42 protein-coding genes and 1 pseudogene (2 of these 43 cut by a window edge) are annotated in these 57,671 nt (G+C 61.1%); 20 read left to right on the top strand and 23 right to left on the bottom strand.

Annotated features, from left to right (window positions below):
• Positions 1-1,771, top strand: the 3' portion of a protein-coding gene (recQ, locus tag V1289_RS23405; protein WP_334399175.1) for a DNA helicase RecQ. Its footprint begins 116 nt before the window's first position; the window shows 1,771 of its 1,887 coding nt (coding positions 117-1,887); its start codon lies beyond the left edge, outside the window; it ends in the stop codon at positions 1,769-1,771.
• Positions 1,772-1,790: 19 nt separating this feature from the next.
• Here recQ and V1289_RS23400 read toward each other — a convergent pair whose 3' ends face one another.
• The 4 genes from V1289_RS23400 to V1289_RS23385 all read right to left on the bottom strand — a co-directional run bounded on the left by V1289_RS23400 (position 1,791) and on the right by V1289_RS23385 (position 6,066).
• Positions 1,791-2,663, bottom strand: a complete 873-nt coding sequence (locus V1289_RS23400; protein ID WP_334399173.1) for an aldose 1-epimerase family protein — start codon at positions 2,661-2,663, stop codon at positions 1,791-1,793.
• A 153-nt stretch (positions 2,664-2,816) separates the two neighbouring features.
• Positions 2,817-3,827, bottom strand: a complete 1,011-nt coding sequence (locus V1289_RS23395; protein ID WP_334399171.1) for an amino acid ABC transporter substrate-binding protein — start codon at positions 3,825-3,827, stop codon at positions 2,817-2,819.
• A gap of 12 nt (positions 3,828-3,839) precedes the next feature.
• On the bottom strand, positions 3,840-5,189 hold the full coding sequence (locus V1289_RS23390; protein ID WP_334399169.1) for an aspartate aminotransferase family protein: 1,350 nt from the start codon (positions 5,187-5,189) through the stop codon (positions 3,840-3,842).
• 1 nt (position 5,190) lies between these two features.
• The gene (locus V1289_RS23385; RefSeq protein WP_334399167.1) at positions 5,191-6,066 is read right to left on the bottom strand and encodes a MurR/RpiR family transcriptional regulator; all 876 of its coding nucleotides are present in this window, start codon (positions 6,064-6,066) and stop codon (positions 5,191-5,193) included.
• 99 nt (positions 6,067-6,165) lie between these two features.
• Here V1289_RS23385 and V1289_RS23380 point away from each other — a divergent pair, with 99 nt between their 5' ends.
• Together V1289_RS23380 and V1289_RS23375 are read left to right on the top strand one after the other, a co-directional pair.
• Complete coding sequence (locus tag V1289_RS23380; RefSeq protein ID WP_334399165.1) at positions 6,166-7,353, top strand: amino acid ABC transporter permease; 1,188 nt, start codon at positions 6,166-6,168, stop codon at positions 7,351-7,353.
• Positions 7,354-7,356: 3 nt separating this feature from the next.
• Positions 7,357-8,484 (top strand): amino acid ABC transporter permease, encoded by a 1,128-nt coding sequence (locus V1289_RS23375; protein WP_334399162.1) that lies wholly within the window; start codon positions 7,357-7,359, stop codon positions 8,482-8,484.
• 51 nt (positions 8,485-8,535) lie between these two features.
• On the opposite strand, the gene V1289_RS23370 is transcribed toward V1289_RS23375, so the two are convergent.
• The 3 genes from V1289_RS23370 to V1289_RS23360 all read right to left on the bottom strand — a co-directional run bounded on the left by V1289_RS23370 (position 8,536) and on the right by V1289_RS23360 (position 11,876).
• Positions 8,536-8,916, bottom strand: coding sequence for a hypothetical protein (locus V1289_RS23370; protein WP_309181292.1), 381 nt, complete (start codon positions 8,914-8,916; stop codon positions 8,536-8,538).
• Positions 8,917-8,987: 71 nt separating this feature from the next.
• Positions 8,988-10,736 (bottom strand): SWIM zinc finger family protein, encoded by a 1,749-nt coding sequence (locus tag V1289_RS23365; protein WP_334399160.1) that lies wholly within the window; start codon positions 10,734-10,736, stop codon positions 8,988-8,990.
• A gap of 126 nt (positions 10,737-10,862) precedes the next feature.
• Positions 10,863-11,876, bottom strand: a complete 1,014-nt coding sequence (locus tag V1289_RS23360) for a 1-aminocyclopropane-1-carboxylate deaminase (protein WP_334399158.1) — start codon at positions 11,874-11,876, stop codon at positions 10,863-10,865.
• Between the two features lie 161 nt (positions 11,877-12,037).
• Here V1289_RS23360 and V1289_RS23355 point away from each other — a divergent pair, with 161 nt between their 5' ends.
• Positions 12,038-12,502 carry an Lrp/AsnC family transcriptional regulator gene (locus V1289_RS23355; protein ID WP_334399156.1) on the top strand — a complete coding sequence of 155 codons (465 nt, stop codon included), beginning with the start codon at positions 12,038-12,040 and terminating at the stop codon, positions 12,500-12,502.
• A gap of 32 nt (positions 12,503-12,534) precedes the next feature.
• Here the strand turns inward: V1289_RS23355 and V1289_RS23350 are convergent, their stop codons facing one another.
• From V1289_RS23350 to V1289_RS23315, 8 genes are all read right to left on the bottom strand, one after another.
• Positions 12,535-13,788 carry a S1C family serine protease gene (locus tag V1289_RS23350; protein WP_334399155.1) on the bottom strand — a complete coding sequence of 418 codons (1,254 nt, stop codon included), beginning with the start codon at positions 13,786-13,788 and terminating at the stop codon, positions 12,535-12,537.
• Positions 13,789-14,058: 270 nt separating this feature from the next.
• Positions 14,059-14,358, bottom strand: a complete 300-nt coding sequence (locus V1289_RS23345) for a hypothetical protein (RefSeq protein WP_334399153.1) — start codon at positions 14,356-14,358, stop codon at positions 14,059-14,061.
• Between the two features lie 51 nt (positions 14,359-14,409).
• Positions 14,410-14,574 (bottom strand): hypothetical protein, encoded by a 165-nt coding sequence (locus V1289_RS23340; RefSeq protein WP_334399151.1) that lies wholly within the window; start codon positions 14,572-14,574, stop codon positions 14,410-14,412.
• A 59-nt stretch (positions 14,575-14,633) separates the two neighbouring features.
• Positions 14,634-14,825, bottom strand: a complete 192-nt coding sequence (locus V1289_RS23335; protein WP_334399149.1) for a hypothetical protein — start codon at positions 14,823-14,825, stop codon at positions 14,634-14,636.
• A 119-nt stretch (positions 14,826-14,944) separates the two neighbouring features.
• Positions 14,945-15,133 (bottom strand): hypothetical protein, encoded by a 189-nt coding sequence (locus tag V1289_RS23330; RefSeq protein WP_334399147.1) that lies wholly within the window; start codon positions 15,131-15,133, stop codon positions 14,945-14,947.
• Between the two features lie 189 nt (positions 15,134-15,322).
• Complete coding sequence (locus V1289_RS23325; RefSeq protein ID WP_334399145.1) at positions 15,323-17,557, bottom strand: tetratricopeptide repeat protein; 2,235 nt, start codon at positions 17,555-17,557, stop codon at positions 15,323-15,325.
• Positions 17,558-17,613: 56 nt separating this feature from the next.
• A complete protein-coding gene (locus tag V1289_RS23320) occupies positions 17,614-17,775 on the bottom strand; it encodes a bacteriocin (protein ID WP_334399143.1) in 162 nt (53 codons plus the stop codon).
• A 319-nt stretch (positions 17,776-18,094) separates the two neighbouring features.
• Positions 18,095-18,598: a hypothetical protein gene (locus V1289_RS23315; protein WP_334399141.1), complete on the bottom strand. Its 504-nt coding sequence runs from the start codon at positions 18,596-18,598 to the stop codon at positions 18,095-18,097.
• A 316-nt stretch (positions 18,599-18,914) separates the two neighbouring features.
• On the opposite strand from V1289_RS23315, the gene V1289_RS23310 reads away from it, so the two are divergent.
• The 7 genes from V1289_RS23310 (at position 18,915) to V1289_RS23280 (ending at position 27,262) form a co-directional block, all read left to right on the top strand.
• Positions 18,915-20,183, top strand: a complete 1,269-nt coding sequence (locus V1289_RS23310; RefSeq protein ID WP_334399139.1) for an NHLP bacteriocin system secretion protein — start codon at positions 18,915-18,917, stop codon at positions 20,181-20,183.
• 7 nt (positions 20,184-20,190) lie between these two features.
• Positions 20,191-22,398 (top strand): NHLP family bacteriocin export ABC transporter peptidase/permease/ATPase subunit, encoded by a 2,208-nt coding sequence (locus V1289_RS23305; protein ID WP_334399137.1) that lies wholly within the window; start codon positions 20,191-20,193, stop codon positions 22,396-22,398.
• Complete coding sequence (locus V1289_RS23300; protein ID WP_334399135.1) at positions 22,395-25,301, top strand: NHLP bacteriocin export ABC transporter permease/ATPase subunit; 2,907 nt, start codon at positions 22,395-22,397, stop codon at positions 25,299-25,301. Before V1289_RS23305 ends, V1289_RS23300 begins: the two co-directional genes overlap by 4 nt.
• Before the next feature lie 15 nt (positions 25,302-25,316).
• Positions 25,317-25,862 carry a cyclic nucleotide-binding domain-containing protein gene (locus V1289_RS23295; protein ID WP_334399133.1) on the top strand — a complete coding sequence of 182 codons (546 nt, stop codon included), beginning with the start codon at positions 25,317-25,319 and terminating at the stop codon, positions 25,860-25,862.
• A gap of 197 nt (positions 25,863-26,059) precedes the next feature.
• Positions 26,060-26,287 (top strand): hypothetical protein, encoded by a 228-nt coding sequence (locus V1289_RS23290; protein WP_309181282.1) that lies wholly within the window; start codon positions 26,060-26,062, stop codon positions 26,285-26,287.
• A gap of 235 nt (positions 26,288-26,522) precedes the next feature.
• A complete protein-coding gene (locus tag V1289_RS23285; RefSeq protein ID WP_334399131.1) occupies positions 26,523-26,714 on the top strand; it encodes a hypothetical protein in 192 nt (63 codons plus the stop codon).
• Positions 26,715-27,004: 290 nt separating this feature from the next.
• Positions 27,005-27,262 (top strand): hypothetical protein, encoded by a 258-nt coding sequence (locus tag V1289_RS23280; RefSeq protein ID WP_334399129.1) that lies wholly within the window; start codon positions 27,005-27,007, stop codon positions 27,260-27,262.
• A 234-nt stretch (positions 27,263-27,496) separates the two neighbouring features.
• On the opposite strand, the gene V1289_RS23275 is transcribed toward V1289_RS23280, so the two are convergent.
• Complete coding sequence (locus V1289_RS23275; RefSeq protein ID WP_334399127.1) at positions 27,497-28,123, bottom strand: LabA-like NYN domain-containing protein; 627 nt, start codon at positions 28,121-28,123, stop codon at positions 27,497-27,499.
• A 1,553-nt stretch (positions 28,124-29,676) separates the two neighbouring features.
• On the opposite strand from V1289_RS23275, the gene V1289_RS23270 reads away from it, so the two are divergent.
• Both V1289_RS23270 and V1289_RS23265 read left to right on the top strand, forming a co-directional pair.
• Complete coding sequence (locus tag V1289_RS23270; RefSeq protein ID WP_334399125.1) at positions 29,677-30,198, top strand: septal ring lytic transglycosylase RlpA family protein; 522 nt, start codon at positions 29,677-29,679, stop codon at positions 30,196-30,198.
• Between the two features lie 468 nt (positions 30,199-30,666).
• Positions 30,667-31,860 carry an aspartate kinase gene (locus V1289_RS23265; RefSeq protein WP_334399123.1) on the top strand — a complete coding sequence of 398 codons (1,194 nt, stop codon included), beginning with the start codon at positions 30,667-30,669 and terminating at the stop codon, positions 31,858-31,860.
• A gap of 115 nt (positions 31,861-31,975) precedes the next feature.
• Here V1289_RS23265 and V1289_RS23260 read toward each other — a convergent pair whose 3' ends face one another.
• The gene (locus V1289_RS23260) at positions 31,976-32,812 is read right to left on the bottom strand and encodes a glycosyltransferase family 2 protein (protein ID WP_334399122.1); all 837 of its coding nucleotides are present in this window, start codon (positions 32,810-32,812) and stop codon (positions 31,976-31,978) included.
• A gap of 248 nt (positions 32,813-33,060) precedes the next feature.
• Here V1289_RS23260 and V1289_RS23255 point away from each other — a divergent pair, with 248 nt between their 5' ends.
• Together V1289_RS23255 and V1289_RS23250 are read left to right on the top strand one after the other, a co-directional pair.
• The gene (locus V1289_RS23255; protein ID WP_309181276.1) at positions 33,061-33,255 is read left to right on the top strand and encodes a hypothetical protein; all 195 of its coding nucleotides are present in this window, start codon (positions 33,061-33,063) and stop codon (positions 33,253-33,255) included.
• A gap of 224 nt (positions 33,256-33,479) precedes the next feature.
• Positions 33,480-33,656, top strand: coding sequence for a hypothetical protein (locus tag V1289_RS23250; protein WP_334399120.1), 177 nt, complete (start codon positions 33,480-33,482; stop codon positions 33,654-33,656).
• Between the two features lie 3,574 nt (positions 33,657-37,230).
• Here the strand turns inward: V1289_RS23250 and V1289_RS23245 are convergent.
• Positions 37,231-47,943, bottom strand: coding sequence for a VCBS domain-containing protein (locus tag V1289_RS23245; protein WP_334399118.1), 10,713 nt, complete (start codon positions 47,941-47,943; stop codon positions 37,231-37,233).
• Positions 47,944-48,537: 594 nt separating this feature from the next.
• On the opposite strand from V1289_RS23245, the gene V1289_RS23240 reads away from it, so the two are divergent.
• Positions 48,538-49,746 carry a helix-turn-helix transcriptional regulator gene (locus V1289_RS23240; protein ID WP_334399117.1) on the top strand — a complete coding sequence of 403 codons (1,209 nt, stop codon included), beginning with the start codon at positions 48,538-48,540 and terminating at the stop codon, positions 49,744-49,746.
• Positions 49,747-49,860: 114 nt separating this feature from the next.
• Here the strand turns inward: V1289_RS23240 and V1289_RS23235 are convergent.
• The 5 genes and pseudogenes from V1289_RS23235 to V1289_RS23215 form a co-directional block, all read right to left on the bottom strand.
• Positions 49,861-50,058: pseudogene (locus V1289_RS23235) on the bottom strand (transposase); the annotation flags it as partial.
• Positions 50,059-51,175: 1,117 nt separating this feature from the next.
• Positions 51,176-51,607, bottom strand: coding sequence for a hypothetical protein (locus V1289_RS23230; RefSeq protein ID WP_334399115.1), 432 nt, complete (start codon positions 51,605-51,607; stop codon positions 51,176-51,178).
• Positions 51,608-51,733: 126 nt separating this feature from the next.
• The gene (locus V1289_RS23225; protein WP_334399113.1) at positions 51,734-52,354 is read right to left on the bottom strand and encodes a hypothetical protein; all 621 of its coding nucleotides are present in this window, start codon (positions 52,352-52,354) and stop codon (positions 51,734-51,736) included.
• 99 nt (positions 52,355-52,453) lie between these two features.
• Entirely contained in the window at positions 52,454-52,738 is a 285-nt protein-coding gene (locus V1289_RS23220; RefSeq protein ID WP_334399111.1) for a hypothetical protein, read from the bottom strand.
• Between the two features lie 99 nt (positions 52,739-52,837).
• Positions 52,838-53,353, bottom strand: a complete 516-nt coding sequence (locus V1289_RS23215) for a hypothetical protein (RefSeq protein ID WP_334399109.1) — start codon at positions 53,351-53,353, stop codon at positions 52,838-52,840.
• Positions 53,354-54,430: 1,077 nt separating this feature from the next.
• Between V1289_RS23215 and V1289_RS23210 the strand changes: the two genes are divergently transcribed.
• The 4 genes from V1289_RS23210 to V1289_RS23195 form a co-directional block, all read left to right on the top strand.
• Positions 54,431-55,285: a hypothetical protein gene (locus V1289_RS23210; protein ID WP_334399107.1), complete on the top strand. Its 855-nt coding sequence runs from the start codon at positions 54,431-54,433 to the stop codon at positions 55,283-55,285.
• On the top strand, positions 55,282-55,563 hold the full coding sequence (locus V1289_RS23205) for a hypothetical protein (RefSeq protein ID WP_334399105.1): 282 nt from the start codon (positions 55,282-55,284) through the stop codon (positions 55,561-55,563). The genes V1289_RS23210 and V1289_RS23205 overlap by 4 nt, the downstream gene beginning before the upstream one ends.
• Positions 55,564-55,602: 39 nt before the next feature.
• The gene (locus tag V1289_RS23200) at positions 55,603-56,397 is read left to right on the top strand and encodes a hypothetical protein (protein ID WP_334399103.1); all 795 of its coding nucleotides are present in this window, start codon (positions 55,603-55,605) and stop codon (positions 56,395-56,397) included.
• A gap of 727 nt (positions 56,398-57,124) precedes the next feature.
• A protein-coding gene (locus V1289_RS23195) for a DUF4365 domain-containing protein (protein ID WP_334399101.1) crosses the window boundary here: on the top strand, positions 57,125-57,671 show its 5' portion. 356 nt of this gene lie beyond the right edge of the window; the window shows 547 of its 903 coding nt (coding positions 1-547); its start codon is at positions 57,125-57,127; the stop codon falls past the right edge of the window.

Genomic DNA, 57,671 nt, shown 5'->3' with positions numbered 1-57,671 from the left:
GATCGTCCGGCATGTCACCGAGGGCGGCAACTGCCTGGTGCTGATGCCGACCGGCGGCGGCAAGTCGCTGTGCTACCAACTGCCGGCGCTGTTGCGCGAAGGCTGCGGCATCGTGGTCTCGCCGCTGATCGCCTTGATGCGCGACCAGGTCGCGGGCCTGCTCGAGGCCGGCGTCAACGCGGCGGTGCTGAATTCCACCTTGTCTTTCGCGGAGGCCTCCGAGGTCGAGCGGCGGCTGCTCGCGGGCGACGACCTCGACCTGCTCTATGTCGCGCCGGAGCGGCTGTTGACGCCGCGCTGCCTTGCCTTGCTCGGCCAGGCCAAAATTGCGCTATTTGCGATCGACGAGGCACATTGCGTGTCGCAATGGGGGCACGACTTCCGCCCGGAATATATCGGCCTGTCGGTGATCGCGGAGCGCTTCCCCGACGTACCGCGCATCGCGCTGACGGCTACCGCCGACGATCTGACGCGCAAGGAAATCGCCGACCGGCTCGGGCTGGCCGGCGCGCCACGCTTCGTCGCAAGTTTCGACCGCCCGAATATCCGCTATGAAATCGTCGACAAGCAAAACGCGCAAACGCAGCTCAAGAGCTTCATCAGCGAGCGCCATGCCGGCGATGCCGGCATCGTCTACTGCCTCTCCCGCGCCAAGGTCGAGGATACCGCGGCCGCGCTGACCAAGGCGGGCGTGCCGGCACTGCCCTATCATGCCGGCCTTGATGCCGGCCAGCGCGCCCGCAACCAGGATCGCTTCATCAACGAGGACGGCGTCGTGATCGTCGCCACCATTGCGTTCGGCATGGGCATCGACAAGCCCGACGTGCGCTTTGTCGCGCATCTCGACTTGCCCAAGAGTATCGAGGCCTATTACCAGGAAACCGGGCGCGCCGGGCGCGACGGCAAGCCATCCAGCGCCTGGATGGCGTATGGCCTGTCCGACATCGTGCAGCAGCGCCGCATGATCGACGAATCCACCGGCTCGGACGCGTTCAAGCGCGTGTCGATCGGCAAGCTCGACGCGCTGGTCGGCCTGGCCGAAACCGCCGGCTGCCGGCGCAGCCGCCTGCTCGGCTATTTCGGGGAAGCCGTCAGCGGCGGCAATTGCGGCAATTGCGACAATTGCCTGTCGCCGCCGGTGGTGCGCGACGGCAAGGTCGTTGCGCAAAAGCTGTTGTCCTGCGCCTACCGCACCGGACAGCGTTTTGGCGCCATGCATCTGATTGACGTTCTGGTCGGCCGCATGACCGAACGCGTCACGCAGTTCGGGCATGACAAATTGTCCGTGTTCGGCATCGGCCGCGAGCTCAACGAAAAACAATGGCGCGCCGTGATGCGCCAGCTGGTGGCCATGGGCCATCTGCGCGCCGACAGCGAAGCATTTGGCGCATTGAAGCTGACAGATTCGGCCCGCGGCGTCCTGAAGGGCGAGACCGAGGTGATGTTGCGCGAGCAGCCCGCGGGTTCACGCAACCGCGCCATCCGGGACAAATCAAGACGCGGCGATCTGGCGCCGGCCGCCGTCGGCCAGGGCAAGTCCGCCGATCCCGCTTTGCACGCTGCGCTCAAGGCATGGCGTTCCGAGATCGCACGCACGCGCGGCGTGCCGGCTTATGTCGTGCTGCACGACTCCACGATCGACGGCATTGCGGCCTCCCACCCGACGACGCTGACCGAACTTCGCGGCATTGCCGGCATCGGCGACAAGAAGCTCGAGCATTACGGGGACGAGTTGATCGCGCTGGTGAAGGCTCACGGCGCCGAAGCGTGAGCCAAAGGCGGGCGGCACATCAGCCGACACGCATGCGATATTTCAGAATTTTGCTTTCGCCCGGTGCGAGGTGCAAAACCCCGGGCTTGTCGGCGAATTCGCCGTCGAAATCCGCCGGGCTGGCCATCCCGTGCCAAGGTTCGATGCAGATGAACGGCGCGCCATCGGGCTTTGACCAGACCCCGAGTTCAGGGAAGCCTTCCCAGAACATTTCGATCGATGGCCCGCGGTCGGCGGCATAGCGCAGCGAAGTGCTGGCAACGCGGTCCAGAATGACCGCGTCGTCGTCGAACAGCCGCTCGGAAAGGGCGAGTGTCCTGCCGTGGACCGGCGTTGGCTCCGGCGCTGATCGCAGCAGGCCGTCCTTCAACCGCCGCACCGGCGCCGGTTCCTCGTTGGAGAAAGTGAGGGCGTAGGCCCGCTTGTCCAATCCGGACAGCAGCGGCCAATTGAACGCCGGGTGCGCGCCGATCGATGCGGGCAAGATCTCCTCGCCGGTGTTGGCGATTTCGAGCGTCACGTCCAGATCGGCGTGTTGCAGCGCGTAGGTGATCACCAGCCGGAACGCGAAGGGATAACGCTCGCGCGTAACGGCGCTGTCGGTCAGCACCAGCGTGCAGCGATCGGGCTCACGTTCGATCCATTCAAACCGATGATCGCGCGCGAAGCCGTGCTGCGTCATCGGAAAGGTCTTGCCCCGATGGCGCAATTCGTCGTTCTTCAGTTTACCGACGATCGGAAACAGCAACGGCGCGTGACGCCGCCATTGCGGCCCGGCTTGCCAAAGCAGCTCGCACCCCTGCCCATTCTTCAGCGAGCATAATTCGGCGCCGTGCGCCAAGACGGCTGCGGTGGCGCCGTCGCTGCGCAGCGTGTGGCTGTCGTTACCCATGTTTAGCCTCGCCAGAATGCGGTTTGCAGCGAAAGCTGATGTTCGATCAGCGCATCGCCGTCAACCACCTTGAGGCCGCACGCAGCGCGCCGCGCCGGAACCTGACAGGGCCGTCGCGACGCGGCAGGTGCATCCCCTGCCGGGTCGCGCGCATTACTTGAACGGAATCGCGTACATCAGGCCGCCTTTGGTCCAGGTCGCGTTGAGGCCGCGATCGAGCTTGAGCGGGCTCGCCTTGCCGACATTGCGCTCGAAAATCTCGGAATAATTGCCGACCGCCTTGATGGCCTGCAGCATCCATTTGTTGTCGAGGCCAAGCCGCGAGCCGAGATCACCGGCGGTGCCGAGCAAGCGCTGCACCGCCGGCGTCGTGGATTTTGCCATGTCGTCGGCATTGGCGGCGGTGACGCCGAGCTCCTCAGCCTCGATCAGGCCGTAGTGCAGCCAGGTGATGATATCGCTCCACACCTCGTCCCCGTTGCGCGTGAACGGTCCGAGCGGCTCCTTGCTGATGGTCTGCGGCAGAACGGTGTAGTCGGCCGGATTCGGCGCCGCCGTCGTGACCGAGCCTGCCAGCGCCGAGGCATCCTGGGTCATGGCATCGCAGCGCCCGCCGAAGAAGGTCTGCAGCATCGTGTCGGTGCGATCGAACACCAGCGGCTTCCACTCGATCCCGTTGGCGCGCCCGTAGTCGCCGAGCGTCACTTCATGGGTGGTGCCCTGCGCGACGCAGACGGTGGCGCCATTGAGGCCCTTCAAATCCTTCACGCCCGAGTCGCTTTTGACGACAAAGCCCTGCCCGTCATAGAAGTTGATCGGCCCCTGCCGCAGGCCGAGCGTTACGCCGCGCAGATAGGTCTCCGTCGAATTGCGATAGAGCACGTCGATCTCGCCCGATTGCAGGGCCGTAAAACGGTTCTGCGCCGTGAGCGCAACGTAACGCACCTTGTTGTCGTCGCCGAGCACGCCTGCCGCCAGCGCACGACAATAGTCGACGTCGAGTCCCTTGTAATTGCCCTGGGAATCCGGCGCGGAAAATCCGGCAAAGCCTGCGCTGACGCCGCACACCAGCGTGCCGCGCTGCTTGACGGTATCGAGCGTTCCGGCGGTTGCGGCCGAAAACGACGCGGCGAGCAAGCCTGTGGCAACGAGTACTCTCTTCATTCTGCTCCTCCTCTAGTGACCAATATTTTTCAACGCACTATCCACGGCAGAACCAAGCCGATCGACGATCACATCGATATCGTCCGATGTCGCGATATAGGGCGGCGCCAGCATCACGTGATCGCCGCGGCGGCCATCGGCGGTCCCGCCGCCCGGGTAGCAGCCAAGGCCATTCTCGAACGCCGCCGCCTTGATCTTCTGGTTCAGCTTGAGGCCGGGATCGAAGGATTCGCGGCTGCTGCGATCGGCAACCAGTTCGATCGCCCAAAACAGGCCCCGCCCGCGGATATCGCCGACATGCCGGTGATTGCCGAAGCGCTCGGTCAGGCGTCGTTCGAGATGACCGCCGAGCGTCCTTACGTTGTCGAGCAATTTCTCTTCCGCAATGATTCGCTGCACTTCCAGCGCCGCCGCGCAGGCGAGCGGATGTGCAAGATAAGTATGCCCATGCTGGAAGGCGCCCGAACCCTGGCGAATGGTGTCGATGATGCCTGTGCTCGCGAGCATCGCGCCGATCGGCTGGTAGCCGCCGCCGAGTCCCTTGGCGATGGCCTGGATATCCGGGGCGATGCCCTCCTGCTCCCAGGCGTGCAGCGTCCCGGTGCGCCCCATGCCGCACATGACTTCGTCGAAGATCAGCAGCGCGCCGTGGCGATTGCAGATATCGCGCACGCTGCGGAAATAGCCTTCCGGCGCCGTCACGCATCCGGCGGTGGCGCCCACCACCGGTTCGGCGATGAACGCCGCCACGGTGCCGGGGCCGAGGCGCTGGAATTCCCCTTCCAGTTCTGCGGCCAGCCGCGCCACGAAATCCGCCTCGGATTCAGCGTCGCGCTGTTCATGATAGGCGAATGCCGGCGTCACATGACTGAACGCCTGCGATAGCAACGGCGCATAAGGCTCGCGGCGCCAGGCGTTGCCGCCCGCCGCCAACGCGCCCAGCGTATTGCCGTGATAGCTCTGGCGGCGGGCGATGAAGTGCTGCCGCTGCGGCTGACCGATCTCGATGAAATACTGCCGCGCCAGCTTGATGCTGGCCTCGACCGCTTCCGACCCACCACTGACGAAGTACGCGTAGCCGAGTCCGCCGGGCTCGCGGCCGACGAGTTGCTCCGCCAGCGCTTCGGCCGGTTCGGAGGAGAAAAAGCCGGTATGAGCATAGGCAAGCTTCGATGCTTGCCGCGATATCGCCTCGAGCACGCGCGGATGCTGGTGCCCGAGACAGGAAACGGCCGCACCGCCGGAAGCGTCGAGGATCCGGCGGCCGTCCTCGGCAATGAGCCATACGCCATCACCGCCGACGGCCTTAGGGGGTGTTTCGCGCAAACTCCGATGCAGCACACGGCTGGTTCGAATACTCATGTCAGTCTCTCTCGGCAACATATTGTGAGCTAGCGGCGAGGCGGGCTTCGGTTTCCTCCAGCCGCCGCTTGGCCGCCGGACCGCCCAGGGTGAAGGTCGCCGCCGCCAACGACTGCGCGATCGCAATCGCGCCGGTCAGGCTCGGGAAGAATCCCGGCGATGAAGCGGCCTCGAACAGCAGCAGGTGCTCGGCCCCCTCCGCCATTGGCGCGGTAACCCTGTCCGCAATCGCGATCAGGGTAGCGCCGGAATGATGCGCCGCGCGCGCAGACACTACGCTCGCCGTGGAGTATGGCGCGAAGCCGATGACGACGACCGCGTCGCCGCGCCGGAACGCGCCGAGATCGAGATCCTCGGGGCCGGAGCCGCCAACCAATTGCACCGCGTCGGGCCGGAACAGCCGGAGTTGGTAGTTGAGCAGTTCGGCCACGCTGCGGCAGCTTCGAAAGCCCGCGATCCAGATTCGTCGCGCTGCGTGCACCGCCTTTGCGGCGCCGGCCACTGCGGCGGGCGAGATACGGGTAAGGCCCGCCGCTTCAGCCTCAAACTTGTCGGAGACCAGTGAAATTTCGGGGTTGGGCCCCTGGCGCCGGCCCCTGGCCCGGCCTGAGAACGGCGACGCTTCCGTGGGTCGGCGCGCCTCGGTCAGGGCCGAGCGCAGTTCGTCCCAGCCCGAATAGCCCAGGGCCTTCGCCAGTCGCGTGAACGCCGCCGGATCGGCGCCGGCGACGGTCGCGAGATCACGCATCGAGCGCGTGGTGGCGTCATAGTCGTTGGCGGCAACGAACCGGCCGACTTCCCGCAGCCGCAGCGGCAGGGAAGGCAGCGCGCTGCAGAGTTCGTTCAGGGGTGAGGGTTTTGCCGGATGCCCGCTCATGAAACATTTGTTTCATATATTGCGATGGATTGCAACATATGGAATACTAGCGCCAGCCAGCGCGTAGCCGATCATCGCCGCCATGAGGAATCTTGTGCCGTGACGACATCGAACCCCGCTCCCCCGCCGCCCCGGCGGATACGAATCTCGCTGAAGGACCGGCAGTTCGCCGGACTGTTCTGGCAGATCGTGGTGGTGGGGATCACGGTGGCGATCGTCGCGTGGCTCTGGTCGAACACGGTTCATAATCTGTCGGTACGCCGCATCTCGACCGGCTTCGCCTTTCTCGGCCGCGAGGCGGGAATGCCGATCACCGACACCTGGATTCCATACAGTCCGAAGGACCCTTATTTGCGCGCCTTCATCGTCGGGCTCGCCAACACGCTCCGCGTCGCCGTGATCGGCATTGTGCTGGCAACCGTACTCGGGACCATTATCGGCGTCGCGCGCCTGTCATCGAACTGGCTGTTGGCGCGGCTTGCTGCCGTCTATGTGGAGGTGCTTCGCGACATCCCCCTGCTGCTGCAGCTATTGTTCTGGTACGTGCTGATGCAGGGACTTCCGGCGGCGCGCGCCGCCTGGAAGCCGATCGAGGGCGTCTTCCTTTCCAATCGAGGCTTGATACTTCCGTCTGTCCCGATCGAGGCGGGTCAGCTCTGGGTGATCGGCGCGGCCGTGATCGGGCTGATCGCGTTCCATGTGGTGCGCAAACAGCTGACGGCACGGCAGCTGCTGGATGGCCGGCCGCGGCGGATCTGGCCGTATGCGCTGGCGTTTGTGATCGGGCTGCCGATGCTCACCTCGCTGGCGCTCGGCGTGTCCTGGACCATCACCAAGCCGGAACTGCGCGGCTTCAATTCCGTCGGCGGGCTGACGCTGGCGCCGGAATATTTTGCGCTGCTGATCGCGCTGGTGACCTACACATCGGCGTTCATCGCCGAGATTGTGCGCAGCGGCATCCAATCCGTTCACAGGGGCCAGTGGGATGCCGCGATGGCGCTCGGGCTGCGCCGGGGTTTCGTGCTGCAGCACATCGTCATGCCGCAGGCACTGCGCGTCATCATTCCGCCGATGACCAGCCAGTATCTGAACCTGACGAAAAATTCCTCGCTGGCAGTTGCGGTCGGCTACCAGGACATCGTGTCGATTGCGAACACGACGCTGAACCAGACCGGCCAGGCCATCGAGGCGATCGCAATCATCATGCTGGTGTTCCTGACCATCAGCCTCGGCATCAGTCTGTTCATGAACTGGTACAATGCGCGGATCGCGCTGGTGGAGCGCTGAGCCATGACCTCGGTGACGGACGCTCCGGGAACTCCGCTCCCCTTCAGCCGGTCACGATCAGGCCGGACCATCGTCGGCCGCGCCATCGGATGGCTGCGCGTCAATCTGTTTGCGTCGATTTCCTCGACGATCGTGACGCTGCTGTTGCTGTTCGTGCTGGCGAAGGCCGCCGCCGGACTCGTGCAGTGGGCAGTTTGGAACGCGGTGTGGAGCGTTCCCGGCAGCGACACGAGTGCCTGCCGGGCGGTTCACGGACTCGGCGCCTGCTGGGCCGTCATCCCCGAAAAACTTCGTTTCATCCTGTTCGGCACCTATCCGTTCGATCAGCAATGGCGGCCGGCGCTGGCGATGCTCGCCTTCATGGCCCTGTTCTATGTGTCGAGCCGGCGCAAATGGTGGCGCAAGGAACTGGTGCTGGTGTGGGCCGCGGCGCTTACCCTGATCGGCCTCTTGATGTGGGGCGGCATTTTTGGAATGCCCTTTGTTTCCCAGGACCGCTGGGGTGGGCTGCCGGTGACGCTCATTCTCGCGACCTTCGGTCTCGCCCTCGGATTCCCACTCGGGATTGTCGTCGCCCTTGGACGACGTTCAAAGCTGCCCGCGATCCGATCGCTATCGGTGCTCTATGTCGAGTTGATCCGCGGCGTTCCGCTGATCAGCCTGCTGTTCATGGCGAGCGTGATGTTTCCGCTGTTCATGCCTGACGGCGTCAACGTCGATAAGCTGCTGCGGGCGCAGGTCGCGTTCGTACTGTTCGCGGGCGCCTATCTCGCAGAGGTCATTCGCGGCGGCCTGCAGGCCGTTGCCCGCGGGCAGCACGACGCCGCCGATGCGCTCGGCCTGTCCTACTGGAAGAAGAACGGCCTGATCATTCTGCCGCAGGCGATCCGCCACGTGATCCCGCCGCTGGTGAACACGTTCATCGCGTTCTTCAAGGATACCAGCCTGGTCCTGATCATCGGTATCTTTGACCTCTTGACGACCGCCAAGACCGCGATCATCGATCCGGCCTGGCAATCGTTCAGTGTCGAAGTCTACCTCTTCGTCGCGCTGATCTATTTCGCGTTCTGCTTTGCGATGTCCCGCTACAGCGCCCGTCTTGAGGCGCGGGACGGGCCGAAAGCGCGATGAGCCGTTCGATCATGCAGATTCGCAGCGTAGCGGAAAATCGCGCCAACGAAGTTAGCCACCCGCAAACGGGCGGGCACGACCAGCCCAGAACGGGCATTCAGGACAAACCTCGCCTTCCGGATAGTCGATGCCTTCCTCATGCGGACACCCCATCATCTCCTCGACCATCGCTACAGAGTGCACCTCATGGCTGCGAAGAAAGATGGCAATTTCCTCGAATATCGTCGCGTCATTTCGCACGTCGCCGCTCTCGGCAAACCATCTCCGCAATTCGATCGGTTCGCTATCCGGCGCAACGATGACTGAGACAGCCACCTTGCTGGCACGCTGGGCGTCCGGTCCATAGAAGGCGATGGTGCCGACCGGATAGCCGCGAAAACCCAATTTGCTCTTTTTGTCCAGCCACTTCCGCGGTTTCCAGCCTAGCTTCATCGGAATCTCTCACATCCATGCCGCCCAACGGCCGGGTGACACTGTCGCCAAACAATACACGTGCCGTCCGGTCACGCATTTAGCAGCTTCATGAAATTGCGCTTTGCCTTGTGACGGCTCGTCAAATCATCGAGATAGGCGGCATGCTGCGCAGTCTCGCCAAGACTTTCCCGAACCTGCCGCATCCGTCCGAGTAGGCGGCAGGCATCTTCATAATTACCTTGGCCGCCAAGACGGACCATTCGTTCGACGCGAGCGGCGTAGACCTTCAACGCCTCCGCGGGGTGGCTGCGTTCGCTCGCTTCGGCAAGCTCCTTGAGAAGAGATTCGCTGCAGCCGTGTCCGTTGACGGCAATCCACGCGTCCGACAGCAGCCCTTCCGCCATTGTCAACCGAATGAGAAGTTCGGCCGGCGCCGACCATTGCGCAACCGCCCGCCCCTGTGGCTTTCCGAGCTCGGACCGCAGCCAGCCGAAGGCCCGGTCGCGAACCGTATCGGCCTGCATCCGATCGGCGCCCGCCGCGGATTTGAGACGCTCGTAGAGCGCGACGCTCGGACGCTGCTCGAACATGCGCCAAAGCAACTTGTCGGCCTCCTCCTTGCGCCCGATCCGACTGTAAAGATCGGAGGCAAAGAAGGTCAGGCGCTCATCGGGGTTGTCCTCGAACTTCCACAGCCCTTCTTCGGCCCATTTCAGCGCCTCCACCTCGCGCGCATGGTCGAGGCACAGCTGTGCAATGCCGAGATAGTCATACGCGGTCGACAGGTCCTTGGAGCGGATGGCGATAATGCCGTCGACATCACCCTCCCGTTCGGCAAAGCTTTCAAGAATGGCTCCGAGCGCATATCGCGTACCGAATTGATCATCCCGTGCGGTCGTTCGCGACGGCTCTATTTTCTGCCAATCTTCGCTCGCAAGCCTGCGATATTCAGCGAGCCCGGCGTCCCCCAGGATATCCTCGTAGGTCTCGCTCGCGCCGTGGAAAAACTCCCAGTCCGAATCGACCTCGCGCGCGAACAAGGCCCGTGCAAGTGCGACCGGATCAGGTTTTACCTGGCGGCAAGCCGCGAGATGGATTTCGCAGGCCTTGGCGTACAAGCCTCCGCCGCCACCGTCGGAGTCGTCTATGCTTCCGAACGCTTCATCCATCCGCGCAAAAAAATGATCGAGCAGCCGCAAAACCAATGCCGCCCGGCCGTTCTCAATCAAGCCCGCGATCCGGTCGAGCACGCTCTCGATTCCCTTCACCCATTCCCGCATCTCACCATATTCGATATAGCCGCCGGTGCGGGTGGCCTCGGTAATTGCTTTCCTGAATTGTGCAAACAGGGTCTTGTCGTCGGCCGTGGCCGCGGCAGCAGAAAACTCCAGTTCCTGCAGCAACGAGGGATCTCGTTCGGCAAAGCCGACGACCATCTCGACAAGCCGCTCGACGCCCTTGGTGCGGAGATGCTCACGGATTTTGGCGAAGCGGCTGGGAGCCTGCTCCAGAGCCTCGGGCCCGAGGCTATTTGCGGCAAGGGCGGTTGCCACCAGGTGCTTGCAAAAACTCCAATCCGCAAATGCGCGGCAAGAACACTCCCCGGAGAAGTTCTTCGCCGTCCCGACCAGTTCGCAGCGGTAGACCTCGGAGCCGATGACTCGGGCCAGCACGCGAGCCATGTCAAACGTAATAATCTCGACGTTTCCGTCTTCATGATAGGTAACACCGCGCGCGAAGACCTTCTCGCCGGCAACATCGCGCAATGCGTCGACGTCGAACCGGTGCCGGCCGGCGGTTGTCTCGATCCCGTTCGCGGTGCGCTTCGGCTTTCTCATCAACGGCGTGGACTTTGAGAATTCCAGACCTGTCATTCAGAGAGGATGAATGTACCCATTCTGTTCGAGGAAGGGTCGAACGTCCAGCAGCGAAAACGGGTGACCCGCCGTCGCGGCTTCGGCGCCTCAGCCATTGCGGAACGTGTAGGCATAGCCGTTGATCGCCGGCGCGCCGCCGAGATGGGCGTACAGGACCTTTGATCCCTTGGGGAAATAGCCCTTGTTGACGAGATCGATCATGCCCTGCATGGATTTTCCCTCGTAGACGGGATCGGTGATCATGCCTTCGAGACGCCCGCACAGCCGGATCGCCTCTTTCGTCTCCTCGGACGGAACGCCGTAGGCCGGATAGGCATAGTCCTCGATCAGGACCACGTCGTCCTCGACGATCTCTTTCCCCAACTCGACCAGACCTGCGGTGTTGCGGGCTATGTCGAGCACCTGCGCCTTGGTCTGTGCCGGGGTGAAGGAGGCGTCGATACCGATCACCTTGCGTTCGCGGCCGTCCTTGGCGAAGCCGACCAGCATGCCTGCATGGGTTGAACCGGTGACGGTGCAGACCACGATGTAATCGAAGGCGAAGCCGAGTTCTTTTTCCTGTACCCTCACCTCTTCGGCGAAGCCGACATAGCCGAGCCCGCCATATTTATGCACGGAAGCGCCGGCCGGGATCGCATAGGGCTTGCCGCCCTTGGCCTTGACGTCGGCGATCGCATCCTCCCAGCTCTGGCGAATGCCGATGTCGAAACCTTCATCCACCATCTGGACGTCGGCACCCATGACGCGGCTGAGCAGGATATTGCCGACGCGGTCATAGACGGCGTCTTCATGCGGCACCCAGCTTTCCTGCACCAGACGGCACTTCATGCCGATCTTTGCCGCGACCGCCGCGACCATGCGGGTGTGATTGGATTGCACGCCGCCGATCGAGACCAGCGTATCGGCGTTGGACGCGATCGCGTCGGGAATGATGTATTCGAGCTTGCGCAGCTTGTTGCCGCCGAAGGCCAGCCCCGAATTGCAGTCTTCGCGCTTGGCGTAGAGTTCGACCTTGCCGCCGAGATGCTGCGTCAGCCGCTCCAGCTTCTCGATATGGGTCGGTCCGAATGTGAGCGGATAGCGCTCGAACTTTTCCAGCATGCCGTCATCCCCGTTGATGTCTGATCTCGCGGAAACGCCTAGCACCGGACCCAGGAAAGGTGCTCTCTAATTTGATCCGTATTTTTTGTCGTTTCATTGCCATTATAGCCAGAGATGTTAGTTTTCATCCATTCGTATCCATAATAGTGGAAGAATCTTCCATGAGCAGCCGGCTCGACCGCGTCGACCTTAAGATGTTGCGATTGCTGCAGAATAGCGGCCGGCTGAGCAACGCCGAACTGGCCGAAATGGTCGGGGTCAGCCCCGCCACCTGCCATCGCCGGACCCAGCGCCTGTTCGACGAAGGGTTTATCGGCCCGGTCCGCGCGATGGTGGCGCCGCGCAAAGTCGGCAAGGGCACGCTTGTCATGGTCGGCGTCGTGCTCGACCGCTCCACACCGGAGAGTTTTGCCTCGTTCGAGCAGGCGGTCGCGAAACTGAAATGCGTACTCGACTGTCATCTGGTGGCCGGCGATTTCGATTACTTCCTGAAGATCCGCGCCGGAGACGTCGACGATTTCAAGCGCATCCATGGCGAGCAGCTGATTGCGCTGCCCGGCGTGCGCCAGACGCGGACGTTCTTCGTCATGAAGGAAGTGGTCGACAACGCACCGCTGGAGTTTTGAGCCGCGGCCCGCGACAGTGAGGCCGCCGCGCCCTAATTCCTTGCGCTCTCGGCGGGCAATTTTGCCTTGCAGGAAATCAGGAAGGTAAACGCCCGCGCATTGCGGGCGATCTCTGTCGTCATCAGCTCCGTTTTGGAATCGGAGGTTTGGTACGACACCACGCTGTTGTCCAGAAAATCCCGCAGCGCGCCGGTCTTGATGGCGAAATTGATGTTCTCGGGAATGTTGCCGGTCGCCCTGACGAACTTCAACGCATTCAATTTCGCCGCAACCACGCCGACAACCTCGCCGCTGGAGGACAGCAGCGGCCCGCCGCTGTTGCCGGGTTGAACGACCGCGCTTATCTGCAAAAAGCGCGTGTTGTTCATGACGCCGCTGAGCGAACTTACGATTCCAGTCGTTACTGTGAAGTCGGACGTGAGCAGTCCGTGAAAGGGATAGCCAATCGCCACGACGCTGGCGCCGGACTGGATCGCCTTGTCCTTGATGACGGCCACATCCCTGAACGAACCGAGGGCCTGAAGCAGGGCAAGGTCATTGGTTTCATCGCTTGAAACGAGGCGCAGCGTAACGGGTGCTTCCCCGGTCAGATTGCCCGAGATATCCCCGACGCATCCCTCGACGACATGCTGATTGGTAACGACATGCCCGTTGGTGCTGACCAGAAAGCCGGTCCCCGATTGAGTGCCGGTCTTTTCAGGCTTGGTCGCACCGGGCGGTGCTGCCGCGGCCGCCGCCACCGGCTTTGGAAGGCTCACGGAAAAATCCCCGGCCGCGGCGACGCCAAATTGCTTCGTCTTGGCCACGCAATTCGCCAACGTCGGCAACAACTGCCCGGTCTGGTCGAGCTTGAACTCGAAAAGCTGGCCTTGCGTATAGGCCGTCATGCCCCTCGCTCTTCGGAATTGGGCGATCAGCGAGGAGTTATCCGGCATCGGCACGCGGACCAATTTATCGGCGACCGGGACACCGTGAACGTTAAATGGTGTCTGACCATCGAAGGTCAGGGTAATCGGGAAGGCTTGCCCGGTCTTGAGCGCCCAGTTTTCGTGGGCGAATCCCAGGCTCCACCCGCCCTTGTCGTCGATCATGACCACAAAATAGATGCCACTGAGATATTGCGTGCCTGCCGAGCAATGCGAGAACGCGCCGGTTTGATCGTTGGTGTACGCCCCGCCCTTCCAGTTTCCGACATTGATGGACCCGTAGGGCCCGCGAGCTTCGGCATTCGAACCGGCTAAAATCGCACCCAGCAAAATTACGATTGCGGTAACGCAGTATTTCATCACCATGCCCCCTGGATCGAAGCGAGCATATTGAGGCTTGCAACCGGAGTCCAAGGGTTCGTCATCGATAAAACGGGCCACGGCAACCGTCCCCTACTCCTGACGGAGCTTCGGGAGACACCGTTTGCCCTGTGGTCTCCGGGAGGCCTACCACCCATAGCCCGTGAGGGCGAAGGGTGGCGGAGGGAGAGGAATCGGCGTCGAACCTTCTCGACGCGGACCGCAACGGAGAGTAACCCGACGCGCCGCGTTGGCCCCCAACGTTGCCGGTCAGGATTTCGGTAGCTCGCAAAGACCTGCCTTGACCAGAGCCGCGTGCATGCCCGCCGAATTGTCGCGGCAACCAGCCGTGGCGAATTGCTTTGCTTCCTCCCTGCGACGCAGGTCGGTGAGGATCAGCGCAAGATAGCTCTGCAGGCGGGGCTTCGCCGTCGGAACGAGCAGGGTGAAGATATCCGGCTCCGAAAGGGCGAGCCTCATTTGCTGTTCGGCGCCTTGCAGATTCCTGGCCTGGACCAGCGCCATGGCCTGAAAGAGGTGGGCACGGGGATCGCGCGGGTATTGCCTCACGCCACGCCCGCCGCTTGCCGGGCTGCCCCGAACGGTCCTCGTCTAGGTCCGTTACGGCGAAGACGTGTCCACCCGCTTGGTGACGGTGATGTCATGAACCGTTACTTTTCCCGAACCGGCCTTCGTACCGCCAGTGGCCTTGTCGAGTTCAGCGTCGGTGATCCTATCATCGGTCTTGATGACAGACGGCGCAGGGCTTGGGTTCTTGGTGCTCATCTTTGTCTCCCAGTAAGCGTGAAGCGGCCGGCGCGGCTTTTCTTTTTGTCGGTCCAAGGTCAAGAAATCTCGATCGTACTCGGGTGCTTGTCGTCCAGGCTTTCGCCTTTGATGCCGTCGATGGTGAGGACGGGAGTGGGTGTTGGCTTCGTCTTCCCGCCACCGCCGGTGACCTCCGCAAGGTCGGCGTCGGCAATCTCACCGTCGGTGGTGGCGATGGTGGTCGTGGGGCTCTCGCTCTTTGCGGTCATCTGCTGTCTCCGTTCGGAGTGACGGGATCGGTGCTTTCGCCCTCGATACCGGCGAGTTTGACGAAACCACGGGGAACCTTGGCTAACTCGCCCTCGGTCAGCTACGGGGGCAGCGTGATTTAGCTGCTGATGATCGCATCCTGCATCGTTATCTCGAAGTAGGTGGTGGTTGGCTTGGGAGTCGGCTTGGTGGTCGTTTTGGTGGTCGTCGCCTTATCCCCACCGGAGACGGTGTTGAGTTCGGCGTCGGTGATCTCGCCCTTGATCCCGTTTAGGGAGGGTGCCCGGGTCTGGTTTTCGGTAGCCATCTTCTGTCTCCCTCTGGGTTCGAACAGCTGGGCAGCAATGATCGTATCATGGACCGGATCGGCGCGGGGCAAAGTGAGCCAGGTCACACAACGACGGCGGTTGGGGCCAGGGAGCCGTGCTCAAGCAGGTTGAGTGCCTCAGCGGCGAGGACGCAGGGCATGCCGTCGTCGTCTCAGGCGAACCGCGGTTCAACGAGAACGCGATTTGATCCGGCTTAGTGCTTCGAGGCACCGCTTGTATCCCCGGTTGATCGCCTCTCTGTTACCGCCATCCAGGACCAGCGCCCGCGAATAGTCATCAGCGGCCTTTTGCCATTGTCGCCGCTGCTCGAATACCCTTCCGCGATTGTAGAGAATTGCAGCATCTTCACGGAGCGCCAGCGCCTTTGTGAGATCGTGGAGCGCCGCGCGGAGGTCGCCACGCCTGATGGCAATAATAGCACGGTTCGCCCATGGATCGGCCAGAGAAGGATCCGCTTCGACGGACCGCGTGAAAGCATCGGATGCGGCATCATGATGACCGATCGCCATCTCGATCAGGCCTTGCAGGCGAAGCGCCCGTGCGTCGTTCGGCCGGTATCGAAGAGCATGGGCGATATCGTTGCTTGCCAGCGAGAGATCGCCGCGTTCACGCAACAGGATGGCGCGGTTCAGTCGCGCATCGACGAAGTCCGGCTGCAGAACCAAAACCCGTCCGTAAGCGACTATCGCTTCTTCATTCCGATCCAGGGCGGCAAGCATCTGCGCGCGATTAAAATGCGCTTCAACATGGGCCGGTTCCCACCGAATCGCCATATCGTAGTCGCTCAGCGCGGCCTCATGACGACCTGCCCGCTGATGGATGAGACCTCGATCGAACCAGGCTGCGCTGTCGCTCGGCTGCTGGGACAGCAACGTACTCAAATGACCTATTGCAAGGTCGTTACAGCCGGTCGCAACGCACAGACGTGCCATATTGTGCCATAGGATGACGCTCTCCGTGCGATATAATTCCGGTGCCGACCGCGCCATCAGCTCGACAGCTTCGACAAGTCTTTGCTGCGCAGCAGCCGGGCGTCCTTTCCGCATTTCAACGAGCGCGAGCGTATTCATGAGGAATGCGACGTTGACCGCGCGCGTCGGCGACGCAGGCATGCTCTCGGTAAATTTCTGTGACTTTTCAATCCAGGCTTTCGCCGCATCATAATCCTGACGCGATCGCTCGTAGAGGCGGGCATTCAGGATCGCCATCGCGTAAGTGGCGTGGGCCAGCAACGAAGGGTCTTCGCTCTGCGACAGCAGGTCCTGACACAAGGCCGCGACTTCATCATAGCGGCCAAGCAACAGCAAGGCGAACAGCAAGTTCCTGGTAAGGTCACCGTAAGTTTTGCCGTGCGGTGCGCGCGATAACATCCGTCGTCCCCGGACTGACCAGTCCAGCGCCGCGTCGTACCAGGCCATGTCGAGGCAGGAGCGCGAGGCTGTCAGGAGCTGCTCGGCATCGTCGCCGGCCTGTTCGTGGTGGAACGGGATTGCACCCAGGGAGAACGAAGGTTCGCCCAAACTGACGAGCGAGGCCGCGCGGGCCATATGCATCGCCTTGCGCCCTGATGCCGGCAATCGGCGATAAACATGCTCCGCAAGCACCCGGTGTGATGTGCCATCAGCGTTCACATACGCCCGCGCCAGAGTGTCCCGGTCGTGGGCAGACAGGTTTGCGATGCATTCATCGAGGAACGGTTCGAGCGAGCGCGAGCGCGGGGGCGAGCTCCGTCCATGCGTGTAGACGGAAAGGTCGCGCCAAAGACCGGCTGCCATCTCGTCTCCCAGCCCGCAGGCAGCTAACCACGCCGCCCAAACCATCGGCACTTCCAGGATTCCGGAGCTCTTGTTCCGCGGCCGTCGCCTGGCATATTGCTCGAGCGCAGCAGCGAGCGGCGGGTCCAGACGATCAGATCCGGTGCAGATGCAAAGGCGCAAGTTTCCCGGCTCGGCGCGTAGCAACAACACCGAAATGAATTCCTGGTCGGTGGGATCGGCGTCATCCACGTTCGTGAACACCGCCATGCGGCCGGAGCGTTCCCCTTCGAAGTAGCCGAGGATGAAATCCGCGACGCCATTCGCGATACGATTTGTCCAGGAGGGGGGATTGCCTTCGCGCGAGACGATTAACGCCTGACGCACATCCGCGGGCACGTCGATGCACCTGCTGATCTCGGGCGCCACTGATAGCAGCGTCAAAAGATGAGCCGCAACGAGATCCGGCGTCACACCGGCGGCGTCATCAATGATCGCCCGTATCAAATCGCCGGCCGCGGTAAACGGGCCTCGCCGGTTACGATGTGCATCAAGCCAAAACGGTACAGAAGCGGCAGCGCCTTGCTTCTGCGCACCGGCGTAACACGTCGCTACCAGCCATTCGTGGCAAGCGATCGGCAGATTCATGTTACACCACGCAAAGCGCGATTGGAGCAGTTCGGCTCCGAATGCAAATCAGCGCGTTAGAGCTTGCTGATGCAGACGGGATCCGCGGCCACTGCGGGGCGGCTTGCCGCAAGCCCACCGGACACCTGCTGCAACTCGTCGTCCTGCAACTCGTGCGCAACGGGCTTGTTCGGGTTCTGCTTAATCTCGGTCTGTTTGCCAGCGGGCTTCTTGATCATGCAATCCTCGTACGTGCAAACGAGCGCAATATGCTCGCAGCATTCAATTGGAGGTTCACTCTTAAGCGACACATTTTTCGGAGTCTCAACCTGTTAAGTCAAGAGCGCGAGATGCGGCGCATGCTCACGGCACGGGTTCCATGATTTACGTCAAGCGGAGCCCCCGTGCCGAACGGCGGCCGACCAGACGTGGACCATCCCTCAATTCGTAGTCTCAGGATACGCGGGGTAATTCAGTGTCGCTGTGATGGGCATCACAGTTCGGTAAGTACTCAAAAATTGGTAAATCTTGAGTGCCGCGGCCGGCGATTATTCTTGCTTACAGGCGAACCTGAATCGAATTGAGAATATTGGTCGTGGTGTCGATGAATTGCAGCGCCTGCTGGTTTTTGCCGAACGACAAGGGAGAACGCGCGCACTGGTCCGACAGCTGAGCCAGCCGTTTTCGTTCGCTGGCCAAAATGGTGTTGGATTTTTCGACCGCAAATTTGACGATGTCCCGCATCGGGTTGTTGTCGCCGAAATCAGTCATCTCCTTCTCGATCGTGATCAAATATTCGTAGCTCGAAAGCTCCTCGGAGATCTGTAGAAGCTCCCGGATGGTTGACTTGATGCAATCGGCGTCGCCGCTGGAAATGTCCGGTCGCTTGGAGGTTTGAACGAGATCAGCCATCAAATTCTGAAACAGCGGCTTGATGTCCTCGACTTTCCTGAAGTCGTTCTCGCTGAGGACACCGCTGTTGGACACATTCGGTGCGAGCAAAGTGATCGCCAACGCGAGGCCTAACGACGTCATCCATCCACGCGCGCGGCTGGCAAACATGAGCGCTGAATTCCTGACGCCGGTCGCGACCATTTCAGATCAACCTCGGAAAGATGCCGGATCGAGCATAGGCCCGACCGTGTCGTTTCGCTAGGGCAGACGGGGAAGCGCGCCTTTTCGGCGGGCACGGACCTCAATCCCGAACGACCCCTCCCCGATCGGCCTCGATCAACCCTCCGGTTTGGTTGTCCGGCATTCGCTTTGGTGTAATATCCGGCTGCGAGCAGGGGGAAGCTGTGTACATTCGGCTGAATCCACCGTTTGACGCACCCGATATGCCGATCCGCGGATCGAGCGTAAACCGGAGGACGGCAGTGTGACTGAGCGGTCGCAACTGGCATTCCGTGCGGTGGCGCTGCAGCGAGCCGCATCGCCCGAACAGCTTGACCACCTGGTCGGCATTACCAAACCGTTCGACTGGATTCTGACGTTCGTGGTTTGCCTGGCTCTGGCGGCCGCGCTGACATGGGGCGTCATTGGACGAATTCCTACCCGCGCGGCCGGTGAAGGAATTTTGATCAGCGGTGGCGGTCGCGTCGTCGATGCCGTCTCCGCTGCCGCCGGACGGCTCTCGTCGGTCAACGTTGCGGTAGGCGATCACGTCCTGCAAGGTCAGGCGGTCGCTCAGATCGCCCAAACCGATATCCAGCAGCGCCACACCAGCGCTATCGAGGTCTTTCGCGAACGCGAGCGCGAGCATGCCGACCTGACCTCGAAAGTTGCCAGCGAACTCGCGTCAAAGGGCCAGAACTTTGCGAAACTCGAGGCCGCCTTCAATCAGGTCGTGAAGGCGACCGACCAGCGCATCGAATATCTGACGGCCGATCTCAAGAATCTCGAGGACTTGCTGGTCAAGGGATACACGACCCGACGCAACGTCGAGGATCGCCGGCGCGATCTGACCGATGCGCAGCAGCGGAAGGAAGATACAAGGAACGAAATTCTGAAGTTGCGATCGCAAAAGACGGATCTGGAGACGCAACGCGCGCGCGAAATCCAGCAATCGGAATTCACCCTCAATGACGCGCGCCGGCAGATGGACGCAATCGCTGGAATGTTGAACCAGAACACTCAGGTCATCAGCCCGATCGAAGGACGTGTCCTCGAGGTCAAGGTCTCCGCGGGCTCGGTGCTCGCGGTCGGCACACCGGTCATCGCGATCGAAAGCGAGGGTACGGAGCTCGAGGCGCTGATCTACATTCCGGCGGAGCGCGGCAAGAATGTGAAACCGGGAATGCAGGTCAGCATCGAGCCGAGCACGGTGAAACGGGAGGAGTTCGGAACCATGGTCGGCACCATCGTGACGGTTTCCGATTTTCCCATCACGCCCCAGGGCATGGCTGCGGTGCTCCACAACGACAGTCTCGTCAGCCGCTTTTCGCACGATGGCGCGCCCTATGCAGCGACGGTCAGCCTGGAACAGGACCCTGCAACCGTCAGCGGCTATCGCTGGGCGGTTGGAAAGGGGCCACCCGTTCGTCTCACCAGCGGAACGCTGACGCGCGCGGAAGTCACCACGCGAAATCAACGCCCGCTCGACCTGGTGCTACCTCTCATCAAGCGGCTGACGGGAATTGATGGATAACGCCCCTTTGCCCCAGCCAACGCCGGACGAGGTGCGTCCGCTTCCACGGCACGCCCGCAAACTGTTCTGGCGCAAAGCGGTGAAGCGGACGCCGACAATCCTGCAAATGGAGGCTGTCGAATGCGGGGCTGCGGCCCTGGCCATGGTGCTTGCGTACCATGGCGCCTGGATCCCGCTGGAGCAGCTCCGCGTCGCCTGCGGCGTCTCGCGCGACGGCAGCAAGGCAAGCAACATCGTCAGGGCGGCGCGCCGTTTCGGCCTCGCCGCCAAGGGTTTTCGCAAGGAGCCCTCGACACTGCATGAATTGCCGATGCCCTGCATCATTCACTGGAACTTCAATCATTTCGTGGTGCTGGAGGGCATCGTCGGCGATCGCGTCTATATCAACGATCCGGCGATCGGACGGCGGCGGATCGACATGGCGGAACTGGATCTTGCGTTCACCGGTGTCGTGCTCGCCATGGAGCGAACCGAGGCATTCAAGCCGTTGGGCCGCAAACCGCAGGGCTTGCGTTTGCTGCTGCGCGAATTGCGCGGCTCGAAGGCGGCCGTCGGCCTGCTGGTGATCGTCAGCTTCGCGCTCATTGTGCCCAGCATTGTCGCTGCGGGATTTTCGAAAATCTTCGTCGACGACATCCTGATCCGGCACAGCACCAGCTGGCTCGTCCCGCTGCTAATCGGCATGGCCGTGACCGCGGTGTTGCGCGCAATCCTGACAGTGCTGCGCCAGTCACTGCTGTTGAGGCTGCAAACCAAGCTTGCGGTGGTCATGATCAGCCGCTTTCTCTGGCACGTCATGGCGCTACCGGTCGAGTTCTTCACCCAGCGCCATGCCGGGGATATTGCAAGCCGCGTGGCCGCCAACGAGCAGATTGCCCGCCTGCTCTCGAGCGGCATAGCCGCCAACGCGCTCAACTTGACCTCGATCGTGTTTTTCGCCGCCGCGATGGCGATTTACGACGTCCCGCTCGCTGCGATCGGCGTCAGCATGTCACTTCTGAACGTGCTGGCATTGCGATTCATTGGCGCGCGCCGGCAGGATCTCAGCCGCAGCCTCGCGCTCGAACAGGGCAAGCTTGTTGCCGCGACGGTGAGCACCGTGCGTACCATCGAAACCCTCAAGGCGAGCGGACTGGAGGACGAGGCATTCGGTCAATGGGCCGGAGTTCAGGCAAAAGCCTTGAACGCCGAGCAGGAACTCGGGGTGTCCTCCATCTTTCTTGACATGCTGCCGACGCTGTTCTCCGGACTGACGGTTGCGGCGATACTTGGCATCGGCGGCTTGCGGGTGATCGAGGGCTCCCTCACGCTTGGAAGCCTGGTCGCCTTCCAGTCACTCATGGCAAGCTTTTCGGCGCCCGTCACGGACCTGGTCAATTATGCGGGTAGCTTCCAGACCATCAAGGGCGCGTTTGAGCGCCTCGAGGATGTATATAATTATCCGCTCGACAGTTCCGGCAAGAAAATCGTCGTGGCGGATCGCTTCGCTCCGAAGCTGACAGGCAGGATCGAAATCAGCAACATTCAGTTCGGCTACTCAGTTCTGGAGCCACCGCTGCTGGCCGACCTGTCCATCAGCATCCAGCCGGGCTCGAGGGTGGCGCTCGTCGGCGCCTCCGGCAGCGGAAAATCCACCCTCGGCAAGCTGATTTGCGGACTTTACAAGCCGTGGTCCGGCGAAATCCGTATCGACGGATGGACCTTGCCGGAGATCCCTCCGCAGGTGTTCGCAAATTCGATCGCCTACGTCGATCAGGACATCTTCCTGTTCGAGGGAACCGCGCGTGACAACCTGACCCTGTGGGACCCGACCGTAACAGAAGAGGATCTGTCGCAGGCGTTGAAGGATGCAGTCATCCACGAGGACATTGCGACGCGGGCGGGAAACTACGACTGCTATATCAACGAAGGCGGCACGAATTTCAGCGGCGGTCAGCGCCAACGTATCGAGATCGCGCGGGCGCTGGTTTCCAACCCGTCGGCGATCGTGCTCGACGAGGCAACCGGCGCGCTCGATCCGATCACCGAAAAAGTCATCGACGATAATCTGCGACGCCGGGGCTGCACGTGCATCATCATCGCGCATCGTCTGAGCACGATCCGCGACTGTGACGAGATCATCGTGCTGCAGCAGGGCAAAATTGCCGAGCGAGGAACTCATGAGCAGCTGATCGTGCTTCAGGGAGTGTACGCGAAACTCGTGGCTCAGGAATGACCGAACCTGTCCTCCAGCGGGCACCACTAACGGCCGGTCAAGAGGCGGCCGGTTGTCTGCCGACCCGCATCGTGCTCGATGGCCGGCACCCGAAACTTCTCGACCATCGGGAGCACGTGCTGCAGGTCGTGACAGGGTATGCCGATGTCTTCGCCGTCAACTTGGTCGAAGGCGGCACCGACGGCGCTCGACACCATCTGTTTCGGGTCGAGAGCGGCGAGGTCATTCTCGACCTTCCGGAAGCCGTCGATAGCTCCGGTACACGCATCCAGGTGATCGCAGTCGGCGGTCCCGGCACCGAAGCATTAGTCGTGCCGCGCGCGGAGTTTTCATCCGTCGATTCGATTATCGCCTGGGTCACGCGGCTCGCCAGGATGATCTCCGGTCCAAACCCGAGCTGGGAAATGCGCGAGGTAGCGAGCGATGGCGCCGCCGAGATTCCGCCCGGTGAGCGGCGGCGTGGTCCGGTGCGCAGCATCGTGTGGGTCGCCCTGGAGGCCGGTGCGGTGAAGCTGATGGGGCTCGATCCGGCGTTTTCCGCCGGCGGTCCGCCCTTGCCGCTGACATCGGGGATGTGGATCGAGGCCGGCCCGTCCGCATGCATCGCTATCGGCAGCGTCGCCACGCCGGATGCGGATGTGCTGTGGCGCGCCGTCGATCAATTCCATCTTGGCGTCGTTGCCAGTATTCGGGATCGACAGGCGCGCGACGTTGGCCGGGAGACGCAACGCCTCGTTCTTCGCAGCGACCTCACGACAGCGCAGACGTTCGAATCCTTCGAACGCCTCTCCGCGGTCGTCGTGCAGCGCTCCAACCGCGCAAAGATCGAAGCCGACCCGTCGGATCCCTTGCTCGCCGCCTGCCGGATCGTCGCGGAAGCGATTCGAGTGCCGTTTATCGTCCCTGCCCGAGCCGCCTCGGCTCGGCAGGAATTTGCCGACGTTGTCGAGATCGCCCGAACCGCACGACTGCGCGTTCGCCAGACGCTGTTGCGGGGCAAATGGTGGCAGCAGGACGTGGGCCCGTTGGTGGGTTGGCACGGTGAGGAGCGCAATCCGGTCGCGCTGATCCGCGGCGCGAGACATCGTTACACCATGATCGAGCCGGGAACCGGGACGCACCGCCCGGTCGACCGTTCGCTTGCAATGGAGCTGGCCCCGGAAGCCGTGACGTTCTATCCCGCCTTGCCGTCGCGCCCGGTTCGATTTCGGGATCTGCTCACATTCTCGATTCGCCATTCCAGCGGCAATGTCGGTCGCATCGCACTCGCCGTCGTTGCGATAGGCCTGCTGTCATTGGTCACCCCGCTCATTACCAATCTTCTCATCAGTTCGGTCATACCCCGCACCGAGCTCGACCAACTCGCGTTTTGCGCCCTCGCACTGGCCGTGACGGCCGTCGCCATGGCCAGTGTCCAGGCGATGGAAGGGCTCGCGATGCTCAGGCTCGAAGGCCTGATCGATTGGAAGCTGCAGGCGGCGGTGATCGACCGTCTGCTCAGGCTGCCCGCGTCCCTGTTTCGCGAGTACACCGTCGGCGACTTTGTCGATCGCTCGATGGGAATCGATGCTGCACGTCGGATATTCACCGGACGCGCACTGCGCGGGATGATGGCCGGTTTGTTCTGCTGGTTCAGCATAGGTCTGATGTTTTACTACGATCTCAGGCTGGGGCTGGTCGCGTTTGTGCTGACGATGGTCAGGGCGATCCTGATCATCGCCACCAGCGCTATACGTCTCTATCACGAGAACAACCACTTCAACCTGCAGGGCAAGATCGGCGGCTTCGTGCTGCAGCTCATCTCCGGAATCAGCAAGCTCCGCGTCGCAGCCGCAACCTTTCGCGCGCTCGCGGTGTGGTCGAGACAGTTCGCGATCCAGAAACAGTATTTCATGGCCTCCCAGCGGACCGCCAACGCCCTCGGTGTTTTCGAGACTTCGTTTCCGACTATCGCCACGCTCATCATTTTCGCGGCGGCGTCGTTTACAAACAGCAGGCTGCTACTCGATATCGGCGGCTTCTTCGCATTCTTCACTGCCTTCGGCCAATCGATGGCATCGGTCGGGGCGTGGGCGTCGGGCGTGAGTGAATCGCTGATCGCAATCCCTCATCTCACCCGCCTTCGACCGCTGATCTCGGCGGTGGTCGAGGTTTCGGAGGACCGTAAGCCTCCGGGTGAACTGTCCGGAGCGGTTGAGCTCTCTCGCTTGACCTTCCGCTACCTGCCGAGCGGCCCGCCCGTCCTCGACAACGTCACTCTGCGGATCGCGCAAGGCGAATATGTCGCGATTGTGGGTCCGTCAGGTAGCGGAAAATCCTCGCTGTTCCGATTACTGCTGGGCTTCGAACGGCCGGAGTCCGGCGCCGTGTTCCTCGATGGAAAGGCGCTCGACACGCTCGACATCAGCGCGGTACGGCGGCAGCTTGGCGTGGTATTGCAGAATGGAAAACTGGCGACAGGCAGCCTCTACGACAATATTTGCGGCGGCGTCCAACTGCCGCTCGAGCACGCGTGGGAGGCCGCGCGGCTTGCCGGTCTCGATGCCGACATCGAGCGCATGCCGATGGGCATGCATACCGTGATCGCAGAGGGCGTGAACACGCTGTCCGGCGGACAGCGACAGCGAATCATGATTGCCCGCGCGATCGCCCGCCGGCCCCGTATTCTGCTGTTTGACGAGGCGACGAGTTCACTGGACAACCAGTCGCAGGCGATTGTAAGCGCATCGCTCGGTAACCTCAACGTAACACGGATCGTCATCGCGCATCGGCTGAGCACCGTGCGCGAGGCCGATCGCATTATCGTGCTCGTCGATGGCAAGGTCGTGCAAACCGGGAGCTATGCGGAGCTCAGCAAGACGCCCGGAATGTTCGCCGCCTTCGCGCAGCGGCAGTTGCTTTAGCCGAAGAGGACAATCATGCGAAAAGTCCTGTACATCTTTGGAATACTCAGCGATGCCGACGTCGCGTGGATGGCGCAGACGGGAGTTCGGCGACGTCTAGGCGATGGCGACGTCATCATCCGGGAGGGCGAGAGCACCGATTTCCTGATCTTTATGCTCGAAGGGGAATTGCTGGTGACAACCCGGCGGTTGGGACAAATCGCGCGGCTGGGTGTCGGCGAGGTCGTCGGCGAAATATCGCTGGTGGATTCGGCGCCGCCGTCGGCCACGATCACGGCCAGCGGAAACGGCCTGGCGCTCTTCCTCGACAAGACAAAGCTGATGCATAAGCTCGACAACGATGCCGGCTTTGGCAGCCGGTTCTATCGGGCCCTCGCGGTGTTTCTCGCCGACCGACTTCGCGAAGCGCGCGGAAGCTCGGCTGGAAATTCCGCCATCTCGGACGAGATGGGTATCTCGGAAGACGAATTCGACGTCGGTATCCTTGATCGTGTATCGGCTGCCGGAGAACGATTCAGCCGAATGTTGAGGACCTTGAGCAACAACAGGATTTCCAACTAGGAAATCTGTCCCCACCTCTGGATCGCGGGTTTGCGCCGTCATCCCCAACAGGCCGACCGAGACTCGGCGCGCCTTTCTGGTTCGCGCCGATGGTTTTTTCTGTGTGATCCCGCGCACGGTCGTATTTCGAAACGACGGCTAACTTGCGGTCATGACGGGCGATGGCCGCTCGTCCTCAGATCAAACGGAGAAGTGCCATGACCAACTTCAGCAATGAACTGAACCTCAATGACCTCGAAGCTGTCAGCGGCGGAATGCGCAACCTCGCCAACGATCCGGGCTACCATGGGCCGACCATCAGCAAGGGCGGCACGGTCGGCGGCGGCGATACGATCGACGGAATCCCGTGGGGCGGCGCGCCTGGAGACGGTTCGTGGGGTGTCGTGAATGGCAACCTTCCCGGCGCGGGAAATTGGGGTAACTGAGTTCGGAATATGAAGTACCTGCATGGAACGCGCCGGTTCACGCCGGCGCGTTTCGCCATGCGCGAAGGTGAAAACGCGTCCGCCGGCTTGGCGATGTCAATCCTCGTCTTTCGCGCGAGACCGATCGACTCAACCACACTGAGGCCAGTGTGATCTTGCGCACTTTCTAGGAATTGCTGAAAGTGATATCAATGCTGCTGCAAAGAGGAGAACACACCAAAGAGGAGCAGCCACCATGGACAACAGAAAAATCGAATTGGGAAAAAAAGAAAAGCCCGCCGAAGGCACACTCAATGACACCAACATCGAACTGAGCGAAGCAGAATTATCCCGAGTGTCAGGCGGTAAGCCGGGGTCAGGTAGCAGCAGCAAATTGCTCGAGGCGTGCGCGACGGGGCAGCATTTTAAGGAGGCCAAGATCATCTAAGCCCACCTGTTGAAACGCGATAGCTTTACAGCCCGCTGACGTCTCGGCAGGTCGACGGAATCCTGGCCGACCTTCCCCAAGGGGCCTTTTTTGCGCATATCTGGCCACACGCAAAAAGCCGCCAAGGTCTCCCTCGACGGCTCGTGCCGTTGCGTTTGCGTAGAGGTACTGTGTCGAGCGGTGCTCGAACGCAGCCCGTGCTCGCTCTTATTTGGACGCACGCGACCTTCAATGAGGCGGTGGGTGCGTTGCCAGTTTGTCGGGCCAACGATCCCCGATCCTTGTGACATGTGACTGGCGGCGATGCTCTTCAAGCCAGCACGGCTGTCCCATTCGATGAAATGGCAAAGCGGTTTTCAATTGAGCGCCCCGCGATCATCATCAGCGATCAAGATCAGCAGCCGATCTGCCACGGCCTGGACGCGACCCTTGAATACCTTGTCCGGCCTGACATCGCCGCGCTCGACGGCCATTGCCAGGCCGCCGACAGGCCGCTCGATCTGATTGTTGCGCGGGGGACTGACAAGGAAGATCGGGCGGCAGCCTAAAACGCCCGTCATGCTCTTCGGGCCTGAATTATATTTCGGCTAGGCTGTCCCGGCGAATGATGGTTAGAATGCCGCTCCGGGGCTGAGAGTTCTGTGTTGTTTCGGAAACTATTTTGAGCCCGGTCGGGCCGCTGGCCATACTGTCGGCGGCCCTTTTCATGGCCGCACATCGACGGGCAAAGCTGCTTCATTTTAAAAGCAGCCGAAAACAATACCGCGCGGCGACAGCCTCTGTCATTCGTCGAAATCGTCGTCATCCCTCGGCGCCGTCGTGGTCGCACGATGCAGGAATTGCAGGGTGTGATGGCGCGGGTCGCGCGGGGCCGGGCGCTCGGACGGATCGCGGGCGATCTTCGACTGTAATTCCGCGAGGTCGGTGAAGACATCGGCCTGGCGCCGCAGTTCGTCGGCAATCATCGGCGGCTGGCTGGAAATGGTCGAGACCACGGTGACGTGGACGCCGCGGCGCTGCATCGCCTCTACCAGCGAGCGGAAGTTGCCGTCGCCGGAGAACAGCACCATCTGGTCGATGTGTTCGGCGAGTTCCATGGCGTCGACCGCAAGCTCGATGTCCATGTTACCCTTCACCTTGCGCCGGCCGCTGGCGTCGAAGAATTCCTTGGTCGCCTTGGTGACGACGGTGTAGCCGTTGTAGTCCAGCCAGTCGATCAAGGGGCGGATCGACGAGAATTCCTGATCCTCGATGATTGCTGTGTAGTAGAACGCGCGCAACAGCGTTCCGCAACTTTGGAATTCCTTGAGCAGACGCTTGTAATCGATGTCGAAACCGAGCGCCTTGGATGTCGCGTAGAGATTGGCGCCATCGATGAACAACGCAATCCTGTTGGAGGAAGATGGCATACTGACCTTTTACAAGTAGATACGCGGACAAGCCCTGCTAATTCAAACTCTGCTTGGATATTGGGAGAGACAAGAAAGTCGCGATTGAGGCGGTCTCTCAAGTGATGCTCGACAATCAAATCGCAAGTGAAGATTAAAGCATCGCAAATACGAACGAGTGAAGGAAAAAGCGCTCAGGCCCATTCTTCCGGGGTAACTCCAATTTGACCCCAGGCCCGGTTTCAAGATTCGAATCGGTCTACATCTAGATATTTTAAGTTTCAATTAGTCGTTGTATAAGGAAAGAGAGATGCTTGTATCTCGACGTCCATCAATACAGTTTCATCTGGTATATTTTGGCGCGCTCGCCGGTGCGATCCTGCCACCGCCGGATGGTGACGATTGCCACCAGCACCGACCTTTCGATCGATACGGGGCGGACATCAGCAGTAGGAAGAGTGCCCTGTCAGCTTTGTATTTGGCAGCGGCTCGGCTGCTTTCCGAACCCAGCATGACGACATCCCCTTCGGTCGTGCACACGCGCCAGCTCCATGTTCGGCCGCGCCGCTTCAACACCACTTCAAAAGCTGGAAATTGGTCAGACATCGCGATCGTGACTTCCGAAGCACTTACAAGGGCGTCTCGGTCGGGTCGTTTGGGACCCGAGTGATGCGGATGAAAGCAACATGTACTCTATAAAAGTTGCATGACGGCGATCTTGATGTAGCGCAAGTGGCCCTGCTCCCGTCCTGCCTTCCGGCCCTGTGGCTTGTCCCGGCCCAAAGCCGTCCCAGTCGCCGAGAGCTGGCCGTCCGGAGCTGTTGGCCGGGCAAGGGGTCTTGTGACACGGGCCCGATCGGGGTTTGTCCGGGGGGGGGCTATACCAAATAACTCAATAATATCAATCATTTATTGCAGGGAGAGGAACTGGGATCGAACCTTCTCCGTGTAGCACAGATTGGTCTATGGAGTCCGGACCCACAGCCGGCAGCGCCGGGCGGCCTAGAGGGATCCAATTTCCCAATGCCTGACTGCCTGCCCAAATCGCAGGCAGTCTAAAGGCCGCACGAAGCCGGTCACAACTCACGCTTCGCGAGCCACTGAACGAAACGGTGATGCCCGACATGATTGGCGGAACAACGAAACACCACCCCGAATCGGGTATAAAGCAGCGCCGCGGCCGCGTAGCCGCCAGCATATGCGGACCGTAGCCGGTAACCTTGACGGCCGTCTTAGCGGTGGGCAGCTTGTCCTCTGGGAGCGATTTGGTCAGAGCTGTCGTCGTCGGTGTCCCCTCAGGGTTCCTGAAGTCAATCCGCGCTGCGATTCAAATGCCGGATACAGTCGCTAGCCGGGCCACTCTTGAACGGCGTTGCGATGCACAGGGTTCCACCCTGCCCAATTTCCGGCACGATTGCCGATCAACAAAGCCACGATTGCTTGCGGGCTCGAGGGATCGTCGACCTTTCTCGACGCCTTTTTTGCGCCGGTCCGTCCGTAGGACGACCGGATTAGACGTAGCGGCAGCGTGAAGCCGTCGCGGCCGCCTCTTTCGCAACACCCGAGGATCCAGCATGAAACGGATTGTCGCGACCGCCATCGTCGTTCTCTCGCTCTCCTCCGTGGCCGAGGCGCACCGTCTCTCCGGGACTGCCACCTACTACGGCGGGAGCGACCGCCTGTGCGGACGTCGCACGGCTTCCGGGGCGGCATTTAACTGCGGCGCATTGACGGCCGCACACCCGACGCTGCCTTTCGGCACGGTACTGACGGTCCAGAGCGGCGGCCGGTCGATCCAGGTCACGGTGACTGATCGCGGTCCCTTCACCGGCGCGTTCCTGGATCTATCGCCGGCGGCCGCGAGCGCGCTCGGCTGCCGCTGCACCCATCGCGACGTGACCGCGACGATCGTGCAAATGGGATCCGGCGAGACCGCCGTTGCGAGTCGAGGCCGTCAACGCTCCGTCGCTGCGGCAGCCATGCCGCTGTTCTTCCAGCCGACGGAGGACGTCATGCGTCCGTTGGCAATGTTCGGATCCTCAATGGCCATGGCTCCTGCCCCACGCCACCACCTTCGCCACAGTGGTCGCCACTAGGACCGATCCTTCTACCCGAACGAACGAGCATCCAACCGCTCACAGGTCCGCAACACAGTGCTGGGCTGTCCGTCCGACGGGCATGTCCTTACAGGGAGGGGCACGTGCGCCGGCGGAAGTTTATTGCGGGACTCAGCATCACTGCGATATGGCCGCTCGCGTGGCGCGCGCAGAGGCAAATTGCGGCCCGTCAAGTCGGACGCCGACGGCTCGATTCTTGAACTCGCAATAGCAGTCGACTGAGTAGGCGCATGAAGCTCTGGCTTTCGTTCTTGGCACTTTTGCCAAGCGGCAGCCGACACCGAGTACGTCCGATTATTGGGGTAGACCGGAAGTGAAGGCCGACTGTCAGAGTGGCGCTTTTGGACCCAAAGCGGTCTGTCTTCCTGATACGGGCGCGCAGCCGCGCGTGTCGCGGTTTGTTCGTGCTGGCGCGCAGGGCTCGCTCGGGGTATTTCTGTAAGTAGAATGCGCAACAATCCCATCATCGTGCAAAAATACGGCGGCACCTGTCTTGAAACACCGGCAAAAATCCGCGCGGTCGCGAGCAGTCTCGCCGACCTACACAAGCGTGGTCATCGGGTCGTAGCGATCGTTTCAGCGATGGGTAAGACCACCGACGAACTCGTTAAAATGGCTTATCAAGTAAGCCCGCATCCCAATCGCCGCGAACTCGATATGTTGCTAACCACCGGTGAGCGCATCAGTATGTCTCTAATGAGCATGGCGCTGTCCGATTTCGGCGTGCCGGCGATTAGTTTTACTGGCAGTCAAGCCGGAGTGATGACCGACGAATCCCACTCTTCCGCGCGCATTTTAGATGTGCGGCCCATTCGCGTGCGCGAAGAACTCGACCGCGGACGCATCGTGGTTTTGGCCGGCTTTCAGGGCGTGAACCCGGTGACCAAAGAAATCACCACGCTGGGCCGAGGTGGCAGCGATACCACTGCGGTCGCCATGGCGGCGGCGCTAAAAGCCGAGTGCTGTGAGATCATCAAAGAGGTCGACGGAGTTTGCTCGGCCGATCCGCGCATCGTGGCGGATTCAAAACCCTTGCGTCAGCTGGATTTTACATCGCTATCCGAAATGTGTTTTTGGGGCGCCAAGGTCTTGCATTTTCGCAGCGTGGAGCTGGCACAAAGCCAAAACGTTCCTTTGGTTCTGAAAAAATTGGGCGGCGCTGGACACAGCACGCAAGTGATGAGAGAGGTTATGGGGATGGAAAGCGGAAAAGTTTTGGCCGTTAACTCAATGGCTCGCATTGAGCATGTGGAGATCGATTCGGCGGATCTCAATCAAGGCTTTGAGAAATTCGCGCAGCATCTTAAACAAAGCGGCCTATCCTGGCCGCAGCTCCTCGCCTCGGCTTTCACCGGCGGAAAAACGCGCATTATGATGACTTCCGATTCGGAGTCGCTCGACGCTTTGCTGCGCACGCTGGAAAGCAGCAAAGACTTGCGTCAACAGCGTGAGGCTTTAAGTTCGGTGAGCCTCACTTGCTTCGGCGGCGTTTCTTCAGATCTGCCGTTTAAGGCGATTCAGATTCTGCAACGCCAGGGGATTATCGCCGACAAATATGTTTTGTCGCCGCATTCGGTGAATTTATTTGTTCCTGTCGAGAGCCGCGAGGCCGCGGTCAGGGCTTTGCATTCGCTGATCTAGTTGACCGTTTTGCCCAAAAATATTCCGGCACTCTGCGTGAGAAACTCGGCGTGAGCCTGTCAGCCAAGCGGCCACATTGGCACGGAGCGGAAGGCACGCTCGATTTTCGGACAAGTCACATCTTGATCGCATTCGCGAAGAGCGTGTCACCCCACTCGTACAAGGGCCGCATGAAGTCAGATTGAGTGTGGATTGCTCGACCTTTGCGATCGCGCCATTTTCGCCCGTAGGTATCGAACGGAAAGTGTCGCATGTAGTATTCGCAAGTCTCTTCCCAATGTTCGACCGACAACGACTTACCATAGTGTTGGCAATACAGACCGGTCGCCACGCGTTCTACGCCGGCCGGCTCTCGCCCATGGTGCTTCGCGAAGATGACCTCAGGCCGGTTTCGCCACAACATCAGAATGTCTCGCCGTTCCGGGCCGAAGAAACGGCGAAAGCCCAATAGTTCGCAATCGGCTTGATAGGGTGCATGATCGCCAGGAGTCATATAGGCGTCGAACAGTTGAACCCGCACGCCGTCGTAATCGCCAGAACGAGTTCCTTCCAGGTATCCGCGTAGATCTCCGGTAACGCGTTCGTCCGCATCGAAGCAAAACATCCAGTCAAACTGCAAGTGTTCGCGCGCCGTCTGCAGCAAAAGTCCGCGATGTCGACCCTCGGCAATCCGTCGCGCCTCGATGTCCGCTTCCCACGACCGATTTGTCACAATCAGAGCGACTTTTGGGTGCCCGCCAAGAATCTCCAGCGTTCGATCCGTACTCGCGTCATCATAGGCGACTATCGCATCTACGTGCTTGCCGACGTAGTCCAGTGTATCTCGGAGAATAAGTGCTTCATTGCGAATGCGGGTGATTCCGATCAAAAAGTGCCTATGACCCAAGAGGCTTCTATTGCAAGCAATGATTTGTTCACCGTCGCGGAGCTGCCAACTACTCGTACCCAGCATGATTACCACCTGGCTGCGATAAAGAATTGGCACCAATGATGGTGGGCGGGCGCAGTAACCGCAAGGGTCAAGAATCGTAGGGCTGATGTTGCCGGTAGTACGCCGCTAACGAGAGATTGCGGAAAACTAACCCCGCCACGCGTTGGGCGAGGCGTCCGAAGGGCCGAATTGCATTTGCCTACCCCTAGGAAATCTGGGCGATATTGCCCCAAATAATGCGATAGCTTGCTCAATATTGGAGAGACATCATGTCAGCCGACGCACTAGAACTTTTGATCACGAACGCAATTCACACCGCCTTCATCAAATATCCCGAGGGCGACGGCGGCCCAAACCTCGACTATGAGTGGATTGCGCCGGATCAAAGCACCCACATCGCCAAGGCCATCCTTCTGGATCTGGCGGCTAACGGATATCAGATCGTGAAGAAGGGCGGCACCTAAGTCGCTCGAAATCTATTGCGCTGACTACAACGGTCCTGGTTCGGAACACCGTGCTCGCGAATTCGTAAACCATCAGCCTGGGTCAGCTTTGGTTTACCAGCCCCCTTAAGCTTTCACGGCCGGGCCCATGACATGGTGGCTTCCAGATCGGGGACGAACCTCGACAGGGAACGCGTCAGGGTCAGGCCGCCAAGCGGCCTGACCCGCCATCTCCGGGGAATGCAATGGGTGCGAAGACAAGACCACAAACGGCGAAACGCAAAAAATCGAAGACCAGCCCGGCGCCGGCCCGCGCAGCATCAATGGCATCGGTGGCAACGCAAAACCTGATCAATATGGTCGCGGTCAGTACAACCTCGGGCGCGGTACTGCTCGCCCTTCTGGCCGCCAGGCATTTTTAGGCCCGGCGTGTCGCCGCCGTTTAGAGAAGTCACGATTTGCGCCGATACTGTTGAAAAAGTCAAAAATCGAGCGGCTCCGAAATTCTCGCGAACGCCGATTTCCAAGTAACTCTGCCGCTGCACGGCTCTATAGCCTTCGAACGCGACCTAACAGCGTAATAATCCGTTTGCGACTGCGGTGCGTCAGCGGCCCTTACGGAATTCCAGCAGTAACCACGTTGCAAGATCGTTCAAGGAACCGCGCCGCGGTTACGAACTATCAGGAATTACGGCATTTGCTCGTCACGTTAGTATTGCGGCGAGAGATCGTTATGCCTATCGGACGGTACATAGCCTGGGTTGGCGCATCGCTTCTTGCGTTACTGTTTGCAGCAGATTGGTTCCTGCCCAAATCTTTGCCCGAAACAGCGGGTGACCCAATCAACAGGCCGGTCATTCGGATAGCTTCGGTTCAGCAGCCCCCCGAACGTGTTGTCATTGACACCAGCCAGCCCACCATCGTCCCGCCACCAGCGCTGGTCGGGCTCGCAATGACAAGCGAACCATCTCCACTGCAGTCGTACGCGTCAGCGCTTCCGCCTCCGCCAGTAGTCGACGTTGATAAAAAAAGGCGGAAGGCCATTAAACGGCAGGGTCCTCAGGTTGCGGCTAACCAACCGCCATTGGCGAGCACGCCTGCGGTCGCGAGCCGCAGCTCAGCGACGACCATTCCGCCGACCAGATTATCCTTCGCGGATATCATTTCCGGGCAGCTGGTGAGAAACCTGTTCAACCTGCATTGAAGCCTCGCCTTGTCGACCAGTTGTCGGTGGGCAGGACAATCGCACGACTATCGCAGTTGGTGATTAAAGGGGGCGCCGACCAAAGCCAACTACGTGTCGCATCCTGCCGAGAGGTTCAATGCCCTTAACAACCCCGCAAAGCCCTCCGGGCGCCGACAGGCCCTGAGATCGACGGTTGCTTTCCCATGGTCGACATTCTTACTCTTCTTCGGCTCTTGAACCTTGATGCGTCGGCCGAGAGACACGGCTGCGGACTTCCTGGCGTTGGGATCGTGCCAATGCCGGCTCACAATCTTGGGCGTCGCTGTTGGGCTAGGAGGTTGTGGTACAGGCTCGTCAGGCGCCTTCGCAACCAGCATGGCTGGCTCCACGGCGACGGCGTCACCAACGTATGCAATTTCCAACTTGTCTGCCTTGGTCAACGTATCCTGTGAAAAGGTTTTGCCGACGGTCGCTTGCTCCGGTGAAGCTCCCACGGTCGGCGGAGGCGTCGAGGTTCCGGCGCCAATAGCGACCATTGCACCTACGCCACTCGAACAAAGAACCGCAAGCCACAGTGTCCTGATCACGGCCAACCCCGCATGATCCGAGTATGCGAACTGACTGTGAGCTTAGGACTGAATCAGGCACTTAAGGGGCAGCCGCGCAGGAATTTCATCGCATAGTAGAAAAGTTTCGCACCAGAGTTAACGAGCGGACGAACATACTTCTTTGGCTACACCATGCATAGGGCGCCGTAGTGAGAGGACATGCCACACTATGCCCGGCACATTAGTCCTTTCGACGCGAGCTAACGAATGGCGGCAACACGTCAGAAGGTAGGCGACGGGATTTCCCGAACCACGCTATCAGCCGAGCACCGGACACCGAAAATCGCGCATTAGGCGTTATGGAACATCGCCGCAAGCTCTGACAAGGCCTCAACTCTATGCTCGATCATTCACGGGTTCGGACGGTCTGAGCGCGCACAAATGTCCGCTTTGCGCCCGCCAGAACCCGACGTCGATCGAGTGGACCGAGACTGTTCGAATCAACTGAGGTTTTCCGATCAGCCTTTCCGTCGCTGCACAGAGGATGGACGGATGCACTATCCTCCAGGGGCTCGATCATCACGCGCGTGACGAAAGATTTGTCGCGGACCTGCTTAAATCACCAGGAAGTTCGAGTCGTGCAGTGTTCCAGTGTAGTTGGTCAGGTGTATTTCGATATCGTTTGCATCCATCACGCCGTCGCCGTTGACGTCGATCTGAAGCGTCGCGGTGCCTCCCATCACCGCATCCAACCGCGCCTCGAAGTGCGGCGATCCCACCGATCCGTCGAACGCGGCCGTGTCCACGAAGTGTATCGGTCCGGTGAAGCCGTTCGATCCCGACATGCCCGTGAAAGTGAAGGTGTCGCTGTCGGCGTTGAAGTTGAGGATGGTGTCGCCGTTCCCGGTCTGGGACTGGGCGGCAGCAGTGAAGTTGAAATTGACCGGGGTGGAACCGGCGACCACGGTATCCGCCCCAAGACCTCCGGTTATCGTCGTGCTCCCCGACGTGTTTCCGATGGTGATGAAGTCGTTGCCGTAGCTGCCGTTCACCGTCTCGGCGTTGACCACGGTGACGCCGTTGGCCTGCGCACCGAAGTTGATGACGTCGTTTCCTGCGCCCATGTCGAAGACCGTGGCGAAGGACTGCTGAGTCACGGTCAGTGCGTCGTCCGACGAACTTCCGTTCAGATGGTTGATGTTGAAGAGGTTGTCGAGCGAGTTGGTCCCCGCCGCCAGGTTCAGGGTGTTACTGCCGTCTGCGAGGTCGACGGAAACCCCGGAGACGTCGGAGAGCAGCGTCAGCGTGTCATCCGACGGCGCGGTGCCGCCGGTGAAGTCGCTGCCGCTGATGCTCTCGACGTTCGTGACTGAGACCGAGTTGACGCCGTCAGCGAGGCTGAGATGGTCGTTGCCGATCCCGAGGTCGATCGCGACGTTGCTGACGTCGTTGTTGAGCGTCAGATTGTTGTCCGCGGCGCTGCCGTTGATGTGCTCGATATTGAGTGCGGTCAGCGACATGCCCTGGGCGCCGAAGTTCAGCGTATTGTCGCCCGGCCCGAGGTCGATGACAGGGTTGTTGTCCGGGGTGAAGGCGCCGTCGGTCAGGGTCAGGACGTCGTCGGAGGCGGTTCCGTTGATGTGCTGGACGTTGAAGATGTCTCCGAACGTGTTGGTTCCGGTGGCGAGATTGAGCGTGTTGTCGCCCTGCTGCAGGTTGACGTTGACGCCCGAGACGTCGTTGAGGAGGGTCAGTGTGTCGTTGGACGGCGCCCCGTTGAAGTCGTTGGCCTGAATGTTTTCGACGTTGGTGACGGCGATCGAATTGACCCCACCCGCTAGGGTGAGGTTGTCGTTGCCGGCGCCGAGGTCGACGGTCAAGCCGCTTACATCGTTGGTCAGCGTGTAGAAGTCATCCGCGGCACTGCCGACCAAATGCTCGACGTTGTGGAGCGCTACGGTAAGGAACTGCGATCCGAAACTGAGCGTGTCGTTTCCGGCACCCAAGTCGATCGAGAGGTCGTTGGCGTTGGTGAAAAGTCCGTTGCCGATCGTGAGCGTGTCATCGGATGCAGTGCCATTGATGGTGTCGACGTTGAAGACGTTGACGAACGAGTTGACCCCGGCCGCGAGGTTCAGGGTGTTGATGCCGTTGGCGAGGTTGACCGACAGGCCGCTCACGTCATTCAGAAGCGTCAGCGTGTCGTTGGAGATGCTTCCGGCGGCGAAGTCGCTGCCGTTGAGGTTTTCGACGTTCGTCACGCTAAGCGAGTTCGAGCCGTTGGCGAGGTTGACGTTGTCGTTGCCTCCGCCCATGTCGATTGACATTCCGTTGACGTTGTTGACCAGGCCCGCGAAGTCGTTGCCGCTGCTGCCGACCAGGTGCTCGACGTTGAGGAGATTGAGGGTGTAATTCCCGGTCTGGCCGAGAATCACGGTATCGTTGGTTCCCGCTCCAAGGTTGATCTGGTGACCCGACAGGCTGGGGCTGATCTTGACGAAGTCGTCGGCCGATCCCGTCAGCGTCGTCAACGGGTTGGCCGCCGCGTTGAAGAAAAGCCGGTTGTCGGAAAGGTCGACTGGGTTTGCGGTGCTTCCGGAAGCGATCAGGATATTGGTATCGGTGAATTGCAGGACTTCGATGTTCGTAAGCGGTGTCGGTGCCGTCGCGGCCCGCACCGGAGTCCGCGACCGTGGTCTGACCGATACCCGGTGAGTTGACGGAGATCGTGTAGGCCGAGCTAACCCCCGAATAGATCGCAATGTCTCCGGCGCCTCCGCCGTCGATGGTGTCGTTGCCGCCACCGCCGACGAACGTGTTGCTGTTGCCGTCTCCGGTCAGCGTATCCCCGAAGGCCGAGCCGGTGATGCTGTTGACGCCGCCGGTGATGGTGTCGGTTCCGACGGATGCGTCGCCGGTGGCGGTACCCAAAGCGAGATTGACGGTGACTGGTCCCTGCGCATTGGCGTAGATGACCCGCGTGTTGCCGTTGCCGGTGATGGTGTCGTTGCCGCCCATGCCCTCGAACTGGTTGAAGGTGCCGTTGTTGCCGACGTCGTTGACGGCCGGGTTCAGGAATCCGGTCGCGCCGAAATTTGTCGCCACGTAGGCGTCGGCGAAGGTCGTGCCCTGGACGCCTTCGATCGAGCGCAGCGTGTCGGTGCTGGTCGACGCGTCGCCCGTCACCGTTCCGGAGGCCATGTCGATGCTGACGCCTCCGGTCACGAAGTAGATGTTGTAATAGGTGGCGGTATCGAAGCCGCCGCGGCCGTCAATGTAGTCGTTACCGGCGAGACCGGCGAAGGTGTCGTTATTGGCGTCTCCAAGCAGGGTATCGTTGAACATCGAGGCCTGGATGGCGTTGACGCCGGTGAAGGTATCGTGACCCACCGACGCGTCGCCGTCGGCGGTGCCGGCCGCGAGGTCGACGATCACCCCGGCGGTGGCGTTGTTGTAGGATAGCCGCGTATTGCCGTTGCCGGTGATGATGTCGTTGCCGCCGCCGCCGGTAAATTCGTTGAAGGTGCCGAGCGATCCGGCGTTTGTGCTGGAGCCGCTGAAGCCGACCGCGTTGTAGGTGTCGGCGAAGGCCGTTCCGCGGACGGCTTCGACGGAAATCAGGGTATCGTTGCCCGCAACGGAGCTGCCGGTGACCGTTCCGGCAGCGAGGTTGACGGTGATGCCCGTCGTCTCGGTCAGGTCGTTGATGTAATCGGAACGGTCGAAGCCGCCGCCGCCGTTGATGATATCGTTGCCGCCGCGGCCATCGAACACCTCGACGGTGCCGCTCGGGTTGTTGCTGCCGGTTAGGGTGTCGGCGAAGTTCGAGCCGAGAACGTTCGCAATATAGTTGGTAAACGTGTCATGGCCGACCGAAGCATCACCGTCGGCGGTCCTGGTGGTGAGATTGACGGTGACGCCTGCGGTCGCATCGAGATAGGAGACACGGGTGAGCGCGGCGCCCTGGCTGTTGATGAGGCCGGTGATGACGTCGTCGCCGCCCATGCCCTCAAATTCGTTGAAGCCGACGGGGGTGCCGGGAACTCCCGTGCTGCCGGTGAATCCGGTGGCGTTGTAGGTGTCGGCGAAGTTGGTGCCGATGATGCCTTCGACGCCCGTCAGGGTGTCGGTACCCACGCCCGCACCGGTGACCGTGCCGGAGGCCAGGCTGAAGGCGATGCCGGCGGTGGCGTCGGTGTAAAAGGCGCGGTCGAACCCGAGCCCGCCATTGATGGTGTCGTTGCCGGCAAAACCCTGGAAACGGTCGTTGCCGGGCGTCCCGTTGAGGACGTTGTCGCCGCTGTCGCCGGCGAAGGTGTTGCCCGGGATGCCCGTGACGGTGAGCGCCAGCACCTTGTCGAAGGTCAGACCTCCGGCGTCGGTGTCGCGTACGGTGACATTCTGGGTTGCTGTCGTCACGGTGGTGAGGCTGCCGGCCACGACCAGGTTGCCGCCGGAGATCGCGAATAGTCCGCCGTCGTTGTCCAGGAGGGTGAACGTTGCCGTGTCGCCGGCATCAGGATCCGTTCCCGACAAGGCGCCGATCACGGTGCCAACGATGCTCGTCGCGGCGACCGTCGAACCCGAGATCGAGATGGCGGTCGGGGCCTCGTTGACGTCAGTGGTGGCGATCGTGAAGGTCGTGTCGTAGGTGAACCCGCCGGAATCCGTCGCCCGCACCGTGACCTGGTGGGAAGCAGCCTGCTCATAATCGAGCGGACCCGTAGCGACCAGATTGCCGCCCGAGATCGCAAACAGGCCGCCGGCATTGTTGGTCAGCGTGAACGTCGCGGTGTCGCCAGCGTCCGGGTCGAGCGCCGACAAGGCGCCGACCACGGTGTTCGCCGGGCTGTGTTCGGCAATCGAGGAATTCGACAGATGGATCGCCGTCGGGGCTTCGTTGACGTTGGTGACGTCGATTTGGATGTTCTTGCTGAAGGTGGCCCCGGCCTGGTCCGTCACCTGCACGGTGACCTGGTGGGAAGGAGTCTGCTCGAAATCAAGCGGCGCGGTGGTAATGATGTTGGCGCCCGAGATCGCGAATAGGCCTCCGGCGTCGTTGGTGAGCACGTAGCTTGCGGTGTCTCCGGCGTCCGGATCCGTATCCGACAGGACACCTACGAGGGTGCCGGCCGGGTTGTTCTCGTTGACGGAAGCGTGCGAAAGCTGGATGTCGGTCGGCGCATGGTTGGGCGTGATGACCGAGAAGTTGGCGTCGCTCAGGGTGCCGACCAGATTGTTCAGGACGACGGTGATATCGCCCGCCCCGATCACGCCGTCGCCGTTGACGTCGATCTGCAGTTGGTTCTGTCCGCCGGAATTGACGAGAATGGCTTCGGCATGCGGCGTTGCCGGCGACCCGTCGAGCACGCCGGACGCCATGAAGTGCACGGAACCGGCCAGACCCGCGACGCCGTCGAGCAGGAACTGGTCGTGCGCGGCGTCGAAGTTGGTGACGGTGTCTTCCCCCGTGGCCACGGAAGACTCTGACGCATCCGTGTAACGGATGATGTCGGTCGCGGCGCTGGCGGTGATGAAATCCGCGCCGCCGCCGCCGGTGACGGTAGTCGTCCCGGTGGTGTTCGCGATGGTGATGAAATCGCCATCGGTGCTGCCGTTGACGTGTTCGACATTGTTCACGGTGACGCCGCCGGCGAAGACCGAAAGGTTAAGCGTATCGTTGCCAGCGCCGAGGTCGATGGTGTCGCCTCCGGCGTTGTTCAGCATGGTCAACACGTCATCGGAGGCCGATCCGTTGATCTGCTGGACGTTGTAGGCGGTCAGCGAATTGGTCCCCGCCGCCAGGTTCAGCGTGTTGTTGCCTTCCTGCAGGTTGACGGTCACGCCGGTGATATCGTTGAGCAGTGTCAGCGTGTCGTCCGCGGCCGGGGTGCCGTTGAAATAGTCGCTGGTTCCGATGCTCTGGACGTTGGTCAGGCTGAGCGTGTTGGCGCCGGTCGCGATCTGCAGGTTGTTGTTCCCTGCGCCAAGGTCGACGGTCAAACCGTTCTGGTCATTGGTCAGTGTGTAGAAGTCGTCGGCCGCGCTGCCGACCAGGTGCTCGACGTTGTGGAGTGCGGCGTTGAGGAAGGTGTTGCCGACGGTGAGCGTATCGTTGCCGGCTCCGAGGTCGATCGAGAGGTCGTTGGTGGCGGTGAAAAGTCCACCGCCGATGCTGAGGGTGTCGTCGGAAGTGGTGCCGTTGATGGTGTCGACGTTGAAGACATTGCCGAGCGAATTGACACCAGCTGCGAGGTTCAGCGTGTTGATACCTTGCTGCATGTTGACGTTGACGCCCGAGACGTCGTTGAGGAGGGTCAGCGTGTCGTCGGAGGGCGCTCCGTTGAAGTCGTTGGTCTCGATACTTTCTACGTTTGACACGCTGACCGAGTTGGTGCCGTTGGCAAGGGTGAGGTTGTCGTTGCCGGCACCGAGGTCGACGCTCAGTCCGGTGACGTCGTTGGTCAGCGTGTAGAAATCGTCGCCACCGCTGCCGACCAGGTGCTCGACGTTATGGAGCGCGGCATTGAGAAACGTCGAGCCGATCTGTAGCGTGTCGTTGCCGGCGCCAAGGTCGATCGAGAGGTCGTTGGTGTTGGTGAAAAGGCCGTTGCCGACCGAGAGGGTATCGTCGGATGCGGTGCCGTTGATGGTGTCGACGTTGAATACGTTGGTGAACGAATTGACGCCGGCCGCCAGGTTGAGCGTATTGATGCCGTTGGCGAGGTTGACCGACAGGCCGCTCACGTCGTTCAAAAGCGTGAGCGTATCGTTTGAGACGCTTCCCGCCGCGAAATCGCTCGCGTTGAGGTTCTCGACATTCGTCACGCTTACGGAGTTCGATCCGTTGGCGAGGTTGACGTTGTCGGTGCCGCCGCCCATGTCGATCGACAGCCCGTTGACGTTGCTGAGGAAGCCGACGAAGTCGTTGCCGCCGGTGCCAACCAGGTGCTCCACGTTGGCAAGGTTGAGATTGTAGCCGCCGGTGACGCCGAGCATGACGGTATCGTTGGCGCCGCCGCCGAGGTCGATCAGGTGGTTCGAAAGCGACTGGTTGATCTTGATGAAATCGTCCGCCGATCCGGTCAGCGAGGTGAGCGGGTTGGAGGCGGTATTGAAGAAGAGCCGGTTGTCGGAAAGGTCGACAGGGTTCACCGAGGTTCCAGAGGCGATCAGGACGTTGGTGTTGTTGAACTGCAGGACCTCGACGTTGGTTAGCGTGTCGGTGCCGTCGCGGCCGGCAACCGTGTCCGTGACCGTCGTGACGCCGGCGCCGTTGGTCGAGATGTTGTATTGGGCCCTTGCCCCGGAGAAGATCGCGATGTCGCCGGCGCCGCCGCCGTCGATGGTGTCGTTGCCGCCGCCGCCGACAAAGGTGTTGCTGTTGCCGTCACCGATCAGCGTATCACCGAAAGCCGAGCCGGTGACGCTGTTGACGCCCCCGGTGATGGTGTCGGTGCCGATCGCAGCGACGTCGCCCGCGGCGGTACCGCGGGCGGTTCCGAGCGAAAGGTCCACGGTGACCGCCGCCGCCGCATTGGCGTAGATGACCCGCGTGTTGCCGTTGCCGGTGATGGTGTCGTTGCCGCCCAGGCCCTCGAACTGGTTGAAGTTGCCGTTGTTGCCCACATTGAGGGCGCCCGCCACTCCGTATCCGGTCGCGTCGTAGGTGTCGGCGTTGCCGGTGCCCTGGATGCCCTCGATCGAGCGCAAGGTATCCGTGCCGATCGAGAAATCCCCAACCACGATGCCCGCGGCCATGTTGACCGTGATGCTGCCGGTCGACAGGTAGATGTTATTGTAGCTGGCGATGTCGAAGCCGCCGCGCCCGTCGATGTAGTCGTTGCCGCCGTTGCCGGTGAAGGTTTCCGTGGCGGCGGTATTGTTGCTGCCGTAGATGGTGTCGTCGAACATCGAGCCCTGGACGGCGTTGACGCCGCTGAAGGTGTCGGTGCCGACAGATGCATCCCCCGTTGCGGTGCCGGTGCCCGGCGTCGCGCCGGTCTGCAGATCGACGGAAACTCCTGCGGTCGCGTTGTTGAAGCTGATACGCGTGAAGCCGTTGCCGATGATGGTGTCGTTGCCTCCGCCGCCGGTGAACTCGTTGAAGGTTCCGAGTGAACCCGCGTTGATGCTGGTGCCGGAGAAGCCGGTGGCGTCATAGGTGTCGGCGAAGTTGGTGCCGCGCACCGCCTCGACCGAGATCAGGGTGTCGGTGCCGACGGAAGCGTCGCCCGTGACGGTGCCGGCGGCGAGATGAACGGTGATGCCCGACGTGGTGGTCGGATCCTGGTTGTAGTCGGCGCGGTCGAAGCCGCCGCGTCCGTTGATGGTGTCGTTGCCGGCAAAGCCGGAGAACACCTCGATGGTGCCGAAGCCGTTGTTGCTGCCGGACAGCGTGTCGGCATAGGCGGAGCCCCAGGCGGAAAAGATGCCCGGGCCTACGAAGGTGTCGTGGCCGACGGAGGCGTCGCCGTCGGCGGTGCCGGCCGCAAGATCGACGGTCACGCCCGCAGTGGCGCTGACATAGGATACCCGCGTCAAATAAGCTCCAAGCGCGTTGACGTCGCCGATGACGGTGTCGTTGCCGGCGCCACCTTCGAATTCATTCAACCCGATCGGGGAGCCCGGAACGGCGGAATTGCCGGTGAAACCGGCGGCGTTGTAGGTGTCGGCGAAGCCAGAGCCGACGATGCCCTCGATGTTGGTCAGGGTATCGCTGTCGGCGCCGGTGCCCGAGGCGGTTCCGGCAGCCATGTCGACGGTCACGCCGCCGGTGGCGTCGGTATAGAGCGCGCGGTCGAAGCCCGCGCCGCCGTCGATATGGTCGTTGCCGGCGTTGCCGGCGATACGGTCGTTGCCCGCGCCGCCGAACAGCAGGTCGGCGCCTGCGCCGCCGCTGATGTTGTCATTGCCTTCGAGGCCGTCGATGGTGTCGATGGCGGCAGTTCCGGTCAGGACGTCATTGCCGGAGGTGCCGAGAACCGGGCCGGCCGGGCTGGCGACCACCGCGTTTTGCACCTGGTCCGACAAGTGGTCGACGTAGGCCGTGGTGACCGCGTCGGTCTGGGCGGTGTCGTTGAAGTTGGTGATGGACGCCAGCGAGGTCGTCGCGCTTCCCTGGGCGACCTGGCCCGCTTGGGCGATGGTGGTGACGTCCGTGGCGGTCTGGATGCTGGTGTTGGCGGCCTGGACCACGGCGGCGACGGTCGACAGGGCGTCCGTGCTGACGCCCGAATTGGTGGCGATGGACTGGACCGAATCGTTCGATGTGAGGATCGTCTCGCCCGGTTGCAGGATCACGGTCGGGTCGGGGTTGGCAATGGCGTCCGCGATCGCGGCGACCACGTCGGCCGACGAGACGCCGACGGCGGACATCTGGGTGATCGTGCTCTGGACCTGGACGCCGGCGGACAGCACCGTGGTCGCCGCGGCGTTGCCCGCCACGGCGGCCGGAACGGGATCGAAGGTCGTGATGTCGATATGGGTCGGATCGATGCCGAAGGCGGTCGCCACCTGTGCGGCCGCATCTGCCGCGGTAACCGTGCCGCTGACGAGTGAAGTGACCAGCGTTGTCAACGGCGTCACGACGGTGGATCCGTCCGGCGCCTTGAGCGTCCCGGTGAAGGCAAGGCCGGTGGAGATGTCGGTTCCTCCGGTCATGATCAGCGTGCCGTGGGGGTCGTGCAGCGTGAAGCTGCCGTCGGCGTTGGTGGTCGCGGAAGCCTCACCGGCATCGAAGACGCCGTTGCCGTTGGCGTCGGCGAATACGAAGGCGCCGGCGATGTAGCCGTCGACGGCACGGAGGCTGGTTTCGTGGAGTCCGGCCGTGACGTTGACCGTCATGCTGACGGTGGAGACGGCCTGATTGCCGCTCTCGATGGACGCGACGGACACGTTCAAAAGCAGGGTGCCGGCATGCGCATCCGCGCCCGGTACAAGGGCAAGCGTGCCGAGATCGGACGCTGCCACTTCCCAATGCCCGTCGTCGAAGACGGTGCCGTGGTTGAGCGTGAAGCTCGAGGGAATGCCGACGATGCTGACCGCGCCGAGTGCGCCGCTGTCGTCGACCAGATGGGCCGAAATGAAGAGCGGGATCGCGGCGTCGTCGGTGCCTGAAGCGGTGGCCGCGGTCAGGGTCGGGGCGTCCTGGGTGCCGTGAACGGTGAAGGATACCTGCTTGGTGGTGCCGTCGACGGATGAGACCGTGAAAGTCTCGACCAGCATTTCGCCGGCCGCCAGGTGCTGCACGGCGGCGTTGTCGATCGAATAGGTGTAGTGGCCGTCGGCCGTGATGGCCAGGTTCCCGAGGTTGCCCGGTGCTGCGACCGCCGTGGTGTTGAACAGCGACTGGCCTTGGTCCGGGTCGGTGGCGGTCATCTGGCCCGACACGGACAGCGTCGATGCGGCGTCTTCGGTCACATCATGGAGCGTCGGATCGCTGATCACGGCCGCGTCGTTGGTGCCCTGGATCGTGAATGAGATCACCTTCGCCGTGCCGTCGAGCGAGTGGACGGTGAAGGTGTCGGTGCGGGTATCCGCCGCGCCGAGGGACTGGGTGGCAGAATTGGCGACCGAATAGGTGTAGGTGCCGTCGGCCGCAAAGGACAGCGTGCCGAGGTTGGTCGCTCCCGCGACGGATCCGGCCTGGAACGAGGACTGGTTCTGGTCGACGTCGGTGACGGTCAGCTTGCCGGTCGCCGTGAGCGTAGCCCCGCCGGAATCTTCCGTAACGGTGTGGGCGACGGGATCACCGATCACGGCTGCGTCGTTGGCACCCTGGATCGTAAAGGAGACGACTTTGGAGGTGCCGTCGACCGACTTGATGGTGAAGGTATCCACCTTGGTGTCGCCGAGGCCGAGGTACTGTACCGCACTGTCCGCGACCGAATAGGCGTAGCTGCCATTGCTCTGCAGAACCAGGGTGCCGAGGTTATCGGCACCCGGCGTCGTCGTGATCTGGAAGGCGGCCTGGCCGGCGTCCGGATCCGTGACCGAAATCGTTCCGGATGCGGTCAGCGTCGCGCCGCCGACGTCTTCGGTAACGACGGCATTGGTCGGATCGCCGATCACGGCCGGCTGGTTCGCGCTGCTGCCACCGTGGATTGTGAAGGAAATTACCTTTTGCGTGCCGTCGAGCGCCGTAATGGTGAACGAGTCGACCTTGGTGTCGGCGGCACCGAGGAACTGGGTGGCGCTATTGGCCACCGAATAGGTGTAAGAGCCGTTGGCGGCGATGGTCAGGTGTCCGAGGTTGCCGGCAGCCGAGATGACGGACGTCTGGAACGAGGACTGGTTCTGGTCGATGTCCGAGATCGATATCGTACCGACCGCTGTCAGCGTGGTCGGCGAAGCGTTCTTGGTCACGTCGTGGACCGTCGGGTCGCCGATGACGGCAGCGTCGTTGACGCCGTGGATGGTGAAGGACACCTGCTTCGTCGTGCCGTCGAATGCGGTGATGGTGAAGGTTTCGATCTTGGTATCGGATGCGCCGAGATACTGCACGGCACTATCGGCAACGGTGTAGGAATAGGCGCCATTGGCGGCGATGGTAAGATGACCGAGGGTTCCGGCTGCCGCGATCACGGTGGACTGGAACGAGGACTGATTCTGGTCCGGATCTGAGATAGAAATGGTGCCTGCGGCGGTCAGCATCGTCGGATTTGAGTCTTCGGCGACGTCATGCACGGTCGGCGTGCCGATCACCGCCGCGTCGTTGGCGCCATGGATGGTGAAGGTGACCTGCTTGGTGGTGCCGTCGAGTGCGGTGAGCGTGAAGGTGTCGACCTTGGTGTCACCCGCGCCGAGGTATTGCACCGCGCTGTCGGCCACCGAATAGGTGTAGCTGCCGTTGCTTTTCAGCACCAGGGTCCCGAGGTCGCCGGCCGCCGAAATCACTGTAGTCTTAAACGCCGCCTGATTCTGGTCGACGTCCGAAATTGAGATCGACCCCGTCGCCTTCAGGGTCGGACTGGTGGCGTCCTCGGTGACGTCGACCACCGTCGGCGCACCGATCACCGCCGCGTCGTTGATGCCGTGGATGGTGAACGAAACCTGCTTGGTGGTGCCGTCGAGCGAGGTGACCGTAAAGGTATCCACCTTGGTGTCGCCGGCACCGAGGTATTGCACCGCGCTGTCGGCTACCGAATAGGTATAGGTGCCGTTGGCGGCGAGAACGAGACTGCCGAGATTGCCGGCCGCCGATGTCACCGTGGTCTTGAACGCGGCCTGGCCCTGGTCCGCATCCGAGATTGAAATGGATCCCACCGCGGTCAACGTCGGATTGGACGCGTCTTCGGTGACGTCGTGGACCGTAGGCGTGCCGATCACGGCCGCATCGTTGGTCCCGTGGACGTTGAAGGATATCTGCCTGGTAGTGCCGTCGAGCGCGGTGACCGTGAACGTGTCGGTCCTTATCTGGCCGGCCCCGAGGAATTGCACCGCGCTGTCGGCCACCGAATAGGTGTAGCTGCCGTTGCTTTGCAGCACCAGGGTGCCGAGGTCGCCGGCCGCCGAAATCACCGTGGTCTTGAACGCCGCCTGGTTCTGGTCGACGTCCGAAATTGAGATCGACCCCGTCGCCTTCAGGGTCGGACTGGTGGCGTCCTCGGTGACGTCGAGCACCGTCGGCGCACCGATCACCGCCGCGTCGTTGACGCCGATAATCGTAAACGACACCTGCTTGGTGGTGCCGTCGAGCGACGTAATCGTGAAGGTGTCGACCTTGGTGTCGCCGGCACCGAGATATTGCACCTTGCTGTCGGCGACCGAGTAGACATAAGCGCCATTGGCCGCAATGACGAGGGAGCCGAGATCGCCGGAAGCAGCTTTGACCGTCGTCTTGAACGCGGCCTGGCCTGCATTCGCATCGGAAATCGAAATCGATCCCGCCGCGACCAGCGTCTGCAAGTTGTTAGTGTCCTCGGTTATGGTCGAAACCGTGGGCGTACCTATAATAGCGGCTGAATTAGACATACTGGTCCCCTCTCCCAAAATTTATTGGTCCGTCGATCGCGGTTAGTTTGGTTTTGCTGATGATCGGCGCTGAAATTTTTGCGCCAGATGGATCGAGTTAATAACGGATGGTGATTTCGAAATTTTCGATAATCTTCATGAGCAAACCAATCGCGTCAAGGCCAAAACAAACAACTGTTGGAATTCCGCTCACCGAAACTTATTAACGGGCATCGCATTGCACCATTCGAACGAGTAAATAGAGCCCCTTGGTTGATCCATTCAAAAAACTGAAGATTTGCTCCTGAATCGTTGGTTGCAGAAATTTTGAATGTGGGAGGATACGGCCGCTGTGAACGGCGAGCCTATTCCGGCATGATCACCAAAACCTAGGTTTGGGCCAACTACGTTTACGCCACCTCCGTCATGAACGCCTGGGCCTATATCGGTGAAGATAGTGGTTGCATCTGCTGAACTTGCCAAGCCAATGAAACCGGCAAGCGCAACCGCAGAAGCACGGCTAATCGAGACAAAGCGATATTTATTCCAATTTACGAAAGGCATTTTCCAACCCTCAAATATATGAAATTTCGGCTCGGATGATACCTGCGGCCATTGCGAAGTCTTCACCCGTTTGGGTTAAGGAGGGGGCCGCAATTTCGAGATGGTTTATTGCCAACCAGTCGACTCAAGGGTATTTCTGGGAGGCTACGGATTCACGCTCATTGTACGGGATATCCCTTGCCCGCTTGGAATTTTGAGCCCGCCGAGCGGGAATTCGTCGAGGCAGGGCTTGACCCCATGCGCTGGGTGAAGGCGCTCGATTCCGTTGCTTTCGCCACCGGGAGCCACGGCGCGCTCATGATGCCCATCACGGGCGGAGTACTTCGGAACGTCCCGTTTACCGAAACGATTTCCGGAGCGATGGACGAGTATTTTCGGGACGGATGGCATCTGCGGGATGAGCGAATGCGCGCCATTCCGATCATTACGAAGCGCGGGGTCGCGGATGACTTCGACGGCCATAGCGCAGATGCGATAGCCAAACATCCATTCTACCAGGAATTCCTCGCGCCACATCGCCTGCGCTGGTACGCCGGCGTCAAGGTCGCTTGCGGCGATGATCTGTGGGCTGTGGCAATCCAGCGAACGATCGATCAAGGACCGTTTTCGGCAGAGGAGAAGGACGAGTTGGCGCGAGTATCAAGCCGGCTTTCGACCGGCGCCGCAATTGCTCGCGCACTGGGCGCTTCCGCCGCCGCCGGTGCCTTGGAAGCTTTTGAGATGAGCGGCACTGCGGTGGTTCTGGTCAACCGCCATGGCAACGTCTTCAAGGCCAATCGGTCGGCTGAACTCCTCCTGGTCGATGATGTCCAGATTGTAAGGGGCAAGCTGGTTGCAAAAGACACGCGGGCGACGACGGCCTTGAACCGTGCCATTCAGGGGCTGTTGTGGCGTTCGGCAGGCGGGCTTTCCGCTCCGATCATGTTGCCTCGTGTGTCACGCCGACCGCTGCTTGCGTACCCGGCGAGACTTTCGAATTCGACTGCCAATGCGCTGGCCGATTGCCAGGCCATGGTGATCCTGATCGATCCCGATACCAGACCTCGAACGCCTGAAATGACCCTGCGGTCGGCATTTCGCCTGACCGAGGCGGAAGCCCGGCTTGCGACTCAACTGGCTTTCGGCGAGTCCCTGGAAAAAGTCGCCGATCAATTGGGGATCGCAAAGGAAACCGCGCGGAGCCAGCTCAAGAGCATTTTTGCCAAGACCGGCGTGCATCGGCAGGCAGAACTGGTCGCGGTGCTGGCAAAGCTGCTGTGAGGCCGTATGCCGGAAACGGGGGATTTGGTTTTCCTCGGAATGTCCGCAACGGGTCTTGGCCGTGTAAAAAAACTTTCCCCGGGAGCGCGGTGAGAAGCCGGGACCCGTTCGGTCTCAGGCCGCGGTCGCAGCCATCGGCGGCTTGGTCCCGACGATGTTCATGACCCGTGTCAGATTATAGGCCAGGACCGAGAGAGCCATCTCGGCGGCTACTTTTGGAAGCGTTTTGGTGAGGAAGTGTGTCGCTCCCATGCGGGCCTTCATCGTGCCGAACGGATGCTCGACCGTCTCGCGAGGCTGGCGCATGGCTTGTCGCACTGGCTGGCCTGCGGCCGCATTCTCGAAGGATGGGCCGCCGTCAGTGAGGGCGAGTTTGATCACGGGATCAAGCTGCTTCACGCGGGCGCAGCCGCATGGCAAGAGGCTGGAGCCCGCCTGTGGTTGCCCCTCTTTCTGACGCTGGAAGCCGAGGCTTACGCCAAGCAAGGCCGCATCAAGTCCGCGCTGGGAGCGTAGGAGACCGGCGAACATTGGTGCCTTGCCGAGATATTGCGTATCAAGGCGGGCCTGCTGTTGGCAACCGACCACGCAGGCGATCAAGCCGAGACTTTGTACGTCGAGAGCCTGCAGATTGCCAGGCGTCAACAAGCACGCTGCTGGGAGCTGCGCACGGCCTGTGATCTTGCCTCGCTTTGGCAACGTCACGACCGAACAAACGAAGCACTGCAGCTGTTGCAGCCAATTTACATCCGAATCACGGAAGGCTTTGACACAGCAGATTCGCAGCAAGCCAAACTGATTCTTGATAGCCTGAGAGCAAGCGGGACCCGGAAACAAGCACAATGAAAAGGGTCCGCACGTAAACCGCCCCGTTCCTAAGAATCGACGGAATGTCCGCCTCGCAGCTATGTCAATTTCTATGAACGAGGCTTGTTTCCGCCCGGCGCATTTCACAGCGAATGCTCGAATGGGTGGCGGGGGCGGAAGGAATTGAACCTCGATATGGCGATTTCGCAAGCGGATGCTCTTGCCTGCCCGAGAGGAGTTGCAGAACCCCATTTCATCAGAATTCCTAAGCGTCTCCAAACACTCGAATTTCGAGAACCGTACCGAACGCGGAGGTCCAGAACTCTGGAGAGAATTGAGCCATTCGGAGAAAAATGTGCGGACTCTGCCGATTAGACGTCCGGAACTCAAATCAGAAATTGCTGCTAATACTGGGCTAAATTGCCAACATCCTCGCGAAGAGAACAGGCGGCTACGGTGAGCTGGCGGAGAGAGTGGGAGCAAACCCCATTCCCGTAGTTAACTCATTGAAATCGCGAAAATTTTAGAGACCTGCAGCCAATTTCGGATACCATCTTGTGTACGCTGAGACCGCTTCGTGGTCAACGAGTTCAGGCAATGGAGCCCCGTGACCTGAGAACGGTCATGCGTAGGTCGGGTCGCAATGTTGGTCGGTTCGACGGTTCGAAATCCGGAGCATCAACTTCCCGAACCCTTCGAGACTCGGAATATCGTATCGATGTTTCGAGACTCGAATTGTGGTGTTTGATGCTTCGAGACTCGAAATGTCTGTCTCGACGATCCTGACGGTGTAGCGGCGCCCCTCGATCTCGACGAGGTCGCCGTTCTTGAGCACGGTCGCGGCCTCTCGATTGCGCCGGGCCTTTTCGGCATTTCGCAGAGCCGCGGCCTTGTCGCCCACCAACGTCACGATGTGCCCGTTGACCCAAGCCAAGCTCTCTCCGCGCTCGACGGCGCGCCCGAGGTGCTCATTGAGGTCCCACCCGAACTTCGCGACGAAGCTCTCGATCGAACTGACCTTATGCGCGAACAGGAAACCGGCGGCCGTTACCATGTCGCCGGGCCTTAGAACGATTGCATCAACTGTTGCCTCCCTTCGGCACCGCACCGGCGGCGCCCTCTGACGCCTCAAGCCCGGTAGCCTTTGGGCGCCGGGCGTGAGGTCGATGGCGGTGGTTGGTCAGGCCGCCAGTTCGCGCTCGACGACCTCGAAGCGGTGGTCTTCCGATTTGACGATCATATTCTCCGAGTCCCACAACCAGACATCGGCATCGCTGGGCGGCTTTGCGCCCACGTTCCGCGACTCGATATCGATTTCGGTCAAGAGGATGAAGTTTCCGACGACATAATCCGTGAAGTCGGACATCTCGTTAAGCAGATCGCAGATGTCGGCCAGTCTCGACGCGGAATCGAAGAGCCGGCGCGCGAGGTGAACGGCGGCCAAGTGCCGGAATAAGTCGAACTCGTCGTCCGACAGTTCGTCGAGGGCGATGATGAACCCCTGGCAGTCGGAAATGTAGTCCGCGAACTCCTCCAGCGAACGCGGGTCGGCAGATTCCTCGACATAGCGGTCGTACACGCTGCGGGCCAACGACCTGACGGCCTCGCTGCGGGACCGCGCTTTTTTCAACCATTCCATCACGTACGGCATCAATGCCGCCGGATCTTGACCCGCGAGCGCCGCAGAGTGCCACGACAGATCGCTCGCGATCTCGAGGGCGACATCGGCCCACGGTTCCCGCCCGTGCACGCCGGGATCTTCATCAAGCTCGCGGAAGACAAGCTCCTCAAGTGCGGTCACCTAATTCCTCCTGCATTCGGCGCCGCGATGGCGGCGCCTTCTGACGCCTCAAGCCCGGTAGCCGTTGCCGGCGCCGGGCGCGAGGTCGATTTAGACCCGTCAATAGCGAACGATGACGGCCTGGTCCGCCGGATCGACTTCGTAGGGGCGCTTCTTGGTCACGATCTCGACCGCGACCTCGTGAGGCAGTCCCCAGCACGATGCGATTACGTTGGCGATGCGGTCGGTGTCGGGCTTGTGCCAGCCGTGGGCGACAGCCCAGGCGAAGATCGAGGGCGCGTGGATGCCGGCGGTGACGTACTCGCGGCCTTCGGCGTCGACGCCCTCCTCGCCGCCGACCTTCGATAAGCAGCGTCGGGCGTGGGTATCGGTCTTAGTGGTCATGGTGATCCTCCTCCGCGCCGCGACTACGGCGCCTCTGACGCCTCGAGCCCGGTGGCCATTTTCGGCGCCGGGCGTCGATCAGATGTTCTGCCTCGCAACCTAGGCGAACGGACGCACGGTACGGGCCCAGGGATCGAAGGCTTCCGAATTCGCCTCGATCATCTCGCCGTACACGTCGACCACGGTGTTCGCGAACTGCGCGCCGATGAGCTTCATGCCCCTCACGTCCGAGTTCGTGCAGATAACGGCGATGTCCCCCTTGATGCAGCCGAGGAATTCATCGGCCGCTCCGCAAAGAAAGCTCACATTTTTCGGCTTCTTTTGGAGCGAGAACTGCGCGAACGTCATCGACCAGAGCGGATTGGCCTCGATGCAGTAGATGCGCCGCGCGATCGCGTCCATGGCAACCGACAGCATGCCGATTCCGCCGCCGATCTCGATGACGACGTTGCCCAGAATCCTCGGCGCGAGCAGATCTGCGATCATCGTAGCCCTCTCGAAATTGGTCACGGTGAGATAGGGCAGAGCCCGGATGTTGTGGCTTTCGGCAAACCGCTCGTAAGATGCGGTCTCTTCACTATTGGTCGGCCTGGGAATATGATCGCGAACCGGCACGGGAAGACTCCTTTCTAAGACTTTCGATGTCTGGTCATGACGTGACGGGGCGCGGCCTGTCGACCTCTTTCTCATGTGACGGCAAGGCCGCCACGTTTAGCGAGTGCCGCAATTTCCGCACTGAAGCGTGATGGCCTTCTCGTCGGCGGAAAGCGCCGCTAGAAGCGTGCGACGACACTCCCTCGACAGATTCTTCATCAACAGCCGATCTCGGTCTCAGACCACCCAAGGTTCGACGTGAGGCCCATTCAACGATCAGGCTTTTAATTGTGGACAACCAAAGCGACATTCTCGGACAAGATCCGCGATCGCAGGCCGCGAAGCTCGCTGTATCAATTCTGGACAGCAGTAGGCGGAAGGGCGCGGCCGACGGTAGGCGGACGGCGCGGAAATCTCCGGACCAATATTTGAATCGAGCGTCGCGGCGCAGTCAAAGCTCACTCCGAGATCGGTTGTGTCTTGAACCGAGCCCGCGCTGGCACGCCCCGCTCTCGCGCGGACAGCCGGCTATGTGATGAGCGGGCTCGTCATCGCCTTCATGCTGCTCGACGGCGGCATGAAACTGGTCCCGCTGAGCGCGACGGCGCCGACGTTGCTGGTCACATGGGACGGGCGACGTGGTTGGTGATTTCAGACATGTCGAGCTCCTCCTACGGAATGTCGACGAGCGCCCTCGGGATGAGCTTGCACATAACCGTTAGAAGCGCGGCATAGACCGGCTGCAATTCTCTTCGAGAGAATCATTGGCAAGGATGAGCGCCTTCAGGGCGCCGCGAACGTCATCGCCGCAGGTCGTAATCGCATACTCGACCCCTGCTCGCAGCGATCGATGGCGTGGCTTTGCGCTGTCGCCATCGCTCCTGACCTCCTGAGCACTCGGGGAGGTTTCAGAGGGCAGAAGGACGGGCGAGCTGATCGTTCGCTATATGTTCCGATGAAGAAGATAAAATGCAGATTTATTTATAAAACCGCATATTAGTCCTTGCGCCGAGCGCGGATCCGCGAGAGAAGACAACATGCGAACTTTACTGCATAAACGCATGGAGAACTGAAATGGGGCGATTTACGAAGGACGAAATGCTCACCGAGCTCAAGGTGATCTTCCTTTTCGAGGCGGATCACGTGCTGATCAGCTCCGGAGACGCAAAGGCGGAGGCGTTCATCGGCTTCCCGGTGGGCGACGAGGGCGAATATGTGCATCAGTCGCCTTCGAAGGTTGATCTCTCACTGTTCTCGTACATCACGGGCTCGTTCGAACGCGGCTACGACTTCGCATTCAATCGGAGCCGCCTCAACACCTTCCAAGAACACGAAGTTCAGGATCTGTTGGCGTTCATGGAGGGCACCCCTCGCATAGGCGGCGTTTCTTCAGCCGGCGAAATGCATCGGTTCATGACGCCTGACGGCTTTTGCCGGATGGTGGCAGACGCTGCCTGTGCTCGTTGGAAACTGGAGTGGATTGCCGAAGGAAGCCAACGGTTCACCACCCGCGAATTGGCTTTGCTCGCTAACATGACTGAGGGTGCCGTGCGCATGGCGATCTCGGACAAGAGCCTGCAGGCGATCCCAGGATCGAAGCCGGTCGCTGTTGGTTTCAATGAAGCCAAGCCCTGGCTGTTGGGACGCCGCGGGTTCATCGCGTGGCCGGATCGCGTCGTCGAAGACCGCTTTCTCGCCCGCGCCATACAGGACGCCGAAACCCCGGAAGTGCTCGGACGCCTGATACATCAGGTCACCGATTTCCAGGCGCCCGAAAAGCTCGCCGAGAAGATCGGCTGGACCGCCGACGAGATCAAAGCCTGGTTCGATGGCAACTTCGTCTTCGATCTGGAGCGCGCCCGCCACCTGGCACGAGTGCTCGAACTCGACGTGCCTATGTTTGTCGGCAAGGCGCTCGAGGTTTCGGAGCGGGCCGAGGGAGGCCGGTCATGAACGACCTCGCATTCACGACGCACGCGCAAACCAGGCTGCAACAGCGGGCCATCCCGCCGATGGTCGTCGACCTGCTGATGCAGTTCGGCTCGCCGTTCCGCTGCGGCGGCGCCGAGCGGCTGATGTTCGACAAGTCGGCGGTCAAGCGCCTGCGCCGGCATCTCGGCGGGCACCGCGGCCTGAAGGTAGTCGAACGCTGGCTCAACGTCTACGCCGTCGTCGGCGACAACGGCAACTTGGTCACCGCGGCTCACAAGAGCGCGCACTTCCATCGCTGAATCTCGACATCCTTCCACGCCTTCGGAGAACCAACCATAATGGACATCACGCTCGCCCCGACCCCGACCGCAAACCTGCTCCAGCACGGACGCCTCGCGTGCCGCCGGTGCTTCAGCAGCGACGGCAACACCCAGACAATCGGTAAATGGCAGATGGTCAACGATCCCGCCGCGTGGGGGTCGGCAAACCCGACCATCCTGATCCTGGGCTTCTCGAAAGGTTTCACCCAGGCCAACGCCTTCCGAACCGGACGTTTCGAGGACATCCCCTTCAAGGACATGCGGACCCGTCTCACCGAAGAGATGCGAATGCTCGGCGTCATCGGTAAATCGGAAATCATCGACCAGAGGATGGTTGCCACGGAAACCGAGATCGGTTTCGGCTCACTGGTTCGCTGCAGCCTGTCCCGCGTCAACAAGAAGGGCGTGCTGGCCTGCACCGGCGAGGTGATGCCGAAGGCCCTCACGGAGGAAATCTCCGCAAACCTGAAGACCTGCGCCAAGACCTTCGTCGGCGACTTGCCATCTTCGGTCCGGCTGGTGCTCATGCTCGGCACCACAGATAGCTACATCGATGGCTGCCGCGAGGTTGTCCGTTCGCTCCACGGCCCACGCTTCTCCGAGATCAACGACGTCAGCTACCGAACCGGCCACGTAGTCTGGGTGCACATCAGCCACCCTTCCGGATTGAACGGAAACCACCCAGCCTGGATGGCCGGCGATGCCTCGACCACGTCGGGTTTGAAGCAGCACCTCGCGATCAAGGCGATCGCCATGAGCGGCGCCGTCCGCCTGCAGCATTTCGACCGGTTCAAGTCCTCGGAGGCGTTATGAATACCTGGATTTTTCAAGCCGACCCGAGACATTTTCGACTCGATGACTTTCTCGCGACTTCGCCTGAGGTCTGTGCCTGGCGTGCGAGCGCTCAGCAATCTAAAATGCGCATCGGCGAGCCTGCTTCTTGGTCAACGCGCTGAAGCTAACCGTGCCCTTCACTTGGCGTGACGGGTCTCGATGCCAGCCGGATCGATGTTTCGAGACTCGAATTGTTCAGTGTTCGAATGTGTCACATCGACGTTTCGAGACTCGAACTGTGAGGTGTTCGATGCTGCAAGACTCGAAATGTCTGTCCCGGCGAGACAGAACCCGCGGCGCTGCGATGACGACGCCCCTCGGCGCCATTGACGACATCGGGGCGCGGGCGCTCTGGCCGACAAAATGCCGGAAACTTTAACAATGCGTTTTTTCAGAGGATTGACCGTCCCCGCCGCTAATGTCGATCAGGTTCTTTCGACCATCAGAAATCGAGGTTTAAGCCAAGGCAGCCAGTGGAGCATCGAGTACCGGCACCCGGGACCGCTGGACGCGCTACGCTACGAAAAGCTATTTTATTGTCAAAATAACTTAAATAAGCCAACAGTTCCATGCTGCGACAGGCGAGCAGGCACGGCTCATGTGCCCCAACGTCACTGATCGGATCAGACACCGGGCGCCATTTCGCCCAGGTGGCGCCCGCGATACTGGTCCGCCCGTAAAATTTCATCCAGCGTCAGAGAGTTCAATGAGCAAGCAGGCTTTTCCGGAATACGTAGAGACAAGCGAGCTAGGCAACAAAGGCCGCCGCATGGTGGAAACCTGTATCCACGAAACCTTCCGGTGGCTGTTTCGCGAAATTGGAAAAGATGACCTCGGCATCGACGGGCTTGTGGAGGTGATCGGGGACGACCGCAAGGCCAGGGGTCGCATCTTCGCGGTGCAGATCAAGTGTGGGCACTCGTTTTTCAGCGAAGAGCGGCTCGACGGATTTGTCTACCGCGGCTCGATGGAGCACCTGAATTATTGGGTCGAATACTCGCTCCCGGTTGTTTTGATCATTTGCAATCCGGACACGCGGGTTTGCTATTGGGTAGAGATCTCGCCGGGTGTGATTGAGCGGCATACAAAGGGCTGGTCGGTCGTCGTTCCGAAATCGCAAACGCTATCAGCCGATTGTGAATACGAACTTCGCGGAGTGGTCCGGAAGCCTTTGGCCGAAGATTTCATTCCGCTCGCCCTTTACCGCCTTCTTTACGAGAAATATCCCGGCATATCCATTGCGCCCGTGCTCG

The sequence above is a fragment of the Bradyrhizobium sp. AZCC 2289 genome (genome assembly GCF_036924615.1).
In the GTDB taxonomy this organism is placed as follows: domain Bacteria; phylum Pseudomonadota; class Alphaproteobacteria; order Rhizobiales; family Xanthobacteraceae; genus Bradyrhizobium.
The sequence above is the reverse complement of the archived record's forward strand: the minus strand, read 5'-3'. Positions and strand labels throughout refer to the sequence as shown.

Bases quoted from the DNA above. Each gene is read 5' to 3' on its own strand.
- V1289_RS23300 (WP_334399135.1), top strand. From the start codon at position 22,395: ATGACCGAACCTGTCCTCCAGCGGGCACCACTAACGGCCGGTCAAGAG.
- V1289_RS23275 (WP_334399127.1), bottom strand. From the start codon at position 28,123: ATGCCATCTTCCTCCAACAGGATTGCGTTGTTCATCGATGGCGCCAAT.
- V1289_RS23210 (WP_334399107.1), top strand. From the start codon at position 54,431: ATGCTCACCGAGCTCAAGGTGATCTTCCTTTTCGAGGCGGATCACGTG.
- V1289_RS23400 (WP_334399173.1), bottom strand. From the start codon at position 2,663: ATGGGTAACGACAGCCACACGCTGCGCAGCGACGGCGCCACCGCAGCC.
- V1289_RS23360 (WP_334399158.1), bottom strand. From the start codon at position 11,876: ATGCTGGAAAAGTTCGAGCGCTATCCGCTCACATTCGGACCGACCCAT.
- V1289_RS23325 (WP_334399145.1), bottom strand. From the start codon at position 17,557: ATGAATCTGCCGATCGCTTGCCACGAATGGCTGGTAGCGACGTGTTAC.
- V1289_RS23230 (WP_334399115.1), bottom strand. From the start codon at position 51,607: ATGGTAACGGCCGCCGGTTTCCTGTTCGCGCATAAGGTCAGTTCGATC.
- V1289_RS23270 (WP_334399125.1), top strand. From the start codon at position 29,677: ATGAAACGGATTGTCGCGACCGCCATCGTCGTTCTCTCGCTCTCCTCC.
- V1289_RS23390 (WP_334399169.1), bottom strand. From the start codon at position 5,189: ATGAGTATTCGAACCAGCCGTGTGCTGCATCGGAGTTTGCGCGAAACA.
- V1289_RS23330 (WP_334399147.1), bottom strand. From the start codon at position 15,133: ATGGCTACCGAAAACCAGACCCGGGCACCCTCCCTAAACGGGATCAAG.
- V1289_RS23315 (WP_334399141.1), bottom strand. From the start codon at position 18,598: ATGTTTGCCAGCCGCGCGCGTGGATGGATGACGTCGTTAGGCCTCGCG.
- V1289_RS23365 (WP_334399160.1), bottom strand. From the start codon at position 10,736: ATGAGAAAGCCGAAGCGCACCGCGAACGGGATCGAGACAACCGCCGGC.
- V1289_RS23355 (WP_334399156.1), top strand. From the start codon at position 12,038: ATGAGCAGCCGGCTCGACCGCGTCGACCTTAAGATGTTGCGATTGCTG.
- V1289_RS23245 (WP_334399118.1), bottom strand. From the start codon at position 47,943: ATGTCTAATTCAGCCGCTATTATAGGTACGCCCACGGTTTCGACCATA.
- V1289_RS23395 (WP_334399171.1), bottom strand. From the start codon at position 3,827: ATGAAGAGAGTACTCGTTGCCACAGGCTTGCTCGCCGCGTCGTTTTCG.
- V1289_RS23295 (WP_334399133.1), top strand. From the start codon at position 25,317: ATGCGAAAAGTCCTGTACATCTTTGGAATACTCAGCGATGCCGACGTC.
- V1289_RS23265 (WP_334399123.1), top strand. From the start codon at position 30,667: ATGCGCAACAATCCCATCATCGTGCAAAAATACGGCGGCACCTGTCTT.
- V1289_RS23340 (WP_334399151.1), bottom strand. From the start codon at position 14,574: ATGAGCACCAAGAACCCAAGCCCTGCGCCGTCTGTCATCAAGACCGAT.
- V1289_RS23350 (WP_334399155.1), bottom strand. From the start codon at position 13,788: ATGAAATACTGCGTTACCGCAATCGTAATTTTGCTGGGTGCGATTTTA.
- V1289_RS23335 (WP_334399149.1), bottom strand. From the start codon at position 14,825: ATGACCGCAAAGAGCGAGAGCCCCACGACCACCATCGCCACCACCGAC.
- V1289_RS23385 (WP_334399167.1), bottom strand. From the start codon at position 6,066: ATGAGCGGGCATCCGGCAAAACCCTCACCCCTGAACGAACTCTGCAGC.
- V1289_RS23220 (WP_334399111.1), bottom strand. From the start codon at position 52,738: ATGACCACTAAGACCGATACCCACGCCCGACGCTGCTTATCGAAGGTC.
- V1289_RS23255 (WP_309181276.1), top strand. From the start codon at position 33,061: ATGTCAGCCGACGCACTAGAACTTTTGATCACGAACGCAATTCACACC.
- V1289_RS23250 (WP_334399120.1), top strand. From the start codon at position 33,480: ATGGGTGCGAAGACAAGACCACAAACGGCGAAACGCAAAAAATCGAAG.
- V1289_RS23200 (WP_334399103.1), top strand. From the start codon at position 55,603: ATGGACATCACGCTCGCCCCGACCCCGACCGCAAACCTGCTCCAGCAC.
- V1289_RS23290 (WP_309181282.1), top strand. From the start codon at position 26,060: ATGACCAACTTCAGCAATGAACTGAACCTCAATGACCTCGAAGCTGTC.
- V1289_RS23205 (WP_334399105.1), top strand. From the start codon at position 55,282: ATGAACGACCTCGCATTCACGACGCACGCGCAAACCAGGCTGCAACAG.
- V1289_RS23260 (WP_334399122.1), bottom strand. From the start codon at position 32,812: ATGCTGGGTACGAGTAGTTGGCAGCTCCGCGACGGTGAACAAATCATT.
- V1289_RS23370 (WP_309181292.1), bottom strand. From the start codon at position 8,916: ATGAAGCTAGGCTGGAAACCGCGGAAGTGGCTGGACAAAAAGAGCAAA.
- V1289_RS23285 (WP_334399131.1), top strand. From the start codon at position 26,523: ATGGACAACAGAAAAATCGAATTGGGAAAAAAAGAAAAGCCCGCCGAA.
- V1289_RS23320 (WP_334399143.1), bottom strand. From the start codon at position 17,775: ATGATCAAGAAGCCCGCTGGCAAACAGACCGAGATTAAGCAGAACCCG.
- V1289_RS23375 (WP_334399162.1), top strand. From the start codon at position 7,357: ATGACCTCGGTGACGGACGCTCCGGGAACTCCGCTCCCCTTCAGCCGG.